Annotated in this window: 63 protein-coding genes and 1 other annotated feature (1 of these 64 running past the window's edge); of the genes, 59 read left to right on the plus strand and 4 right to left on the minus strand. The window is 53.7% G+C overall.

Translation table 11 applies throughout. The annotated features are described in order from the left end of the window. The first annotated feature begins 159 nt into the window (after positions 1 to 159). The 8 genes from cyoE (at position 160) to ACTVDO_RS06705 (ending at position 6,967) form a co-directional block, all read left to right on the plus strand. Positions 160 to 1,089, plus strand: a complete 930-nt coding sequence (cyoE, locus tag ACTVDO_RS06670; RefSeq protein WP_020959208.1) for a heme o synthase — start codon at positions 160 to 162, stop codon at positions 1,087 to 1,089. 74 nt (positions 1,090 to 1,163) lie between these two features. Next, positions 1,164 to 2,234, plus strand: coding sequence for a cytochrome c oxidase subunit II (coxB, locus tag ACTVDO_RS06675; RefSeq protein WP_020959209.1), 1,071 nt, complete (start codon positions 1,164 to 1,166; stop codon positions 2,232 to 2,234). Between the two features lie 23 nt (positions 2,235 to 2,257). Further along, a complete protein-coding gene (gene ctaD, locus ACTVDO_RS06680) occupies positions 2,258 to 4,129 on the plus strand; it encodes a cytochrome c oxidase subunit I (protein WP_020959210.1) in 1,872 nt (623 codons plus the stop codon). Further along, positions 4,129 to 4,749 carry a cytochrome c oxidase subunit III gene (gene ctaE / locus ACTVDO_RS06685; protein ID WP_020959211.1) on the plus strand — a complete coding sequence of 207 codons (621 nt, stop codon included), beginning with the start codon at positions 4,129 to 4,131 and terminating at the stop codon, positions 4,747 to 4,749. The genes ctaD and ctaE overlap by 1 nt, the downstream gene beginning before the upstream one ends. Before the next feature lie 4 nt (positions 4,750 to 4,753). Further along, a complete protein-coding gene (ctaF, locus tag ACTVDO_RS06690; protein ID WP_020959212.1) occupies positions 4,754 to 5,086 on the plus strand; it encodes a cytochrome c oxidase subunit IVB in 333 nt (110 codons plus the stop codon). Positions 5,087 to 5,192: 106 nt separating this feature from the next. Then, positions 5,193 to 6,095, plus strand: a complete 903-nt coding sequence (ctaG, locus tag ACTVDO_RS06695; RefSeq protein ID WP_020959213.1) for a cytochrome c oxidase assembly factor CtaG — start codon at positions 5,193 to 5,195, stop codon at positions 6,093 to 6,095. 47 nt (positions 6,096 to 6,142) lie between these two features. Then, positions 6,143 to 6,598, plus strand: a complete 456-nt coding sequence (locus tag ACTVDO_RS06700) for a DUF420 domain-containing protein (RefSeq protein WP_020959214.1) — start codon at positions 6,143 to 6,145, stop codon at positions 6,596 to 6,598. Positions 6,599 to 6,673: 75 nt separating this feature from the next. Further along, positions 6,674 to 6,967 carry an Asp23/Gls24 family envelope stress response protein gene (locus ACTVDO_RS06705; protein ID WP_041267869.1) on the plus strand — a complete coding sequence of 98 codons (294 nt, stop codon included), beginning with the start codon at positions 6,674 to 6,676 and terminating at the stop codon, positions 6,965 to 6,967. A 37-nt stretch (positions 6,968 to 7,004) separates the two neighbouring features. On the opposite strand, the gene ACTVDO_RS06710 is transcribed toward ACTVDO_RS06705, so the two are convergent. Continuing rightward, positions 7,005 to 7,364: a YugN family protein gene (locus ACTVDO_RS06710; protein WP_020959216.1), complete on the minus strand. Its 360-nt coding sequence runs from the start codon at positions 7,362 to 7,364 to the stop codon at positions 7,005 to 7,007. A gap of 175 nt (positions 7,365 to 7,539) precedes the next feature. Here ACTVDO_RS06710 and ACTVDO_RS06715 point away from each other — a divergent pair, with 175 nt between their 5' ends. The 7 genes from ACTVDO_RS06715 (at position 7,540) to ACTVDO_RS06745 (ending at position 11,120) form a co-directional block, all read left to right on the plus strand. Next, positions 7,540 to 7,965, plus strand: a complete 426-nt coding sequence (locus ACTVDO_RS06715) for a CBS domain-containing protein (protein WP_020959217.1) — start codon at positions 7,540 to 7,542, stop codon at positions 7,963 to 7,965. 128 nt (positions 7,966 to 8,093) lie between these two features. After that, positions 8,094 to 9,101 carry a CAP domain-containing protein gene (locus ACTVDO_RS06720; protein ID WP_020959218.1) on the plus strand — a complete coding sequence of 336 codons (1,008 nt, stop codon included), beginning with the start codon at positions 8,094 to 8,096 and terminating at the stop codon, positions 9,099 to 9,101. Between the two features lie 80 nt (positions 9,102 to 9,181). After that, a complete protein-coding gene (locus tag ACTVDO_RS06725) occupies positions 9,182 to 9,565 on the plus strand; it encodes a YlbD family protein (protein WP_020959219.1) in 384 nt (127 codons plus the stop codon). Between the two features lie 12 nt (positions 9,566 to 9,577). Continuing rightward, complete coding sequence (locus ACTVDO_RS06730; RefSeq protein ID WP_020959220.1) at positions 9,578 to 9,811, plus strand: YlbE-like family protein; 234 nt, start codon at positions 9,578 to 9,580, stop codon at positions 9,809 to 9,811. Positions 9,812 to 9,851: 40 nt separating this feature from the next. Then, positions 9,852 to 10,223, plus strand: a complete 372-nt coding sequence (locus ACTVDO_RS06735) for a hypothetical protein (protein ID WP_041267732.1) — start codon at positions 9,852 to 9,854, stop codon at positions 10,221 to 10,223. A 162-nt stretch (positions 10,224 to 10,385) separates the two neighbouring features. Beyond that, positions 10,386 to 10,832 carry a YlbF family regulator gene (locus tag ACTVDO_RS06740; RefSeq protein ID WP_020959222.1) on the plus strand — a complete coding sequence of 149 codons (447 nt, stop codon included), beginning with the start codon at positions 10,386 to 10,388 and terminating at the stop codon, positions 10,830 to 10,832. Positions 10,833 to 10,850: 18 nt separating this feature from the next. Next, a complete protein-coding gene (locus tag ACTVDO_RS06745; protein ID WP_020959223.1) occupies positions 10,851 to 11,120 on the plus strand; it encodes a YlbG family protein in 270 nt (89 codons plus the stop codon). A gap of 54 nt (positions 11,121 to 11,174) precedes the next feature. Here ACTVDO_RS06745 and ACTVDO_RS06750 read toward each other — a convergent pair whose 3' ends face one another. Continuing rightward, the gene (locus ACTVDO_RS06750; protein WP_020959224.1) at positions 11,175 to 11,564 is read right to left on the minus strand and encodes a DUF7147 family protein; all 390 of its coding nucleotides are present in this window, start codon (positions 11,562 to 11,564) and stop codon (positions 11,175 to 11,177) included. A gap of 361 nt (positions 11,565 to 11,925) precedes the next feature. Here ACTVDO_RS06750 and rsmD point away from each other — a divergent pair, with 361 nt between their 5' ends. Both rsmD and coaD read left to right on the plus strand, forming a co-directional pair. Further along, positions 11,926 to 12,534, plus strand: a complete 609-nt coding sequence (gene rsmD / locus ACTVDO_RS06755; RefSeq protein ID WP_041267733.1) for a 16S rRNA (guanine(966)-N(2))-methyltransferase RsmD — start codon at positions 11,926 to 11,928, stop codon at positions 12,532 to 12,534. Then, entirely contained in the window at positions 12,500 to 12,991 is a 492-nt protein-coding gene (gene coaD, locus ACTVDO_RS06760) for a pantetheine-phosphate adenylyltransferase (protein ID WP_020959226.1), read from the plus strand. Before rsmD ends, coaD begins: the two co-directional genes overlap by 35 nt. 118 nt (positions 12,992 to 13,109) lie before the next feature. On the opposite strand, the gene ylbJ is transcribed toward coaD, so the two are convergent. Beyond that, positions 13,110 to 14,345: a sporulation integral membrane protein YlbJ gene (ylbJ, locus tag ACTVDO_RS06765; protein WP_020959227.1), complete on the minus strand. Its 1,236-nt coding sequence runs from the start codon at positions 14,343 to 14,345 to the stop codon at positions 13,110 to 13,112. Positions 14,346 to 14,475: 130 nt separating this feature from the next. Between ylbJ and ACTVDO_RS06770 the strand changes: the two genes are divergently transcribed. Further along, positions 14,476 to 15,264, plus strand: a complete 789-nt coding sequence (locus tag ACTVDO_RS06770) for a patatin-like phospholipase family protein (RefSeq protein ID WP_020959228.1) — start codon at positions 14,476 to 14,478, stop codon at positions 15,262 to 15,264. Further along, complete coding sequence (locus ACTVDO_RS06775; protein WP_442901237.1) at positions 15,261 to 16,280, plus strand: SepM family pheromone-processing serine protease; 1,020 nt, start codon at positions 15,261 to 15,263, stop codon at positions 16,278 to 16,280. Before ACTVDO_RS06770 ends, ACTVDO_RS06775 begins: the two co-directional genes overlap by 4 nt. On the opposite strand, the gene ACTVDO_RS06780 is transcribed toward ACTVDO_RS06775, so the two are convergent. Beyond that, positions 16,253 to 17,473 (minus strand): nucleotidyltransferase, encoded by a 1,221-nt coding sequence (locus ACTVDO_RS06780; protein ID WP_442901264.1) that lies wholly within the window; start codon positions 17,471 to 17,473, stop codon positions 16,253 to 16,255. The genes ACTVDO_RS06775 and ACTVDO_RS06780 overlap by 28 nt on opposite strands. A 369-nt stretch (positions 17,474 to 17,842) precedes the next feature. Here ACTVDO_RS06780 and ACTVDO_RS06785 point away from each other — a divergent pair, with 369 nt between their 5' ends. From ACTVDO_RS06785 to ACTVDO_RS06980, 40 genes are all read left to right on the plus strand, one after another. Next, positions 17,843 to 18,385 carry a YceD family protein gene (locus ACTVDO_RS06785; protein ID WP_020959231.1) on the plus strand — a complete coding sequence of 181 codons (543 nt, stop codon included), beginning with the start codon at positions 17,843 to 17,845 and terminating at the stop codon, positions 18,383 to 18,385. A 147-nt stretch (positions 18,386 to 18,532) separates the two neighbouring features. Beyond that, positions 18,533 to 18,706, plus strand: a complete 174-nt coding sequence (gene rpmF, locus ACTVDO_RS06790; protein WP_011230605.1) for a 50S ribosomal protein L32 — start codon at positions 18,533 to 18,535, stop codon at positions 18,704 to 18,706. A 116-nt stretch (positions 18,707 to 18,822) separates the two neighbouring features. Continuing rightward, positions 18,823 to 19,578: an enoyl-CoA hydratase/isomerase family protein gene (locus tag ACTVDO_RS06795; protein WP_442901238.1), complete on the plus strand. Its 756-nt coding sequence runs from the start codon at positions 18,823 to 18,825 to the stop codon at positions 19,576 to 19,578. Positions 19,579 to 19,647: 69 nt separating this feature from the next. Continuing rightward, entirely contained in the window at positions 19,648 to 20,223 is a 576-nt protein-coding gene (locus tag ACTVDO_RS06800; RefSeq protein WP_020959234.1) for an RsfA family transcriptional regulator, read from the plus strand. Between the two features lie 96 nt (positions 20,224 to 20,319). Further along, positions 20,320 to 21,210 carry a 2-dehydropantoate 2-reductase gene (locus ACTVDO_RS06805; protein WP_442901239.1) on the plus strand — a complete coding sequence of 297 codons (891 nt, stop codon included), beginning with the start codon at positions 20,320 to 20,322 and terminating at the stop codon, positions 21,208 to 21,210. Further along, positions 21,203 to 21,589 (plus strand): DUF3397 domain-containing protein, encoded by a 387-nt coding sequence (locus ACTVDO_RS06810; RefSeq protein ID WP_442901240.1) that lies wholly within the window; start codon positions 21,203 to 21,205, stop codon positions 21,587 to 21,589. The genes ACTVDO_RS06805 and ACTVDO_RS06810 overlap by 8 nt, the downstream gene beginning before the upstream one ends. 73 nt (positions 21,590 to 21,662) lie before the next feature. After that, positions 21,663 to 23,291, plus strand: coding sequence for a bacillithiol biosynthesis cysteine-adding enzyme BshC (bshC, locus tag ACTVDO_RS06815; RefSeq protein ID WP_442901241.1), 1,629 nt, complete (start codon positions 21,663 to 21,665; stop codon positions 23,289 to 23,291). 278 nt (positions 23,292 to 23,569) lie between these two features. Further along, positions 23,570 to 24,502: a 16S rRNA (cytosine(1402)-N(4))-methyltransferase RsmH gene (gene rsmH / locus ACTVDO_RS06820; protein WP_442901242.1), complete on the plus strand. Its 933-nt coding sequence runs from the start codon at positions 23,570 to 23,572 to the stop codon at positions 24,500 to 24,502. A 46-nt stretch (positions 24,503 to 24,548) separates the two neighbouring features. Then, entirely contained in the window at positions 24,549 to 24,905 is a 357-nt protein-coding gene (ftsL, locus tag ACTVDO_RS06825) for a cell division protein FtsL (RefSeq protein WP_020959239.1), read from the plus strand. Between the two features lie 6 nt (positions 24,906 to 24,911). After that, positions 24,912 to 27,122: a penicillin-binding protein gene (locus tag ACTVDO_RS06830; RefSeq protein ID WP_041267734.1), complete on the plus strand. Its 2,211-nt coding sequence runs from the start codon at positions 24,912 to 24,914 to the stop codon at positions 27,120 to 27,122. Between the two features lie 71 nt (positions 27,123 to 27,193). Beyond that, a complete protein-coding gene (locus ACTVDO_RS06835) occupies positions 27,194 to 29,128 on the plus strand; it encodes a stage V sporulation protein D (protein WP_020959241.1) in 1,935 nt (644 codons plus the stop codon). Positions 29,129 to 29,241: 113 nt separating this feature from the next. Further along, the gene (locus ACTVDO_RS06840; RefSeq protein ID WP_020959242.1) at positions 29,242 to 30,711 is read left to right on the plus strand and encodes a UDP-N-acetylmuramoyl-L-alanyl-D-glutamate--2,6-diaminopimelate ligase; all 1,470 of its coding nucleotides are present in this window, start codon (positions 29,242 to 29,244) and stop codon (positions 30,709 to 30,711) included. Further along, positions 30,711 to 31,172: a hypothetical protein gene (locus ACTVDO_RS06845; protein WP_442901265.1), complete on the plus strand. Its 462-nt coding sequence runs from the start codon at positions 30,711 to 30,713 to the stop codon at positions 31,170 to 31,172. Before ACTVDO_RS06840 ends, ACTVDO_RS06845 begins: the two co-directional genes overlap by 1 nt. Then, positions 31,157 to 32,131, plus strand: a complete 975-nt coding sequence (gene mraY, locus ACTVDO_RS06850; RefSeq protein ID WP_442901243.1) for a phospho-N-acetylmuramoyl-pentapeptide-transferase — start codon at positions 31,157 to 31,159, stop codon at positions 32,129 to 32,131. Before ACTVDO_RS06845 ends, mraY begins: the two co-directional genes overlap by 16 nt. Continuing rightward, entirely contained in the window at positions 32,132 to 33,487 is a 1,356-nt protein-coding gene (gene murD / locus ACTVDO_RS06855; RefSeq protein WP_020959245.1) for a UDP-N-acetylmuramoyl-L-alanine--D-glutamate ligase, read from the plus strand. Between the two features lie 52 nt (positions 33,488 to 33,539). Then, positions 33,540 to 34,640: a stage V sporulation protein E gene (spoVE, locus tag ACTVDO_RS06860; RefSeq protein ID WP_020959246.1), complete on the plus strand. Its 1,101-nt coding sequence runs from the start codon at positions 33,540 to 33,542 to the stop codon at positions 34,638 to 34,640. 249 nt (positions 34,641 to 34,889) lie between these two features. Further along, complete coding sequence (gene divIB / locus ACTVDO_RS06865; protein WP_041267870.1) at positions 34,890 to 35,675, plus strand: cell division protein DivIB; 786 nt, start codon at positions 34,890 to 34,892, stop codon at positions 35,673 to 35,675. Then, on the plus strand, positions 35,656 to 36,360 hold the full coding sequence (locus ACTVDO_RS06870; RefSeq protein WP_020959248.1) for a DUF881 domain-containing protein: 705 nt from the start codon (positions 35,656 to 35,658) through the stop codon (positions 36,358 to 36,360). The genes divIB and ACTVDO_RS06870 overlap by 20 nt, the downstream gene beginning before the upstream one ends. Positions 36,361 to 36,390: 30 nt before the next feature. Further along, positions 36,391 to 37,107, plus strand: coding sequence for a DUF881 domain-containing protein (locus ACTVDO_RS06875; RefSeq protein WP_442901244.1), 717 nt, complete (start codon positions 36,391 to 36,393; stop codon positions 37,105 to 37,107). Position 37,108: 1 nt separating this feature from the next. Further along, positions 37,109 to 37,471 carry a small basic family protein gene (locus ACTVDO_RS06880; protein ID WP_020959250.1) on the plus strand — a complete coding sequence of 121 codons (363 nt, stop codon included), beginning with the start codon at positions 37,109 to 37,111 and terminating at the stop codon, positions 37,469 to 37,471. Positions 37,472 to 37,670: 199 nt separating this feature from the next. Next, positions 37,671 to 38,939 carry a cell division protein FtsA gene (gene ftsA, locus ACTVDO_RS06885; protein ID WP_041267871.1) on the plus strand — a complete coding sequence of 423 codons (1,269 nt, stop codon included), beginning with the start codon at positions 37,671 to 37,673 and terminating at the stop codon, positions 38,937 to 38,939. Positions 38,940 to 38,965: 26 nt separating this feature from the next. Beyond that, positions 38,966 to 40,099, plus strand: coding sequence for a cell division protein FtsZ (ftsZ, locus tag ACTVDO_RS06890; protein ID WP_063166368.1), 1,134 nt, complete (start codon positions 38,966 to 38,968; stop codon positions 40,097 to 40,099). 225 nt (positions 40,100 to 40,324) lie between these two features. Then, complete coding sequence (gene spoIIGA / locus ACTVDO_RS06895) at positions 40,325 to 41,233, plus strand: sigma-E processing peptidase SpoIIGA (RefSeq protein WP_442901245.1); 909 nt, start codon at positions 40,325 to 40,327, stop codon at positions 41,231 to 41,233. A gap of 50 nt (positions 41,234 to 41,283) precedes the next feature. After that, positions 41,284 to 42,003, plus strand: coding sequence for an RNA polymerase sporulation sigma factor SigE (gene sigE, locus ACTVDO_RS06900; protein WP_020959254.1), 720 nt, complete (start codon positions 41,284 to 41,286; stop codon positions 42,001 to 42,003). A gap of 120 nt (positions 42,004 to 42,123) precedes the next feature. Continuing rightward, positions 42,124 to 42,903, plus strand: coding sequence for an RNA polymerase sporulation sigma factor SigG (sigG, locus tag ACTVDO_RS06905; RefSeq protein ID WP_023817550.1), 780 nt, complete (start codon positions 42,124 to 42,126; stop codon positions 42,901 to 42,903). 95 nt (positions 42,904 to 42,998) lie between these two features. After that, the gene (locus ACTVDO_RS06910; protein WP_041267735.1) at positions 42,999 to 43,241 is read left to right on the plus strand and encodes a YlmC/YmxH family sporulation protein; all 243 of its coding nucleotides are present in this window, start codon (positions 42,999 to 43,001) and stop codon (positions 43,239 to 43,241) included. A gap of 129 nt (positions 43,242 to 43,370) precedes the next feature. Further along, a complete protein-coding gene (gene pgeF / locus ACTVDO_RS06915) occupies positions 43,371 to 44,195 on the plus strand; it encodes a peptidoglycan editing factor PgeF (RefSeq protein WP_442901246.1) in 825 nt (274 codons plus the stop codon). Then, a complete protein-coding gene (locus ACTVDO_RS06920) occupies positions 44,192 to 44,866 on the plus strand; it encodes a YggS family pyridoxal phosphate-dependent enzyme (protein ID WP_020959258.1) in 675 nt (224 codons plus the stop codon). The genes pgeF and ACTVDO_RS06920 overlap by 4 nt, the downstream gene beginning before the upstream one ends. 12 nt (positions 44,867 to 44,878) lie before the next feature. Continuing rightward, the gene (locus ACTVDO_RS06925) at positions 44,879 to 45,310 is read left to right on the plus strand and encodes a cell division protein SepF (RefSeq protein WP_442901247.1); all 432 of its coding nucleotides are present in this window, start codon (positions 44,879 to 44,881) and stop codon (positions 45,308 to 45,310) included. A gap of 3 nt (positions 45,311 to 45,313) precedes the next feature. Next, entirely contained in the window at positions 45,314 to 45,586 is a 273-nt protein-coding gene (locus ACTVDO_RS06930; protein WP_033011295.1) for a YggT family protein, read from the plus strand. 118 nt (positions 45,587 to 45,704) lie between these two features. Further along, a complete protein-coding gene (locus ACTVDO_RS06935) occupies positions 45,705 to 46,478 on the plus strand; it encodes a YlmH family RNA-binding protein (RefSeq protein ID WP_442901248.1) in 774 nt (257 codons plus the stop codon). A gap of 76 nt (positions 46,479 to 46,554) precedes the next feature. Then, on the plus strand, positions 46,555 to 47,067 hold the full coding sequence (locus tag ACTVDO_RS06940) for a DivIVA domain-containing protein (protein ID WP_128754860.1): 513 nt from the start codon (positions 46,555 to 46,557) through the stop codon (positions 47,065 to 47,067). A 97-nt stretch (positions 47,068 to 47,164) separates the two neighbouring features. Further along, positions 47,165 to 47,386, plus strand: a binding site (T-box leader). Between the two features lie 46 nt (positions 47,387 to 47,432). Beyond that, entirely contained in the window at positions 47,433 to 50,207 is a 2,775-nt protein-coding gene (gene ileS, locus ACTVDO_RS06945; RefSeq protein WP_020959264.1) for an isoleucine--tRNA ligase, read from the plus strand. A 79-nt stretch (positions 50,208 to 50,286) separates the two neighbouring features. Then, complete coding sequence (lspA, locus tag ACTVDO_RS06950) at positions 50,287 to 50,781, plus strand: signal peptidase II (RefSeq protein WP_442901249.1); 495 nt, start codon at positions 50,287 to 50,289, stop codon at positions 50,779 to 50,781. Next, positions 50,782 to 51,696, plus strand: coding sequence for an RluA family pseudouridine synthase (locus tag ACTVDO_RS06955; RefSeq protein ID WP_442901250.1), 915 nt, complete (start codon positions 50,782 to 50,784; stop codon positions 51,694 to 51,696). Between the two features lie 260 nt (positions 51,697 to 51,956). Next, positions 51,957 to 52,496 (plus strand): bifunctional pyr operon transcriptional regulator/uracil phosphoribosyltransferase PyrR, encoded by a 540-nt coding sequence (gene pyrR / locus ACTVDO_RS06960; RefSeq protein ID WP_442901251.1) that lies wholly within the window; start codon positions 51,957 to 51,959, stop codon positions 52,494 to 52,496. 157 nt (positions 52,497 to 52,653) lie between these two features. After that, a complete protein-coding gene (locus ACTVDO_RS06965) occupies positions 52,654 to 53,955 on the plus strand; it encodes a solute carrier family 23 protein (protein ID WP_442901252.1) in 1,302 nt (433 codons plus the stop codon). Between the two features lie 167 nt (positions 53,956 to 54,122). Further along, positions 54,123 to 55,049, plus strand: coding sequence for an aspartate carbamoyltransferase catalytic subunit (locus ACTVDO_RS06970; protein WP_442901253.1), 927 nt, complete (start codon positions 54,123 to 54,125; stop codon positions 55,047 to 55,049). After that, positions 55,012 to 56,295 carry a dihydroorotase gene (locus ACTVDO_RS06975; protein ID WP_442901254.1) on the plus strand — a complete coding sequence of 428 codons (1,284 nt, stop codon included), beginning with the start codon at positions 55,012 to 55,014 and terminating at the stop codon, positions 56,293 to 56,295. Before ACTVDO_RS06970 ends, ACTVDO_RS06975 begins: the two co-directional genes overlap by 38 nt. A 1-nt stretch (position 56,296) precedes the next feature. Then, positions 56,297 to 56,403: the 5' end (the start) of a carbamoyl phosphate synthase small subunit gene (locus ACTVDO_RS06980; protein WP_442901255.1), read on the plus strand. 988 nt of this gene lie beyond the right edge of the window; 107 of the gene's 1,095 nt are visible here — the first part of the coding sequence; it begins with the start codon at positions 56,297 to 56,299; the stop codon falls past the right edge of the window.

Consider the following 56,403-nt stretch of genomic DNA (forward strand, 5'->3'; position numbering starts at 1 on the left):
TTCAAAAAAAGTTCACATGATGAGAAAAAAATGTGATTTAATATAAAGAGAAAACAACCCTATTTTATTCTTTATTTTCGCATTCGCATTGGATGGAATTTCAGGCAATATGACGGCGCTGTCTCATCATGGGCGGCGCGGCGAGGAGGAGCAGGAGAAATGGCCGATTTGAAAGCGGTGCATGGGGCCGCGGCCGATGCCGGGCATCGCCCGCAGGCAAGCATAAAGGCACTTTGGAAGGAATTGTCGTCGGTTGTAAAAATCGGGATCGTCAATTCCAACTTGATCACGACGTTTGCCGGAATGTGGCTGGCGTTTTATTTTACCGGGGAACACTTTTTGGAGAATTTGCATCTTGTGTTTTTTACGCTGTTTGGCGCAGCGCTCGTCATTGCCGGCTCATGCAGCATCAATAACTTTATCGACCGCGACATTGACCAGCATATGGAGCGGACGAAGGGGAGACCGACGGTGACAGGGGCAATGGAGCCGCGACGGGTGCTTTGGCTTGGGGTGACGCTTGTTGCCGTCGGGACGATGAGCTTGCTTATGACAACGGTTACGGCTGCGGTTGTCGGGCTGATTGGCATGGTGACGTACGTGTTCCTGTATACGCTTTGGACGAAGCGCAACTATACGCTGAACACCGTCGTCGGCAGCATTTCCGGCGCCGTGCCGCCGGTGATCGGTTGGACGGCGGTCGATTCGGATTTCCATATTGTTCCGCTTGTCTTGTTTTTAATCATGTTTTTATGGCAACCGCCTCACTTTTTGGCCTTGGCGATGAAGCGGTGTGAAGAGTATCGCGCCGCCGGCATCCCGATGCTGCCGGTCGTCCACGGTTTTGCCATGACGAAGCGGCAAATCATCGTCTGGGTGGCTTGTTTGTTGCCGTTGCCGTTTTATTTGTTTCCGCTTGGCGTTCCGTTTTTAACAGTGGCGACGCTGCTAAACGTCGGCTGGCTGTTGCTCGGATTATGGGGGTTGAAAATGAAAGACGACATCAAGTGGGCGAAGTGGATGTTTGTCTACTCGCTCAACTATTTGACGATTTTGTTCGTGGCGATGGTCATCGCTACGCTTTGGTGAACAGGTTAAAATTCTTTCTCCACGAAAGAATTTATATATATTTCAGAACAAAGAAAGAGGGGTTTGATTAGGCTATGAACAAAGGGCTACGGAACTGGCGCTTATTTTCCCTGTTTGGGATGATGGCGCTGTTGCTCGCCGGCTGCGGCAAGCCGTTTTTGTCGACGCTCCAGCCTGCCGGCGAAGTAGCGGAGATGCAGTACTCGCTCATGTTGTTGAGCACGGCGATCATGGTGCTTGTCATTGTCGTTGTGGCGATCATTTTCGTCTATGTTGTCATCCGCTTCCGGCGGCGTAAGGGAGAGGAAAATAAAATTCCGAAGCAAGTGGAAGGAAGCCATAAGCTGGAAATCATTTGGACTGTCATTCCGATTATCCTCTTGCTGATTTTGGCGGTGCCGACGGTATCGGCGACGTTTAAGCTGGCGGATGTCAAGCCGATGAATGACAAAAACCGCGATAAAGATACGGTTGTGGTCAACGTGCGGGCCAACTTGTACTGGTGGGAGTTTGAATATCCGGATTACGGCATTATTACAAGCCAAGATTTGGTTGTGCCGACGGACGAAAAAGTCTATTTTAACTTGATTGCGTCAGACGTCAAACACTCGTTCTGGATTCCGGCGGTCGGAGGCAAGATGGATACAAATACAGACAACAAAAACCAGTTCTGGCTTGTCTTTGACCAAGAAGCGACAGACAAAGCAGGCGGCATCTTTTACGGCAAATGCGCCGAGCTTTGCGGTCCGTCCCATGCGCTGATGGATTTCAAAGTGCGTCCACTGCCGCGCGCAGAGTTTGACGCATGGGTAGAAAAAATGCAAAATGCGAAAAAGCCGGTTGTGACAGATCCAGTCGCCAAACAAGGGGAGGCCATTTTCAATAAGAGCTGTATTGGCTGCCATGCTGTATCGCCAGTCGATCAGCGTCCGGAACAAGCGCGGACAGCGCCGAACTTGGCGAATTTTGCGGATCGGGAAACCATTGCCGGCATTTTAGAACACAATGAAGAAAACTTAAAAAGATGGTTGAAAGATCCTGAAGGCGTAAAACCTGGAAATAAAATGACAGGTACATATGGCCAACTGACGGAAGAGCAGCTTGATGCATTAACAAAATATTTAATGAGCTTGAAAGTGGAATAAGGCATAAATAAGGAGGTTTCACTGTGAGTACGATCGCTCGCAAAAAGGGTGTCGGTGCCGTTTTATGGGATTACCTGACAACGGTCGACCATAAAAAAATCGCCCATCTGTACTTAATTGCCGGTGGGTTTTTCTTCCTGCTCGGCGGTCTCGAAGCGTTGTTCATCCGTATTCAGCTTGCTAAGCCGAACAGCGATTTTCTCGTCGGCGGCTTGTATAACGAAGTGCTGACGATGCACGGGACGACGATGATTTTCTTGGCTGCCATGCCGCTTCTTTTCGCGTTTATGAATGCAGTTGTGCCGATTCAAATCGGCGCGCGCGATGTCGCGTTCCCGTTTTTGAACGCGCTCGGATTTTGGCTCTTTTTCTTCGGCGGTTTGTTTTTAAACTGTTCGTGGTTTTTAGGCGGCGCGCCTGACGCTGGCTGGACGTCGTATGCGTCGTTGGCGCTTGATTCAAAGGCGCATCACGGTGTTGACTTTTATACGCTTGGATTGCAAATTTCTGGTTTTGGTACATTGATAGCAGGTATTAACTTTCTTGTTACCATCATCAATATGCGTGCCCCTGGCATGACGTTTATGCGCATGCCGATGTTCACTTGGGCGACGTTTGTGGCTTCGGCGCTTATTTTGTTTGCGTTCCCGCCGTTGACCGTGGCGTTGATTTTCCTAATGATGGATCGGTTGTTTGGCGGCAACTTCTTCAACCCGGCTGCCGGTGGCAACACGATCATTTGGGAGCACTTGTTCTGGGTGTTTGGCCATCCGGAAGTCTATATTTTGATCTTGCCGGCGTTCGGTATTTTCTCGGAGATTTTTGCCACATTCTCGCGCAAGCGCCTGTTCGGCTATTCGTCGATGGTGTTTGCGACGGTGCTCATCGCCTTTTTCGGATTCATGGTATGGGCACACCATATGTTTACAGTTGGGATGGGGCCGATTGCGAATGCGATCTTTGCCGTTGCGACAATGGCGATTGCGGTTCCGACGGGGATTAAAATTTTCAACTGGCTGTTTACGATGTGGGGCGGAAGCATTCAGTTTACGACGCCGATGTATTATGCAGTAGCGTTTATTCCGTCGTTCGTCATGGGCGGGGTCACAGGTGTCATGCTCGCATCGGCTGCCGCTGACTACCAATACCATGACAGTTATTTCGTCGTGGCGCACTTCCATTACGTCATTGTCGGCGGGGTTGTGTTTGCCCTGCTTGCCGGTACGCACTATTGGTGGCCGAAAATGTTTGGCCGCATGCTGAACGAGACGCTTGGCAAAATTACATTCTGGCTGTTCTTTATCGGCTTCCATTTGACGTTCTTTATCCAGCATTTCCTTGGTTTAACAGGAATGCCGCGCCGTGTGTTCACGTATTTGCCGAACCAAGGGTGGGAGACCGGCAACTTGATCAGCACGGTCGGAGCGTTCTTTATGGCAGCCGCGACGGTTATTTTACTTATTAACATTGTGATTACGACAGCAAAAGGCGAAAAGGCAGCGGGAGATGCGTGGGGCGACGGCCGCACGCTCGAATGGGCAGTCTCTTCGCCGCCGCCGGTGTACAACTTTGCGCAAACGCCGCTCGTCCGTGGACTCGATGCCTTATGGGTTGAAAAAATGGAAGGCAAAAAAGAATTGACGCCGGCCGAGCCGCTTGGCGACATCCATATGCCGAATCCATCGTTCTTGCCGTTCGTCATGTCGTTCGGCTTGTTTATCGCTGCCTTCGGCTTTACGTATCATCAAGAAACTGCCTGGGGCCTGCCGGTAGGCATCATCGGCTTGCTCATTACGTTTGGCGCGATGTTCTTGCGCTCGATCATCGATGACCACGGTTTCCATATCCATAAAGAAGAAGTGCTTGAGTTTGAGAAGAAGGAGGCGAACGCTTGATGCATGTCGAGGAAAAGTTGACGGCCGAGACGTTCCCGGCTGCACCGGAACGCGCCACCCTTGAGGGAAAAAATAAATTTCTCGGCTTCTGGCTGTTTTTAGGCGGAGAGACGGTGCTGTTCGCCTCTCTCTTCGCCACCTATTTGGCGCTCAAAGACAAAACAAACGGCGGTCCTTCCGCCGAAGAGCTGTTCCAAATGCCGCTCGTGTTTATGATGACAATGCTCCTGTTAACGAGTAGTTTGACGAGTGTGTATGCCATTTACCATATGAAAAACTTTGACTTTAAAAAAATGCAGCTTTGGTTCGGCATTACCGTCCTGCTTGGCGCGGGGTTTTTGGCTTTGGAAATTTACGAGTTTTATGAGTATGTTCACGAAGGCCATAAGTTTACGGCAAGCGCCTTTGCATCTGCATTTTACACGCTTGTTGGCACACACGGTGCACACGTGACGTTTGGGCTGTTTTGGATTTTAACGCTCATGATTCGCAATGCAAAGCGTGGGTTAAACTTATACAACGCTCCGAAATTTTATGTTGCGAGCCTTTACTGGCATTTCATTGACGTCGTCTGGGTGTTCATTTTTACCGTTGTATATTTAATGGGAATGGTGGGGTGAACGTATGGCGAACCAAACGAATTCAGGAAATGAGCGCATCGACTTAATGTACCGCCGCCGGAAAAATGCCGAAGAAATGCGCCACCAAGTCATTGCTTTCGTGTTGATGATTTTGTTGACATTGATCGCTTTTGCTGCGGTCGGCTACGAAGAGTTTTCCCATTGGTTTGTCATTCCATTTATTTTGCTTTTAGCCGGCGTGCAAGTGGCGTTTCAGTTGTACTATTTCATGCATATGAGCCATAAGGGACATGAATTTCCAGCGCTATTTATGTATGGCGGCGTGCTTGTCATGTTAGTTCTCGTTTGGGCGTTTTCGACGGTCATTTGGTGGTAAACAGACAGCGGGGGGAATCGGTGCACATACCGGTTTCCCCTTTTTGATGGCCCTTGTGCTGCTGCATGTAGTATAATGAGAAAAGGACAAAGCAGGAGGGATTCATATGTTTCAATCGCTGCAAATGTTTGGTCCAGTGGCGCTTTGGAGTCCGTTTTTTCTGTTGGCATTAGTGACTGTTGTCTTGTTGTACCTCGGAGCTACCGGACCGTGGCGGCAGCGGTTTGGCCTCGATGCCCCTGTTTCGAGAAAGCAAAAAGCGTACTTTTTGACAGGAATCGCCCTTCTTTACGTATGCAAAGGTTCCCCCCTTGATTTACTGGGCCATTTGACGTTTACCGCCCATATGGTGCAAATGGCGCTGCTTTACTTAACTGTGCCGCAATGTTTGATTTTAGGGATTCCGGAGCCGTTTTATGAGCGGATATTCCGGATTGCAGCGGTGCGCCGTTCGTTTCAGCTGTTGACAAAACCGATCGTGTCATTGCTTTTGTTTAACGGTTTATTTTCCTTGTACCATGTTCCAATGATTTTTGACGTTGTGAAAACAAATATGTTTTTGCATGCTTTTGTTACAACGGCCATTTTCGTTGCGGCCTTTTTCATGTGGTGGCCGCTCGTGAATAAACTTTCCGGATGGACGGCATTATCAGGACTAAAAAAAATGGGTTATATTTTTGCCGACGGCATGCTGCTTACGCCGGCTTGTGCGCTCATTATCTTTGCCGGCACCCCGCTCTATAAGACGTACACGGATCCGGAAGCATGGATGACCAGCTTGGCGCTTTGCGTGCCGCCGGGAATACTGGCTTCGCTTGACTTGACCGGACCGCAAATGTTTTTGTCGATGTCCCCGCTTCATGATCAGCAGCTTGGCGGGGTATTGATGAAAATTATTCAAGAAATTGTGTACGGGATTATGCTGTTCTTTATTTTTAGCGAGTGGTATCGGAAAGAACGGGAAAAAGAACCGAGCATGGATATGGCACCGCGGCCGACTAAACTGTAGAGCGCCATTTACTACCAATAGATAAGCGTAGGAAAGGGAGAGAAGCCATGGCGATTTTACCGACGATCAGCACGAGTTGTATTGTGATCAGCGCCTTGCTGGTCGCTTACGGCTGGTACTTGATCAGCCGCAAGCGGACGGAGGCACATAAAAAGGTGATGTTAGCCGCTGCCGCCTTTGCGCTTTTGTTTTTTATCATTTATATGTCGCGGACGTTGTTTATTGGCAATACGAGCTTTGGCGGACCAGAAGACGTCAAAGTGTATTATACCGTATTTCTCATTTTCCATATTGTTTTAGCGACGGTCGGGGCGGTGTTTGGGCTTGTGACCATTTGGACCGGATTAAAAGACAAGCGATCCCGTCATCGCCGTCTCGGTCCGGTGGCAAGCATCATTTGGTTTGGCAGTGCCTCAACCGGTGCTGTTGTCTATTGGCTGCTTTATGTGCTTTACCCGGGGGGACAGACGACTTCGCTCATTAAAGCGGTATTGGGCTTTTAGTCGGCAAAGTAACGCCGGCTCCCGGCGCCGCATAGCATAATATAAGGGGAGAAAATGCAGCGGGGGGAGAATGCGGTGAATACGTTTCGATACCGGAAGCGGAGCGCTGTGGAAGCGACGCTGCTGACGGTTGTCATGATGTGTGTGTGCGAGTGGGAAGAGGTTGTGCCGGATGACTGCGAAGTGTTCGTGACGGTCTCCCAGAGCGGTGGGTGCCACATTACGGTGAAGCTGTCCATCCGATACGGGGCGCCGGTGCTTGCCGTCTGCCGGCAGCTGCAGCAGCAAATTGCCGAGGAGATCGCCGCGATGACGCCATACAGCGCCGAGTCGGTCGACGTGACGGTCAAGCGGCTTGTCGCACCGTAAAAAACGCATGAGAAACGAGCTCTCATGCGTTTTTTCTTTACTCTTTCGTCTTGTCGATTTCGCTTTTGACCTGCTCCAATACTTTTTGGCATTGGCTGACAAGAGAAGACGGAAAATGTTCACCTTCGCCATATTCAACACCGTGCGGATAGTAATGTTTTCCTAAAATCGGCGTGAGCAGTTTAATGAGCGCATAGCGCGAGCCGACATCCCCTTCGATCGCGTACCCTTGAACGCGCAAATAGTACGTTCCTTCTTTAATCACGTATTTCCGATCGTACGTGACCCGCTCGTAATCCCACTGCGCCGCGCGCACAAAACCGTGGTGCGCCATGATGTCATCAAGGCGGGACAGTTCAACCGTCTGATTTTCAAGGCCGCTATTTTCAAATTTCATGTTTCTTCCTCCTAACAACACAATATGGAAAGCGCCAAATACGGAAATTATCCCCTCATTTATAATAGTACGAAAACGGTTTGCATTTCAACGAATTGTTTGCCATTGTTTCCGTTTTGCTTGCATTTTTTCTCGCCAGCTGACACACAATAAAAGCAGAAAGGAGAGACGGACAATGCAAACGGTACGGGACGTCATGTCGACGGATGTGCAATATTGCACCCCGCTCGACAACATGTATGAAGTAGCTGTGAAAATGCGTGAATTTAATGTTGGCGCCATTCCGATTGTCGATCATGGCCGCCTCGTCGGCATGATTACCGACCGCGATTTAGTCGTGCGCGGCATCGCGGAAAAGCACCCCGGTTCGACGGCGGTGACGGAGGTGATGAGCCGCGAGCTTGTAACAGTATCGCCGGACGATTCGGTGCAAAAAGCGGCAGATTTGATGGCGCGCCATCAAATTCGCCGTCTCCCGGTCGTGGCAGACGGTCGTTTAGTCGGCATCGTTGCGCTTGGTGACCTGGCGACGAACCGCTATTCTGATGAAAGCGCCGGCCGTGCGCTGAGCGAGATTTCCGAACAACATACGGTCCATTAGCCAAGTGGGCAGGGCACGGCTTCTTTTCGTGAGATCGGACGCTCTTTTTTGGGCGTCCTCTTTTTTTTGTCTTTGAAAAACGGCTATAATGGCAGTAAGGATATTGTGTAGAAAGCGGGAGTTGCGGTGTGAAATGGTTTTTCCTTTTTTTGTTATTCTTGATCGGATTTTATTACTTTGCGCCGAGTCCGCCGCCCCCGAGCCCTCCGGAGCAGCCGAAGACAGACGGTTATGTGTTGAAAGAGCCGGAGGCGACGGCCGGCATTGTCGCCTTAATTGGCCAACCGGCGCAAGAGGCGACAAAACAGCTCGGTACGCCGGATCGGATCGATCCGTCCGCCTATGGCTATGATTGGTGGGTGTACAGCCGCCGTCCCGAGTCGTATGTGCAAATTGGTGTGTTCGAAGGTCGGATCGTCACTGCCTTGGTCGGCGGGAAAAAGGTGAATGTCGAGCCATTTGCGGTCGGCCAGCGCTTACAAACGATTTTTCAAACGATGCCGGTTCTATCCAACATTGAAATTAAGCTAAACAGCGGAACGTACCGGTTTGAGCTGTCTGAACAAGATTACTCGTCAAGACCGGTCGTCAAAGTCGGCGATGTATATGCCCAGCTGTACATCGATCGGTTCACCGGCAGCGTGGCAGCTGTTCGTCTCATGGACGCTGAAACGTTTGTAAAGCTGCGGCCGTACGAGCTTGTTTACCGTGGCCGTCTGCCTGCAGCTGCCTCCTTGTCGGAAGAAGAGCAACGAAACGTTGATGCAGCCAATGCGAAGCAAATTTTCGACTGGACGAATTTGATCCGCCGCCGCCATGGGCTTTCTCCTCTTATCTGGGATGACAAAGCGGCCGCCGCCGCTGCCAAGCATAGTCGGGATATGCATGACCACCGATTTTTCTCCCATGAGTCGCCGCAATACGGTGATCTGTCCAAACGGTTGAGCGCACTGAACGTATCCTTCCAGTTGGCCGGGGAAAATATCGCCGCCCATCAGGTGGACGGTGTGGAGGCGACCGCCGGATGGTTAAACAGCGAGAAACATCGGGAAATTATGCTGAACGAACAGTTTACTCACCTTGGCGTCGGTGTTTATGCCGATTATTACACGCAAAACTTCTTGACGCCGCTATAAAAATTGGGCGCACCTTTGCCTGTTGGGCGCGATATGATATGGCAGATAGGCATGAGTGGATGAAAGGGATGAGAATGTCCATGGCCAAGCCTCTGCATCCTTCCGTTGAACAGTTCAAACAGTTTGTCAAAAAACACCCGAAACTCATCCAAGAGGTGCGCAGCGGCAAAAAGACGTGGAAGCAAGTGTACGAAGACTGGTACTTGTTCGGAGAGGATGACGACATATGGGAGCCGTACCGCGACGTAAACAACAAGGAGAAAGAGGAAGAAAAAGGAACAGGCAAATGGCTTGATAAGCTCGCCGCAATGCTTGGGCAGCTTGACGCGGCAGAAGTGCAAAAACATTTGACGAACGTCCAGCAGGCCATTGCTGCGATCCAAGGCATTCTTTCCGAATTTCAAGGAGCCGGTCCGCAACGTCCGAACAACGAGACGCATCCGTTTTCCTTCCGTAAAGACTAAAGGGTGGTAGCGATGAGAAGAGACGTATGGCAATATGTGCAGGCAAATCCAATGTTGCGTGCGTTTTTGCGTGAACAGCCGCGCTGGTACCGGTTGCTTGCCCGCCGCCCGCATGAGCTGTCGACACTTCAGTTGGCCGCTTTGCGCCACTATGAGCAAACGATTCCTGATAAAGTAGAAAAAATTTCCCAATCGCTGCAAATGGCCTCGCTTATGTGGCAAATGTTCAAAGCGCTGCGCGACTAATTTGACGGCAAACGGCAAAGACTAGCTCTAAAAGGGAGTGATGTCTTTGCTAAAATGGTTTGTATGGACCGGGTGTGCGCTGCTGCTTTTGGCGTTTGCAACCGTCTGGCCGGCCGCAACGTCAGCTGCTCCTCATGCGCTGTCTGCGGCCGGTCAATTGCAAGTAAAGCATGAGGTGAAAGGGAACGACATCTTCATTGAATGTTTTGCCGTTCAATTTCCGTTTCGCAAAGGAGATGGGGGCGGCCATATCAACGTGTATCTCAATGGACAGAAAATGACGGAAGTGTATACAGCCGCCTTTATCGTGCGTGGTCTGCCGAGCGGAAAGCACGTCATTCGCCTTGAACTCGTCTACAACGATGGGAAAGCGGCCGGTATGGCGCATGAGTTTGAAGTGACGATTTCGTAAAGATGGCAGGCGGCTTAATTCGCTTGCGGCGGCAAGGCTATCCGGTTGAGTTTTTTTTCGGCTTTCGGATAGTCTTTTTTTGCGCCCTTCTTTCCCCCGTAATCTCTTCCCTTTTCATTTTTCCTTCATTCATGGTATGATGGATAGTGGAGGTGCCTATTTGTGAGGATTGCTACTCTCGAGCGCATCGAGATTTTGGATAAAGCGGAAGCATTAGCGAAAATGGTTGTTGAGTCAGACGTGGCGGACGAATATCGCCGCGCGTTTTGGCGGCTCAAGCAAGACCGCCGCGCCCAACAGTTGATCGGCCGCTTTGTGAAGCTGAAGGAACGGTACGAGGAAGTGCAGCGCTTTGGCAAATATCATCCCGATTACCGCAGCGTGATGAAAGAAGTGCGCGAGGCGAAACGGGAGCTTGATTTGCACGAGACGGTCGCCGTCTTTAAAGAGGCGGAAAAGGCGCTGCAGCAGCTGCTTGATGATATTAGCGTGCTGATCGGCAAGGCTGTATCGGAACATGTGAAAGTGCCGACCGGCAATCCGTATTTTTTGTCGGCCGGCTGTTCCGGCGGTTGCGGGGGCGGTGGGAGCTGCGGCTGCCGCATATAGAAAAAAGGGGAAGGGACTATGTTTCCAAAACGGCAAGGGATTATCGTTTGGCTTCACTCGCTGAAATACGGGAAACAGCTGCGCAAGTTCGGCAACATTCATTACATTTCCAAGCGGCTGAAGTATGCAGTTCTTTACTGCGATATGGAGCAGGTCGACCATGTGATGAAAAGGCTTGCCGCACTCCCGTTTGTCAAGCGGGTCGAGCCGTCGTACCGACCGTTTTTAAGGATGGAGTTTGAATCGAAAAGGGAGAAAGAAAAAGACTCCCCATATCCGCTTGGATGAAAGAAACGAGCGGGCCCTAGTTGGCATCAGCCATACGGGCCCGCTTTTTTTTCACTATTGAAGCGGCGGAATGAAGCGATTCATCCGCATAATGCCGATTAAGTGCTGGTAGTACAGATCAAGGTCAGCGAACATGGTCGATGGTTTGACATCGAGATGGATGATGGTTGTACCAAGCTCTTTTCCGGTTTCTGCGAACAGTTCGTACCGTCTGTTCGGTTTGACGGACGGATCAGGAATGCCTTCACGGCAAATATAAAGCGGCTGAAAGTCGCCCGGGTTGGTTGGGTGAAGCACAACGGCCAAGGAGACGACGGCCTGGTCTTTTTTCAGCGTATGAAAGGCAAAGAAGCCGGATAAGCGATGGCGATTGACCCGCGCCAACTCGATCAATTCGTATAGATCCGAATAGCCTTCGCCAAGTTCGATAAAACGTTGAATCATATACGATCCCCCTTGCAATCATCGTCCATCCTTCACTTTACCGGCCATCTGCAGAAATTGCAATAAAAAAAACCTTGCGGACAAAACGATCCGCAAGGCTCTTTCCAATTCCTTGACCCCGCGCAGGGCGGAAACAAGGGATGGAAAGAAAAAGAAAAGGGAGAGGAGAAACCGGAGGAAGAACTTATGGGGAAACGTAAGTCTTCTCCGTCATTGGCAACAACGCCATTTACGATGTTGCCATTACTCATTATGGACGGTTTGCCGATTTCTATACATTCGCCGATAAAAAATTCTTGGGTTTGCCGATGACTAACTTTATGGTAAGATTACGGTGAAAACGACGAATTAGGTGAACGCGATGAGAGTAATTTCCGGAACATGTAAAGGCCGGCATCTGCAAGCGGTTCCAGGGATGTCGACGCGTCCAACGACCGATAAAGTGAAAGAAGCGATCTTCAATATGATCGGACCATATTTCACGGAAGGAATCGGCCTTGATTTGTTCGCCGGCAGCGGCGGTTTAGGCATTGAAGCGCTCAGCCGCGGGCTCGAGCGCGTCATTTTCGTTGACCACGATGCGAAGGCAGTGCAAACGGTCCGAAAAAACGTTGCTGCCTGCGGGCTCGAGAAACGGGCGGAAATCTACCGCAACGATGCCGAGCGGGCATTAAAGGCAGTAGCGAAACGCGGCTTGCGCTTCTCTGTCATTTTTCTCGATCCGCCATATAAGGAGAAAAAGTGGCCGGCGCTTTTATCGTTGATTGCCGGTCATGACTTGTTAGAGGCGAGCGGCGTTGTAGTCGCCGAACATCCCGTCGGGGCCGAGCTGCCGGAGGAAGCCGGCAACCTGAAGCAATGGAAACGGGAAACGTATGGCATTACCGGCGTCACCATGTATCGCCGGACAGACGAACAGAAAGGGGACGAAAGCGATGGCGAGCATTGCCGTTTGCCCAGGGAGCTTTGACCCTGTGACATACGGGCATTTGGATATTATTAAACGGGGAGCGAAAGTGTTTGACCAAGTTTATGTTGCCGTGTTAAACAATTCGTCAAAAAAGCCGCTGTTTACCGTCGAGGAGCGGATGGAGTTGCTGCGCGAGGTGACGCGGACGCTCGAGAACGTTCGTGTTGAATCCTTTCACGGCCTGCTTGTCGACTATGCCCGCAGCAAAAAGGCGAACGCCATTTTGCGCGGTTTGCGTGCCGTGTCCGATTTTGAGTATGAAATGCAAATTACGTCGATGAACCGCGTCCTCGATGAGAACATCGAAACATTTTTTATGATGACAAACAGCCAATATGCGTTTTTAAGCTCTAGCATCGTCAAAGAAGTTGCGAAATATAATGGCGATATTTCCGAGCTCGTCCCCCCGATCGTGGAAGCGGCGCTAAGGCAGAAGTTTGCATCTGCCGCCGATTAAAGGCGGGAGCAGCGTCCGGCTGACAGCTGAAACACGGCTTGGAAGTGGGCTGATAACGGAAACAATAACAGCGTTGTCTTGGCTGCCGGATGGCCCTGGGGGGCCGGGCGCCTAACGGCTACAAGCGCCCACGGGTTTCATTGGCTGCTTTGGCGGCCAGCCATATATACAGGCAAAGAAAGAGAAGTGTCACTAGCGGCCCATATTGCTGCAGCAGCTGCCAGCCTTCATCCCAAGCGCCGCCCGAGGCGGTGGGCAGAAACGCCGGAACGATGCCCGGCTCTCCGCTGGCTGTCCGTACATACAACGGCTCCCAAAGCAAGTATGTAAATGAAGCCGCGAATACTCCGTGCATCAGACGGGCGACAAAAAACGGCTGAAAGCGAATGTTGGCTTCGGCAAGGATGCTGGCGACTTGCGCTTGAACCGAAAAGCCGCCGAAAGCGAGGACGAAGCTTGCCGCCACCGCTTTTTCAAGCAGCGTCGCCGCCTCTGTTTGGCTGATCATTTGACTGCCGAGCGTAATTTCAAACAGTCCGGAAAACACTGGGATGTCAAGCTGCTCCGGCAGCTGGGCGAGGCGAAGCAGATGGCGCAGCAGCGGAGCGAGCTGTTCCGTCAGGTGCACCATGTACAACAGTTTGTTGACGACAGAAAAGAGAATAATAAAACCACCGATCATTAACAACGTCTGGACGGAGGAGCGGACAGCGTCGCCGAGCAGTTTGCCAAGCGGTTGTTCGTTTTTCAACCGCGTTTTGTGCAACGTGCGCAGCGCATACGGAAACGAAAACGGGCGGGGGCTTCGCTTTGGCCGCCCTTGTTCCTTTCGGATGCCGTGAAAACGCATGATCAATCCGACGCCAATGTTCCCTAAATAATGGGAAACAGCCAACACAAGACCGAGATGTGGATTGTTGAAAAATCCAGCCGAAACAGCGCCAAAAATGAACAGCGGGTTCGACGAGTTAGTGAAGGAAGCGAGCCGCTCGGCTTCAATGGTAGATAGTTGTTTCTCCTGGTACAGGCGGGCGGTCAGTTTGGCTCCGGACGGGTAGCCGGACGCCATTCCCATCGCCCAGGCAAACCCGCCAACGCCCGGGACCCGAAACAACGGGCGCATCAGCGGTTCAAGCAAGACGCCGAGAAAGTTCACGACGCCAAAACTGATGAGCAGCTCTGAGACGATGAAAAACGGCAAGAGCGACGGAAAAACGACTTCCCACCACATATTTAAACCGCGAATGGACGCCTCAAGCGACTGTTTCGGGTAGCAAATGAGCGAAAACGCAAATAAGGTGACAGCGGAAGCGAGCAGTGCCGTTTTCAATTTTGTTCCCCAGTTTCGTTTCAACGTTCTCCCCCCTTTTCTCGCCGTGCGGCTTTGCGCGGTACAACCTCATATAACCTAATATACGAGCATAGGGGGACGTTTTAGACCATAAGATGAAAGCGGGGAGCGCCGCAGCGAAGGGGGGAGGATTGTGCCGCCGAAGGTCGGATTGGCGCTCGGTTCAGGAGGGGCGCGCGGATTTGCCCATCTTGGCGTATTAAAAGTATTGGAGGAGGAAGATATTCCGGTGTCCTGCTTGGCCGGCAGCAGCATCGGGGCTCTGATCGCCGTTCTTTATGCGAGCGGTCATGGCCTCAACCGGCTCTATCGGCTCGCTAAATCGTTCCGGCGCAACGATTTTCTTGACTGGACGGTACCAAAAATGGGGTTGATTGCCGGCGATCGCATCGCTGAGTTCATCCGTTTGTTGACGAAAGGGAAGCGAATCGAGGATCTTTCTCCGCCGGTGGCGGTTGTCGCTGCCGATTTGCAGACGGGGGGGAAAGTCGTGTTTCGGCAAGGGGAAGCGGCTCAGGCGGTGCGGGCGAGCATTTCGATTCCCGGAATTTTTGTGCCGGCTGAGATAGATGGGAGGCTGCTTGTCGACGGCGGCGTCGTCGATCGGGTGCCGGTATCGGTCGTTCGGGCGATGGGGGCGGATATTGTCATCGCCGTCGATGTCGCCCCGCTTAACACGAGGGCAGAAATTACATCGATTGTCGATGTAATTTGGCAGAGCCTCGACATTTTGCAAGCCGAGCTCGTCGCCTACCGCCAGCTCGCCTCAGACGTGATGATCCGGCCGCGTGTTGAGCGATACAGCTCGCGGGCGTTTACGGATGTTGAGGAAATTATCGCCTGCGGCGAAGAAGAAGCGCGGAGACGGATCAGGGCGATCCGCCAAGCGATCGAACAGTGGAAGGAGCCATGGCACGAATGAAAAAACGGACGTATATCGCAGCGTTTTTCTTTGGCATTGCCCTCGCATTTCTGCTCATTTTTATGAAGCTCCCATATTATGTAACGATGCCGGGAAGTGCACAAAACTTAAAGCCGCTCGTTCATGTCGAACACGGTGACCGCGATGCGGGAACGTTTATGTTGACGACGGTCCGCATGGGACGGGCGAACGTCATCGCGTATTTGCTCGCCCATATCCGCCCGTTTTACGAGCTGCATCCAGTAGAGGAGATCAGACAGGAAGGGGAGAGCGACAAAGAATATACGATGCGCCAGCTTGAGCTCATGGAACAGTCAAAAGAGGCGGCGATCGTTGTCGCTTACCGGCACGCCGGAAAGCCGGTCGCGTATGAGGCAAAAGGTGTGTACGTGATGAGTGTTCTTCCTAATATGCCAGCAGCCGGTCTCCTGGAAGCCGGCGACCGCATTGCTGCGATCGACGACCGGCCGCTCAACTCGTCAGAGCAAATGGTAAACTACGTTCGGGAAAAAGAAGCCGGCGATCGTGTCCACATCACGTTTGTCCGCGATCGGAAGCGGCAGGAGGCCGTGCTTCGGCTGAAGCCGTTTCCGCACCATCCGAATCAAGTCGGCCTTGGTGTGACATTGATGACGGACTATGACGTCCGCACCGATCCGCCGGTGGACGTCGATTCGGAACAAATCGGCGGTCCGTCAGCCGGACTCATGTTTTCACTCGAAATTTATAATCAGCTCGTAGATGAGGATATAACGAAAGGACGGAAAATCGCCGGCACCGGAACGATTGACGTTCATGGGAAAGTCGGCCCAATTGGCGGCATTTCGCAAAAAGTCGTGGCGGCCGACCGTGAAGGAGCGGATGTGTTCTTCGCCCCGAATGAGCATGGCGCGCCGTCGTCAAACTATCGTAAAGCGGTCGAGACGGCGCAAAAAATCGGGACGAAGATGAAAATCGTCCCGGTCGATACGTTTGATGACGCGATCCGCTATTTGCGTTCGATGCCGGAGGAGTAGATGGGCGCCGTCGCGTATTCTTCCTTTAGCGCGGCGCTGTATAGCGGCTCGGGAAAGGCGGCGGCATAGACGGCTGTCGCCTTTTTTTCTTGCTCATATAGCGGATCGCCGTTCAGTTTGGCAGCCTTGGCGGCGAGCGGCAACGCCAGTTCCTTCTTCACCTGCTGCAAGTAGCGGCGGCCGGTTTCGTTCATGCCGAGCAGCCGGATGTACGTCGGGGCCATTGCCTTATTTTGTTCCTCTTTTGTGAAATTTGTCAATACATGCGCGCATAGACGCTGCAGCCTCGTCCAGGTGTACCGTTTTGTCTTCGTGGCGGCGATGAAAGCAGCAAACGTTTCGGCGCCGGCAATTTTTTGCTTCAGTCGGTATTCGATGCCTTCCTCGACTCCGGCGATGCGGCGCAATTCCTCTTCGGTGGCTGTCAACAGCCGGTATTTCAGCAGCGGAAAATACATCTCCCAATCGTGCCAACGCCCGTACGTCAGCCGATATTGCCGCAGCTGTTCGGCGGTGGCGGACGGGATGTACGCAGCAATTCGTTCCAGCTGCCCGGTTTGCCCCAACGCGTTCCGCAAGCTTGTGGCGCTGGCGATGGATGGGTGGGAAAACGATTCGTCATGATACCCGGCTGCCAGGCGTGGGATGGTGCGCGGTACGATTGCCAGCTTGTTTTGTCGAATCGCTTTCACGTACGCAAAGCCAAGCACATTGTTTGGCTTTGATAAGTCGAGCGGGACGGAACCAAGCTGCCGCCACGCTTCGGCGTTCGCTTTCGGGAAGCTTTGCCCGCGCGCAAGTCCGGCACGGACGAGGGAGTCAAACTCCTCTTTTCGCTGAAACAACGTTTCGACGGCAGACAAAAAGGCGGTGATGTCACCAGATTCGCTGCCAAAGCAAAGTTCCCGACAGCCGAGGGCATCAAGCAGCCGCACCGCTCCGTGCGCAAACTGCTCGGCCGCCTGAACGGCGAATACGTACGGCAGTTCGATGACGAGATCCACGCCTGCAGCCAGTGCCATTTTCGTCCGCGCCCATTTTGAAACGATAGCCGGTTCGCCGCGCTGCAGGAAATTTCCGCTCATGACGGCAATAAGGCAGTCGGCCCCAGTTTTTTTCTTCGTTTCTTGCAAATGATGCCAATGGCCGTTATGAAACGGGTTGTATTCAACGATGACGCCGGCAGCTTTCATGGCCAATCTCCCCAACAGAACACATGCCGACTGATGTTCAAACGATCGTTCGTCAATCGTCACACCTCCTGTATGTAATCTAGTATGAAAGAAGCGGCAGCGGAGATCAACTGCGAGTGTGGAGATGACGCTTGTCAAAGAAGCAAAAAACAGCCGATGGCAAGCACAGCGAGGAGCAGTGTCGACTTTGGTCCAGTTGCCAACAGGCAAAAGCGTGCATGTTGACAGGGAATTTTGGAAATGATGGGAGTATGCCTTTCCGTCCGCTTTATTTCCCTTTTTCCGAAAGGCGAAATGGTTGTAAAGAAAAAACATTGACAAAAATACAAACGGAACGTATAATTTTATTCGTTGCCTTGAGGTGATCATATGAAATGGACGGTTCAACAGCTTCGCCGTTTCCAGCATAAAGAAATGGCGATTGACGAGACGGTCGATGTGTCTGATTTAAAGCAAATCGACACGTTGATCCGTGAGATTTCACCGGTTCGCGTCCAAGGAAAAGCAGATGTCGGTTCGACAAAGTTCACGTTTCACTTGACGCTGTCGGGAACGATGGTGTTGCCGTGTTCGCGGACGCTCGTCGATGTTGCGTATCCGTTTTCCATCAAGACGACGGAGACGTTTTTTGCCGACGGCGGCGATTTTGTCGAAACGGACGAGGACACCCATATCGTGACCGGGGAAACTATTGATTTGAATCCCGTTATTCGCGAACTTATTTTGCTTGAAATCCCGTTGCAGCTCATTGCTGACGACCCGGCCGCTGGCGGGGCGCCGCAGCACGGAGAAGGATGGGACGTTCTTTCGGAAGAGCAATGGGAAAAGGCGCTCGAAGAGCGGACAGCGAACAAAGTCGATCCTCGTCTAGCAGGGTTGGCCAAGTTTTTTGAAGAGAAAAATGAGGAATGACATCTACCGGCGTTGCCGGCCGATGGCGCCGATGAAATGCGCACCGTCCGGCAGCTGCCTTGTTTGCCGGCGGACGGCGGCCCGATCAACGGTTGTCCGCCTGCTGGCATCGATAAGCTGAATGTGCCGGACAAGGAGGTGGGAACGATGGCAGTACCTTTTAGAAGAACATCGAAAACGAGAAAAAGACTGCGCCGCACACACTTTAAACTGCAAGTGCCAGGCATGGTGCAATGCCCGAACTGCGGCGAATGGAAATTGGCGCACCGCGTCTGCAAAGCATGCGGAACGTACAAAGGAAGAGATGTCGTCAACAAATAATGACCGGCATCACGCGAAAGGCTGTCCGAACATAGGGCAGCCTTTTTTATCAACTCCCGCCTCGAAGCGTTTGCATAGGTGGGAGAACGTTCAACATACGAAAGGGGAGACAGGTCATGGAAGCGATGGTAGAACATCACGGCGGCATCGCACTGTTTACGATTTGCCGTCCCGAAAGGCGCAATGCAATCAACTTTACTGTTATGCATGCTCTCGAACGGGCGCTCGAGCAAGCGGCGGTCGATGATGAAGTGAAAGTGTTCGCCATTACCGGCACTGGCGGCGAGGCGTTTTGTTCTGGCGGCGATCTAAGCGAGTTCGGGCATTTGCGCGGCGCCGAGGCGAAACAAATGCTCATGCGCATGGGGGAGTTGCTGTACAAGCTGTTGACGTTCCCAAAACCGACGGCGGCGCTTGTCAACGGAACGGCGATGGGTGGGGGCTGCGAGCTGGCGACCGCTTGCGACTTCCGCTTTGTGAAGGAAGGGTGCCGAATCGGGTTTGTTCAAGGCCGACTCGGCATTACGACCGTTTGGGGCGGCGCGTCCATGCTGTTGGAAAAGCTTCCATATGCGCGGGCGCTCGATTTGTTGTTACGCGCTGAGCCGATGACGGCTGAGGCGATGGCCGCGTATGGCTGGGCCGATGCTGTTCTGCCGGCTGACTGCTGGCGCGAACAATGGCAGGCTCAGCTTGCCCCCTATGCGGCGCGCTCGCTCGCTGTCTTGCAAGCCTATAAGGCGGCGGCGGGCGAAAAATGGCGAACGGCTTGGTTTCGGGAGCGATTTTTCGCTGAAATCGATCGCTGTGCCGAGCTATGGGGATCGGCGGAACATGAACAGGCATTGCGCACTTTTTTTCGCAAGAAGTAATTTTTTCCTTCTACCGTTTCTATTAGCCGCATACATATAATGACAAAGCGGCGATAAGGGGGGAAGGGGATGACAGGAGTACGCCAGGATGCGTGGACGAAAGAAGAGGATGAACTGTTGGCTAATGTCGTGCTTCAGTATATTCGTGAAGGCGGCACCCAGCTCGAGGCGTTTGCCGAAGTAGGGCGGCGCTTGTCACGGACGGCCGCAGCGTGCGGATTCCGCTGGAATTCGTACGTTCGCAAACAGTACAAAGAGGAAATTGAACAGGCAAAACAGGAGCGGAAAACACGCAAAAAAGAGACGGCATCCGCAAAGGAAGGCGGGGGGCAAACGGAAATGGAAGCGGCGGTTGAAAGCAAGCTGTCATGGCCGGAAGTGCTGACCTTTTTGCAAGCTGAAGGGCAAAAGGCACGTGACGCCCGGCGGATAGCCGATGAAAACCGGGCGTTAAAAAATGATATGGAACAGCTGCAGCAAATGGTCACAAAATTGCAAATGGAAAAAGAGATGTTGCAAAAACAGTTGGCGGCTGTCCAGGAGGAGTATAAAACGCTGCTCGCCATTATGGAGCGGGCCCGGAAAATGGTGACAGGCGCTGAAAAACAAGCCGAACAGGCGGCAGAGGGCGTTGGCGAAGGATAAAAGCTGGCTTTTGGGCCGGCTTTTTTTCTTAACGGATTAAAGGCACATTTGCTAAAATAAGGCTAACGTGGTTTTGCAAGAAAGTGGGGGAGAAGCGTGAATATTGGCATTGTCGGCGGCGGCGCAGTCGGGCTGTTGCTCGCTGCTTATCTCGGGCAGCGCCACAAAGTAACGGTTTATACGAGGCGCTTGGCCCAAGCGGAGCAGCTTGCCAAACATGGTGTTTCTCTGAAAAAAAATGGAGAAACGGTGACTGTGGCGGTTCAAGCGCGGCCGTTTGCCGGAGCAGAGCTCGTTGAGCCGCTCGTATTTGTGACTGTCAAACAGTATGATATCGCTGCTGTTTGTGCACAACTCGACTCGTTTCGCCGCGTCCGCACGCTTGTTTTTTTGCAAAACGGCATGGGGCATCTCGAACAGTTGTCCGTTTTTGCTGACAAAAACGTCGTTGTCGGTGTGGTGGAGCACGGCGCTTTCAAACTTGACGATCGGACTGTCGTGCATACAGGCGTCGGCAAGCTGTTGCTCGCCCCGTTATACGGGTCGCCTGCTATGGCTGCCGAACTGTCCGGGGATGATGATTTTCCGATCGAATGGGCGGATGATTGGGAGCGCATTCTTGTCGACAAGCTTATCGTTAATGCGGTCATCAATCCGCTGACAGCACTGCTGCAAGTAAAAAACGGGGCGCTCTTGGACGTTGCGCCGTATCGGGAAATGATGGCACAGCTGTTCGACGAAGTGCGGCAAGTGCTGCCTCTTCGCGACGCCGGACAGGCATGGCAGCGCATTGTCCATATATGCCGAAACACGGCGGACAACTATTCATCGATGTATATGGATGTGGCAAACGGGCGCCGGACGGAAATCGATGCGATTTTAGGCTATGTGCTAAAGCAAGGGGAAGCGCGCGGTGTTGCGTTGCCGCTCATTCGCTTTGTCGTTTGTGCGCTGAAAGGAAAAGAAAGGGGGAACGCGGATGGGTGATTGGCTCGCACCGATGCTGGCGACATTTGTGACGCTGCCACTTTTACTATTTTTGCTCATCTATTTGGGAGCGCGCCTGTTTGGCGGGCGGAAGCGGGCGGCGTTTTACGCTGCGGTCAACGTTGCGACCGCATTTTTCATCGCTGCTGTCTATTTTTTGCTGGCTGTGTTGTTCGGAAAATCGTATTTGGTTCATCTCCTTCTCTTTTTGCTCGGTCTGCACACCGCCATCGCGCTCGGCTATTGGCGGAAAAAGATAGATTTTCGCCCGGCGGCAGTGTTCCGCTTATTTTGGCGGGCGAGTTTTCTCATTTTTGCTTTCCTTTATGCCGGGCTGCTCGTATACGGCATGGTGGCGCGCGTCGCCGCCAACCTTTGAGCAATGATTTTTCTCTCTTTATACCGAACGTGCTATACTCATGAAAGAATACATAGGAAAGGGAGTTTTCGCCATGGAAGTTCGCGAAGTTCCGCTGCCGGCGGCAACGAAGCTGGCTGCTGATTACATAACCGGTGCATTTCCGGCTGAGAAGGGGTTTGCCTATGTCCGGGCAGATGATGATGCGTTTCGCCGGCGGCTGTCCCATGTGCAAGGAAAAACGTATGACCGGCGCGCGCTTGCCGATTACTTGTCCGCCTATCATCGCCGTTTTTCCGCCAGCGCGGCGACGATGAACAATATCGATAAGCTGCGCGATGAAAACAGTGTTGTGATCGTCGGCGGGCAGCAAGCCGGACTGCTGACCGGGCCGCTTTATACGATTTATAAAATCATTACGATCATCCAGCTTGCCAAAGAGCAGGAACGAAAACTTGGCGTACCCGTCGTGCCGCTGTTTTGGATCGCCGGCGAAGACCACGACATCGCCGAGGTTGACCATGTATATGTTGTCGAGGACGGCGAAGTGAAAAAAGCGGCGTATCCGCACAGGCTGAACGAAAAGCGAATGGCCACCGATGTGCCGCTTGATCGCGAGCTCGCTGGCGCATGGGTTGAGCGCGTCGTCAAAACATACGGGGAAACGGACATAACGAATGAACTGCTCTCATTTCTCACAGCGTGCCTAGACGATTCCCGCACGTTTGTCGACTTTTTTGCCGCGATTGTCCTGCGCCTGTTTGCCAATGACGGTTTAGTCGTTCTCAACGCCGGCGATGCGGCGGTGCGCCCGCTTGAGCGCCGTTTTTTCGCCGCGCTCATTGACCGTCATCGCGATGTGACATCAGCCGTGCTGGCTCAGCAAGAGACGCTGCGGGCGCTCGGATATACGCCGCTTATCGAGATCGCGCCGGATGCGGCCAACTTGTTTTATTACGACGGCTATGAGCGCTCTCTTTTGCACTATGATGCGGGGCGGAGGGTGTTTCGCAATAAGGCCGGGAATATCGCCTTCACAAAGCAAGAGCTGCTCGAACTCGCTGAAACGAAGCCGGCCTGTTTAAGCAACAATGTCGTCACCCGCCCGCTCATGCAAGAATATTTGCTGCCAACGCTCGCCTTTATTGCCGGTCCTGGGGAAATTGCCTATTGGGCAGAGTTGAAAGAGGTGTTCTCCCTGTTTGGGATGGAAGTGCCGCCGGTTGTGCCGCGCTTGCAGGCGACGATCGTCAGCCGCTCGCTGCAAACCGATCTGGCCGATATTGGTCTTGAGGCGGCTGATGTATTGTCTGGACGGCTCGAGGAGGCCAGGGAGCAATGGCGCAAGGAGACGGCTGAAGTTCCACTGGCTGAGGCGTTTGCCAAGGCGAAAGCCGACATCGAAGCGGCGCACCGGCCGCTGCGCGCGCTTGGCATGGAAATTGACCGCGGATTGGAAGGATTGGTGGCGAAAAATGCCGCCATCATTCAGTCACAAATCGAGTTTCTTCAGCAAACGTTACAGCGGGCGCTGCTGCGTAAACATGAGGCCGAATGGCGAAAATTTTGGCGCGTGGAAACGGCTCTACGGCCGAACGGTGCGCCCCAGGAGCGGGTTTGGAATGTGTTTTACTATGTGAACCGTTACGGATTTGATTTTGTAGAAAAACTTTCAGCGATCGGCGCCCCGGAAAACGGGATGCATAAAATTGTATATATGTAAGGCTTTTTCAAAGAAAAAGTCGAAAAGAAAAATCCTGTTTCAAGCAGGATTTTTTTTTCTTGAAATGAATAGTAAAAAAACAACGCAAAACGAATGGAAATAAAAGTAAAGGAGTGATCCCGCCATTTTGGCTATGATTGGTTTCATCCGACAAAAATAAACAAAAAGGGACGTTTTTTTACAAAAAAAGCTAAAATTTTGTTCGTCTTTGCGATATAATAAGGGAGCGGCCACTGGCCGATGCAAGTGCGTGCGGAAGCAGCAAAGGTGGTGGACATGTGTTTGAACATACAACCGTGTTGTTAAAGGAAGCGATCGATGGGTTAAACGTCCGCCCGGACGGTGTCTATGTCGATTGTACGTTAGGCGGAGGCGGCCATAGCGAATATTTGCTTTCCCGTCTCTCGGAAAAAGGGAAACTGTTTGCGTTTGACCAGGACGAGGCCGCCATTTTGCACGCGCGCAAGCGGCTCGCCCGTTACGGCGAACAAGTGCGGTTCATAAATCGGAATTTCCGGTTTTTGCGCGAGGAGCTTTCAGCCCTTGGCATCGATACTGTTGATGGTATAGTGTTTGACTTAGGCGTTTCTTCCCCGCAGCTCGACGAGCCGGAACGCGGCTTCAGCTATCAGCATGACGCGCCGCTTGACATGCGGATGGACCGCAAACAGCGGCTTACGGCGGCGGAGATCGTCAACTGCTGGTCATATGAGGAGCTTGTCCGCATTTTTTTCCGTTACGGCGAAGAAAAGTTTTCGAAACAGGTGGCGCGCAAAATCGAGGAGATGCGCCGCAAAAAGCCGATCGAAACGACCGGGGAGCTCGTTGAGGTGATTAAAGCGGCGATCCCGGCCCCGGCGCGCCGCAGCGGCGGACATCCGGCCAAACGTATTTTCCAGGCGCTTCGCATCGCGGTCAATGATGAACTGGAGGCGTTCCGCGAGGCGCTCGAGCAGGCGATCGATCTGTTGGCGCCGGGCGGGCGAGTGAGCGTTATTACGTTTCATTCGCTCGAAGACCGGATTTGCAAAGAAACGTTGAAAAAAGCAAGCGAGAGCCCGCCATTGCCCCCGGGGCTTCCGGTTCTCCCCGATGACTACCGCCCCGTGCTGAAAATCATTACAAGAAAGCCGATCGTTCCTTCCGACGAGGAGCTGGAACGAAACAACCGCGCCCGTTCGGCCAAACTTCGCATCGCCGAAAAACTGTGACGTGAATGATGAAAAAGAATGAGTGGAGAAACAGGAGGGGAAAGCTGTGAACGATTTGGCAGTCAAAGTAGTGCGCGAACAAAAGCGTCCGGCTGTACCACCGAGCCCGCAGCCACAGCGAAAACGGCGTTTTCGTTTCACGTTGGCCGAGAAGCTGCTCGTTGTCTCGTTTTTGCTGTTTACCTTTTACGTGGCAGTTCAGATGGTCTCAAGCCAAGTGCAAATTTATGAGCTCAATAAAGACGTGCAAAAGTTGGAGGCGGCCATTGATGAACAGAAAAAGGAAAATAATGACCTATACGTTGAAGTGCAGCGGCTGAGCGCGTACGAGCGCATTTTGCAAAAGGCGAAGGAGCTCGGGTTGTCGCTTAACGAAAATCATGTAAAAGTCGTGCAGGAATGATGGGGGATGGAAATGAAAAAGCATTACAACACCCATCGGGGAGCAGGGGTTTTGTTTATTATTTTTAGCCTGCTCTTTTTCTTGCTTTTTGCCCGTTTTCTCCAGCTGCAATGGACTGGAAAAGCAGACGGCCATGTGTTGGCCGCGAAAGCCGAACAGCAGCATAAACAAACGCGGACGATCGAAGCGAAGCGCGGGACGATTTTTGACCGCAACGGCACCATTTTAGCGCAGGATGTGCCTTCCTATACGGTCGTGGCCATTTTGGATCCCGAGATGACGACTGACCCGGATCATCCGCGCCATGTCATCGACCCGGAAAAAACAGCGAAAAAGCTGGCGCCGTTGCTTGGCATGGATGTTGAGGACATGGAGCGCATTTTAACGAAAAAGGCGAAGCAAGTTGAGTTCGGCTCTTACGGCCGCAACATCAGCTTTGAGCTGAAGCGGAAAATTGAGGCGCTCGATTTGCCGGGCATCGCCTTTATCCGCGACACCGCCCGTTTTTATCCAAACGGCACGTTTGCTTCGCATGTCATTGGATATGCGCAAAAAAACGGGGAAAACGAAACAGTCGGCAAAATGGGAGTGGAAAAATGGCTTGACCGCTATTTGCGCGAAAAAGACGGCTATGTGTCATTTGCCGGCGATGTGAACGGCTTTCGCCTGCCGGCGGCAAAAGAGCATATCGTCAAGCCGGACAATGGGGCGAACGTCTACTTGACGATCGATGGAAAAATCCAAACGTTTTTAGAAGATGCCATGAATAGCGTCGAGAAGCAGTACAGACCGAAAAAAATGATCGCCATTGTCGCCGATCCGAAAACAGGAAAAATTTTGGCTATGGCCACCCGCCCGAGTTTCGACCCAAACAAACGTGATATTACGAACTTTTTAAATGACGCCATTTCCTATCCGTACGAGCCGGGATCGACGATGAAAGTGTTTACGCTCGCTGCGGCCGTCAATGAAGGAGTCTATAACGGCAAGGAAACGTATCGCTCCGGCTCTTACAAAGTCGGGCCCAATACGATTCGCGACCATAACGATGTCGGCTGGGGGACGATCACGTTTGAGGAGGGGGTGCAGCGTTCATCGAACGTCGCCTTTTCCATTTTAGTGAAAGAAAAGCTCGGTGAGGACCGGTTTTTGCAATATTTGCATCGCTTCCGTTTCGACCAGAAAACCGGCATTGATTTGCCGAATGAGGCGGTTGGGCAAATCCGCTATCGCTATCCGATCGAACGGATTACGACCGGATTTGGCCAAGGGACGTCGGTGACGCCGATTCAGCAAATTCAAGCGGCAACCGCGATTGCTAACGATGGGAAAATGATGAAACCGTATGTGATTGAAAAAGCGGTCGATCCGGACAACGGCAAAGTCGTTCTTGATCATGAACCGACTGTCGTCGGCGAACCGGTCACGGCGGAAACGGCGCGCAAAGTGCGCGACATTTTAGAAACGGTTGTCACCGCGGAACACGGCACCGGCCGCCCGTACCAGATCGATGGCTACGGTGTCGCCGGCAAAACCGGGACGGCGCAAATTCCGTCGGCTGCCGGCGGCTACTTGACCGGCCGGGAGAACTATATTTTTTCGTTTTTAGGCATGGCGCCGGCCGATGATCCGCGGCTCGTCATGTATGTGGCTGTTCAGCAGCCGCAACTTGATGTTACTGAAACCGGGGCGGCGCCGGTGTCACAAATTTTTACGACAGTGATGAAAAGCAGTCTGCACTATTTGCATATTGAACCGGATGAAGACAAACAGGCGGAGCCCGAAACAGCGGGGCGGCGCGCGCTTGACTCGTTGATCGGCCAGACGGCCATCGCAGCGGCAGAACAGCTGAAAGAAAAAGGATATGTGCCGGTCGTCATCGGCAACGGCAAATATGTCGAACAGCAGCTTCCACGCGGCGGCGAGCGTCTTCTTCCCGGCGAGCGGGTCGTGCTGAAAACGGACGGGGCGGCAACGATGCCGGATTTGCGCGGCTTTTCGCTGCGAGATGCCATGAAAGTCGCCAACGTGCTCGGGCTGCGGCCAAGTACGAAAGGAACCGGTTATGTTGTCAGCCAAAACATTCGTCCGGGAGCGGAAGTGCGCAAAGGGGATTATTTGATTGTCGAGCTGGCTCCGCCGCGCCAATGGGAGGAAGCAGCGGCGAAGAAAGAACAAGAGGCGGCCGAACGGGAAGACGACGAGCCGCACGAATGATTTTTGTCGTTCTATAACGGGGCGTACAAGCATATAGTGGAACGAGCCCATCACGAAGGAGGTTCCGCCATATGCGCGTGTCGTACGTTACCGTGCGCAAGCGGTTGACAATCGTGTTTTTGATCGGGATTTTCATTTTTGCCGTTATCGATCTCCGTCTCGGCTACGTCCAATTTTGGCTCGGCGATATGTTAGCGGAACGGGCGAAAGGGCTATGGGGCCGGAACATCCCGTTTGAACCGAAACGCGGCGAAATTTTGGACCGCAACGGCGTCCCGTTGGCGACGAATATGAGCGCCCCGACGGTGTACGTCATCCCCCGGCAAGTGAAAAATCCGGCGGAAGCGGCCGAAAAGCTGGCCGCTGTGTTGGGCGCGCCGGTCGAATCCATTTATAAGCAAATTACGCAAGCAACATCGATCGTCCGTCTAAAGGAAGGACGGAAAATTTCTGATGAAAAGGCGGCGAGCGTGCATGCGCTCGACTTGGACGGGGTGTATATCGCCGAAGACACGAAGCGCTACTATCCGTTTGGCAGCTATTTGTCGCATGTGCTTGGCTTTACTGGCATTGACAATCAGGGGCTCACCGGGCTTGAGCTGTACTATGACAAAGAGTTAAGCGGAGAGCGCGGTTCTGTGCAATTTTATTCCGATGCAAAAGGACGGCGCATGCCCGATATGGCCGATGACTATACACCGCCGACCGACGGTTTGAACTTAGTGTTGACAATTGACTCGCGCATCCAGACGATTATTGAACGAGAGCTCGATATCGCGGAGGCGAAATACAATCCGGACGGCATCATCGCCATCGCCATGAACCCGAATACAGGCGAAATTTTGGCGATGGCGAGCCGCCCGACATTCGACCCGGCCAACTACCGCAACGTTCCTCCTGAAATTTATAACCGCAACTTGCCGATTTGGAGTACATATGAGCCGGGGTCAACGTTCAAAATCATTACGCTTGCGGCAGCTCTTGAGGAAGAGAAAGTGAATTTGCTCAAAGATCACTTTTTTGATCCGGGCTATGCCAAAGTAGCCGGCGCTACGCTTCGCTGTTGGAAAAAAGGCGGCCATGGGGAGCAAACGTTTTTGGAAGTCGTGCAGAACTCGTGCAACCCGGGGTTTGTGGCGCTGGGCGAACGGCTCGGAAAGGAAACGTTGTTTGATTATATTAAGCAATTTGGGTTTGGCGAGAAAACCGGAATCGACTTGCAAGGGGAAGGAACGGGGATTTTGTTTGATCTAAAACGGGTCGGGCCGGTTGAACTGGCGACGACTGCATTTGGTCAAGGGGTGTCGGTGACGCCGATCCAGCAAGTCGCCGCCGTATCGGCTGCGATCAATGGAGGTGTTTTGTACACTCCATACATCGCCAAGGAGTGGCGCGACCCGGAAACAGGCGAAGTCGTCCGCCGCAATACGCCAAAGGCGAAACGGCGCGTCATTTCCGAGGAAACGTCGAAACAAGTCCGGTATGCACTTGAAAGTGTCGTCGCCCAAGGAACAGGGAAAAAGGCGTATGTCGAAGGATACCGGGTCGGTGGAAAAACCGGGACGGCACAAAAAGCGCAAGGAGGCCGCTATTTGCAAAACAACCATATTGTGTCGTTCATCGGCTTCGCCCCGGCCGACGATCCGCAGCTTGTTGTATACGTTGCGGTTGACAACCCGAAAGGAACGGTTCAGTTTGGTGGTACGGTTGCCGCTCCGATCGTTGGAAAAGTGATGGAAGACAGCCTGCGCGCCATGAATGTGAAGCCGCGCAAGGACCAACTTGCCAAAGAGCGGGATTGGAACGATCCGAAAGTGATCGAAGTGCCGAACTTAATCGGATTGACAAAAAAAGATTTGCAAGAACAACTTTTTGACTTAAAATTAGATGTTAGTGGCGAGGGAGATATGGTCGTTGAACAGTCCCCAGAGCCAGGGGCGAAAGTGAAAGAAGGGTCGACGATTCGCATTTATTTGGCGAAAAACGAGGCGGCAGAGGGACAGTAAACGATCGCACAAGGGGCGGCCGATGCGATGACTCATCGGGTTGGTTATGCCCCTTTTTTCCGCTGTCCGCACCGTTGGGCGGGCTATTTATAAGCGAAAGGGATGAAGCAAACATGAAATTACAAACGCTGCTGTCGCGCTTGCCCGGCTTTTGGGCGCATCGTGGAGGCAACCCAGACATCGTTGCGCTGGAGATGGACTCGCGCCATGTCACGCCCGGCTCTCTCTTTTTTTGTCTGAAAGGCTTTACCGCCGATGGGCACAATTTTGCCGAACAGGCGGTGGCGCGCGGGGCGGTGGCGATTGTAGCCGAGCGTCCGCTCTCGGTGAACGTGCCGGTCGTTCTCGTATCGGACAGCCGGCGGGCGATGGCGATTTTAGCGGATGCGTTCTACGGTCACCCGACTCATCGCCTTCATTTAATCGGAGTGACGGGCACAAACGGTAAAACGACGACGACTCATATCATTGAGCAAATTGCGAGAAAGGCCGGCAAGAAAACTGGGCTCATCGGCACGGTCGGGATGAAAATCGGCGACCGCTCTTACCCGGCGGTGAATACAACACCGGAGTCCCTCGTTTTGCAGCGCACGTTTAAACAGATGGTTGACGAAGGCGTGGAGTTGGCGGCCATGGAAGTGTCGTCGCATGCCCTCCATCAAGGGCGAGTGCACGGCTGTGATTACGATGTCGCCGTGTTTACGAACTTGACGCAAGACCACTTAGACTATCATGGGACAATGGAAGAATACCGGAACGCCAAAGGGCTTTTGTTTGCCCAGCTCGGCAACCGCTACGACGAGCAGCGGCCGAAATTTGCCGTTTTCAATCATGATGATCCTGTTTCGCAATATTATAAACATATGACGGCAGCGCCGGTCATCACATATGGCATTCGCGAGAAAAGCGATGTGACGGCGGAACAGATTGCCATGACCCCGTCCGGCATGGCGTTCCGGCTATGCACGCCGCACGGGTCGGCAGCGGTGGAAACGAAGCTTGTCGGCTTGTTTAACGTCTATAACATTCTCGCCGCTGCAGCTGCCTGTCTTGCCTCTGGTTTTTCGCTTGAAACGATTGTGACGGCTTTGGCTGCCGTCGCTCCGGTGCCGGGGCGGTTTGAAACGGTCGATGAGGGGCAAAATTTTACTATTATCGTCGATTATGCCCATACGCCGGACAGTGTAGAAAACGCGCTGAAAACGGTGCGTCAATTTGCGAAGCGAAACGTATATGTGGTGATCGGCTGCGGCGGTGACCGCGACCGGACCAAGCGGCCGCTCATGGCGCAAGCGGCGGTGCGTTACGCGGATGTCGCTGTTTTTACCTCCGATAACCCGCGCTCGGAAGATCCGGGGCAAATTTTGCGCGATATGGAGGCCGGCGTCAGCGCCGGGGACGGAACGTATGTGACCATTCCCGACCGGGAAGAGGCGATCCGTTATGCCATTGGGCAGGCGCAAGAAGGAGATGTTGTGTTAATTGCCGGCAAAGGGCATGAAACGTATCAAATCATCGGCGGCGATGTGATCGACTTTGATGATCGTGCTGTCGCCCGAGCGGCGGTGAAGGAGAGAAGATGATGGTCACGTATAAAATGGTGCAATCAATCGCGGAGGAGGCGCGCGGCATTGTCGATGAGACGATCCGCTTTCACGCCGTATTTGTCAACCCGGCAAAGCAAGTGAAAAAAGGGTTGTTCGTTCCGCTTGAAAATGGGGCGGAAACGTTAAAAACGGCCATTGAGCATGGGGCGATCGCTTCATTTTGGCCGGTCGGTGATCCGCTGCCCCGCTATATTCCAAACCAGTTTCCGCTCTTTTTCGTTCCGTCGCCGCTTGAAGCGGCTGCGGTGTTGCTTGAGCAGTATTTAGAGAAAAGCGGGGACGATGAAGACACGGAATTTTCTTTTATGTTTCCGGAAAAAGACGGAACATACGTTCCGGATGATGAGGCGATCCGCTTGCGGCTCGCCGAATTGCAGAAACGGTGGCTCGGCGCGCGGCGGGCAAAAGGATGTGACGATTCATGCCAGAGCAACTAATCGTCATTGCGATGGCCGTTTCCTTTTTGGTCACCGTCATTTTGTCGCCGCTGTTTATCCCGTTTTTGCGACGGTTAAAATTTGGGCAAAGCATCCGTGAGGAAGGGCCAAAGTCGCACCAAAAAAAATCAGGCACTCCGACGATGGGCGGCATCATGATTTTGCTTTCCATCGTCGCGACGACCGTATGGATGACGGCCAAATTTGCTGTCCTTTCGGCGGGAACATATTTATTGTTGTTTGTAACGGTCGGTTACGGGGTGCTCGGCTTTTTGGACGACATGATTAAAGTCGTGATGAAGCGGAATCTTGGACTGACAAGCCGGCAAAAATTTGTCGGCCAGCTCATCATTGCTGTCATTTTCTTTCTTGTCTATCGGCAAAGCGGTTTTTCGACGGCGCTACATATTCCCGGCACCGACTGGTCATTTGACCTTGGTTGGGCGTACGGGGTGCTGCTCTTGTTTATGCTCGTCGGCGGCTCAAACGCGGTCAACTTGACCGATGGGCTTGACGGGCTTTTGGCAGGGACGGCGGCGATCGCTTTTGGCGCTTACGCTGTCTTGGCTTGGAATCAAGGCCAGTACGACGTCGCGGTGTTTTGTGTGGCCGTTGTCGGCGCCGTGCTCGGCTTTTTAGTGTTTAACGCCCACCCGGCGAAAGTGTTTATGGGCGATACCGGTTCGCTTGCGCTCGGCGGGGCGATCGCGGCGGTCGCGGTCTTAACGAAGCTTGAGCTGCTGCTTGTCGTCATCGGCGGCGTATTTGTTATTGAGACGCTATCGGTCATCATTCAAGTCGCCTCATTCAAAATGACTGGCAAGCGTGTCTTTCGTATGAGTCCGCTCCATCACCATTACGAGCTCGTCGGTTGGTCGGAGTGGCGCATTGTTGTCACGTTTTGGGCTGTCGGCCTTTTATTCGCGATGCTAGGAATTTATATCGAGGTGTGGATTTAATTGAAACCGACTCCTTTTTATCAACATCGTCGTGTGCTTGTCATTGGATTGGCGAAAAGCGGGGTGGCGGCGGCCCGGCTGCTTGTTGAATTAGGGGCTGAGGTCGTCGCCAACGATCAAAAGCCGTTGGCGGAAAATGCGGAGGCGAAGCAGTTGGAGCAGCTCGGCATCCGCGTCGTTTGCGGCGGCCATCCGCTTGAGCTGCTTGATGAGCCGTTTGATCTCGTCGTGAAAAATCCGGGCATTCCGTATACGAACCCACTCGTCGAAAAGGCGCTCGAAAAAGGGCTTCCGGTCGTGACCGAAGTGGAGCTTGCCTATCACATTTCCGAAGCGCCGTTTATCGGCATTACCGGGTCGAACGGAAAAACGACGACGACGACGCTCATTTACGAGATGATAAAGGCAGACGGCCAAGACCCGCTGCTTGCCGGCAATATCGGCCTTGTCGCCTGCGAGGTGGCAAAGGAAGCGAAACCGGGTCAATGGCTTGTCACCGAACTGTCTTCGTTCCAACTCGCTGGCATCGGCAGATTTCGGCCGGCGATCGCCGTTTTGCTCAACATTTTTGACGCCCATTTGGACTACCACGGGACGAAGGAGGCGTACGCGGCGGCGAAGGCGAATATTTTCCGCAACCAGACGGAACGCGATTACGCCGTCGTCAATGCGGATGATCCGCTTGTGATGAACATCGCCTCGTCTGTTCGGGCGCAAAAGGTGCTGTTTTCGGCGACGAAGCCGCTTGGTGAAGGAGCGTACGTTCAAGATGGCGCCATTTATTGGAACGGTGAACCGGTCATCAAGATTGCCGACATCGTTCTTCCCGGTCAACATAACTTGGAAAACATTTTAGCGGCGGTCGCAGCTGCCAAGCTGGCCGGTGCCGGCAATGAGGCGATTGTTCGCGTGTTAATGACGTTTACCGGTGTGAAACATCGGCTTCAATACGTGGCGGAAGTCGGTGGCCGGCGGTTTTATAACGATTCGAAGGCGACGAATATGTTGGCGACGCAAAAGGCACTTTCGGCGTTCGACGGTGAACCGGTAATTTTGTTGGCCGGCGGACTTGACCGCGGCAATGAATTTGACGCCCTTCTCCCATACTTGCAACAGGTGAAAGCTGTGGTGCTGTTCGGCCAGACGGCGGCTAAAATTGGCCGCGTGGCCCGCGAAGCGGGAATAGAAATGGTCGAATATGTCGATAATGTGGAAAAGGCTGTCCCGGTTGCCTTTCAGCTCTCAGAACCGGGCGATGTCATTTTGCTCTCTCCGGCATGCGCCAGCTGGGATCAATACAAAACTTTCGAGGAGAGAGGGGACATTTTTATCAACGCCGTGCATAAGTTGAAATAGAGGGAAAGGGACAGCCCTTTCCCTCTAGTTTACAAAATAGAGGTGTTGGGCATTGCCGCGGAAAAAGTCTGCACCGGATTTTTTGCTCATTATTTTAACGTTTTCGCTCTTGGCCATCGGGCTTATTATGGTGTACAGCGCGAGCGCTATCTGGGCGGAATACAAGTTTAACGATTCGTTTTTCTTTGCCAAGCGCCAGCTTTTGTTTGCCGGTGTTGGCATTATCGCTATGTTTTTTGTAATGAACATTGATTATTGGACGTGGCGCGACTGGTCGAAGGTGCTGCTCATCGTTTGTTTCGGGCTGCTTGTTCTCGTCTTGATCCCGGGCGTCGGCATGGTGCGCAACGGGTCGCGCAGTTGGATTGGCGTCGGGGCGTTTTCCATTCAGCCGTCCGAGTTTATGAAGCTGGCGTTGATCGCGTTTCTAGCCAAATATTTATCCGAGAATCAAAAAAAGATTACATCGTTTAAACAAGGGTTGCTGCCAGCGCTGACGCTCGTGTTTGCCGCCTTCGGCATGATTATGCTGCAGCCGGACCTAGGAACAGGAACCGTGATGGTCGGGACATGTGTGACGATGATTTTTGTTGCCGGCGCCCGTCTCAGCCATTTTGCCGGTCTCGGCGTATTAGGGCTGGCCGGGTTTGCTGCCCTTGTTTTATCGGCTCCATATCGAATCAAACGGATTACATCATTTTTAAATCCATGGGAAGATCCGTTAGGGAGTGGATTCCAAATCATCCAGTCGCTATACGCCATTGGGCCGGGCGGCTTGTTCGGCCTTGGGCTCGGGCAAAGCCGGCAAAAGTTTTTTTATTTGCCGGAGCCGCAAACGGATTTTATTTTCGCGATTTTAGCTGAAGAGCTCGGTTTTATCGGCGGGTCGCTCGTCCTTCTTTTGTTTAGCCTCCTTCTGTGGCGCGGGGTGCGCATTGCCCTGGGCGCTCCCGATTTGTATGGCAGTTTTTTGGCGCTTGGCATCATTTCGATGATCGCTATTCAAGTAATGATCAATATCGGCGTGGTTACTGGACTGATGCCGGTCACCGGCATTACCCTCCCGTTTTTGAGCTACGGCGGGTCCTCGCTGACGCTGATGCTGATGGCGATCGGCGTGCTGCTCAATATTAGCAGGCATGCCCGCTACTAGGCGCGGGCAGGCGGCGGCTATCCGCCGCTTTTGTTTGCCCTAGTCATCCTTAGGTGTGTTCTGCCGTCGAATAGTGGCGGCAAATGAGATAAAAAACAGGCTCTCTCTCGTATTCTATTTGTGATATAATGAAAACAAGTGCAAAGAACAAAAAACGGCAGCGGATGCCGTTTGTTTTTATTCAAATGCGGCAACGTGTTTTGTCCATGGGCGAGAATGCGGGCGTTGGACAAGAAAGCGGTGAATGCGATGGAAAAAGGAAAGGTCGTTGTTCTTGAGGACCGCGTGCCGAAATTGAAGGAACGGCGCCGCCAAAAAGCGAACCGCCGGCTGATTTTGTATTTGTCCTTCTTTTTTCTGTGTATCTTGTTCGTTCTTTATTTCCAATCGCCGCTGAGCGCCGTCAAGCATATCGAAGTGAGCGGCAACCGTCATTTGCCGGCAGAGCGCATCATCAGCTTGAGCGGCATTACGAAACGGACAAGCTTTTGGAAAGTGGACGAACAAAGCGTGGAGACGAAAATCGCCCGTCACCCGGAAATTAGGGAGGCCACAGTGGAAAAGCGGCTGCCGAACGCGATCGTCATCCACGTTCGTGAATGGCGGCGGATCGCCTACGTATATAACCGGCAAACGTTTTTCCCGCTGCTCGAAAACGGGCGGCTGTTAAAGCAAGAAGCGACAAAAACAGCTCCGAACGATGCGCCGGTATTAGTCGGCTGGAAAAACGGCGATGCTATTGCGGAAATGACCGGACAGCTCGCCGAGCTGCCGGCGGCGGTGCTCGGCGCCATGTCGGAAATCCACTACAAGCCAAACAGTGAGTACGAAGACCGCGTCGTCGTCTATATGAATGACGGCTATGAGGTAAGTGCGACCATTCATAACTTTGCGGACAAGCTGTCGCATTATCCGGCAATTATCGCCGAGCTCGACCGGGATGTCAAAGGAGTCATTCATTTAGAAGTGGGCAGCTATTTTGTTCCGTACGAACCGGCGAAAAAGGAGGATGACGATGAGACGACAAGCCCGTAGCCGCGTCCTCCTTACTTTTATTTGTTTTGTCTTCGGCACCATGCTCGGGTTTTCGTACCAGCATGCGAAGGAGGAGGCGCCCCGCCGTCAATGGAGCGATAGCGAGTGGAAAAAGGAATACGAGTACCGCTCGGCGCTTATTGCTTTGCAAAAAGAAAACCGGTCGTTAAAGCAGCAGCTTGTCAAAAAGCAAGATGAATTAGCCGCATGGGAAAAAAAACTGGCCGAGAAACAGTCGAACGAAGCCGGATTGGCGAAAGAAGCGGAACAACTGCGCATGCATGTCGGAAAGGCGAGGGTTAAAGGGAAAGGCGTAGCAGTCACACTTTCCGATTCCTCTTACATCCCCTCTGAAGCGAGTGCTACCGATTACATCGTTCACGAACAGCACGTATGGAAAGTTGTTCATGAGCTGCTTATTTCCGGCGCCGAAGCGGTCGCCATTAATGGGCAGCGCATTTCCCATCGCTCTTACATTGTCTGCAACGGCCCAGTCATCGAAGTGGACGGGACGCAGCATGCCGCTCCGTTTGTCATTTCGGCGATCGGCGACCCGGATGTGCTCTCGTCCGCGCTCGGGCTACCCGGCGGCGTCGTCGACGAACTTGTCGAAGACCACGTCGATGTGAAAGTGGAAAAACAAGAGGCCATCGTCCTCGATCCAGTATTTGCACCCAAGCCATAAAAAGAGGACGGGAAGGAGCGGTGAAGTGTATTGGAATGGAAAAGACGGTTATCTTTTGCCGGCGTGGCTGCCGTGTTTGGTGTGATGCTTGCAGTTGGACTGCGGACAACGCTGCCTTCAGAGGAGCGTGACACGCGCGACATTTGGGAACTGCGTGCCGATTTGACGAAAGAGCAGCAGCTCGAACAGCAGCTTCTTGAGGAGCTCGAAGATTACGAGGAGAAATTGCACTATTATCGGCAGCGGGAGACGGCAGACGGCGGGGCGGCGCTCAAGGCGACCGTCGCTGAACTAAGGGAAGAAGCCGGACTGACCGAGGTGAAAGGGAGCGGCATCGTGCTGACCATTGCACCGTTCTCGGCAGCCGGCTACGTCGGGCCAGTCACTGCGACCGTGTCCCCGGAGCTGCTGCAACGGTTAGTGAACGAGTTGAACAAATATGGGGCAAAGGAAATCGCTATCGGCGGCGAACGGCTGACGAACCGGACCGCGATTCGCGATATCAACGGCATGACGAAAGTCGGGCGTCGTCCAATCGGGCTGCCGGTTGAGGTGAAGGCGATTGCGTCCGATGCGGACAAGCTGTACAGCGGGTTAGCGGTTTCCCCGATTCGCGACGATTTTATCGTCGAAAACCTAGAGCTTTCGATTTCCAAGCCGAAACCGTCAATCGTCATTCCACCATCAACCGAACGGCCGGATGTGAACTATATGGAGACGGCGAGCGTCGGCAAGGAGGAGAAGTAGCATGTGGCTCCCGCTTCTCGGGTTATTGCTCGGGTTTGCTATCGGCAGTCTTGCCGGTTGGGAAGTCCCCGATGAATATTCCAGTTATTTATCGATTGCCATCTTGGCCGCCTTTGATACATTAATAGGGGGATGGCGCGCCCATTTACAGCGGACATACGACGAAACTGTATTTATAACCGGGTTTTTTTTCAACATGATCCTTGCCGCAACTTTAACTTTTCTTGGGGTACATCTTGGTGTAGACTTGTATTTAGCGGCCGTGTTTGCGTTCGGTGTCCGCCTTTTTCAAAACATCGCCATCATCCGCCGCCTCTGGCTTACTGAATGGGCGGAGCGGCGGCAAAATCGCGAAAAAAGTTAAGCAAAAGACAGGGAAAGTCTTTTGGCATGTTGAATTATATGGAGTAAAACAAATGTAGTGCTTTTGCGGAATTCATAAACTAGACATAGACAAATAGACAAAGAGATGGATCGAGAAACTTCAGCCGAAAAAGGAGGTGTCGCTGCTTACTGAAACGTCGGCCGACACCGGCGCGTTTTTAGTAGGCAGATGCCAAAAGATGAGCAGCAATGAAATCGTCGTTAGCCTGGATGTCGGGACATCGAGCGTCAAAGTCATCATCGGGGAAATGTTAGGCAGCTCGATCAACATTATCGGGGTAGGCAATGTAAAAGCGGAAGGGCTCAAAAAAGGGGCGATTGTTGATATAGATAAAACGGTGCACTCGATCAAGCGGGCGGTCGAACAAGCAGAACGGATGGTCGGCCTGTCGATCCGCCGCGTGGTCGTTGGGGTGGCGGGCAGCCATATTCAACTTCATGACTGTCATGGCATTGTCGCCGTTGCCAGCGACAACCGCGAAATTGGCGACGAGGACGTCGCTCGCGTCATCGATGCCGCGCAAGTGGTTTCCATCCCCCCGGATCGGGAAATTATCGGGATCGTTCCGCGCCAGTTTATCGTTGACGGATTAGACGGCATCCACGACCCCCGCGGCATGCTCGGCGTCCGTCTGGAAATGGAAGGGACAATGGTGACCGGAGCGAAGACGATTTTACATAATCTCCTTCGCTGCGTGGAACGCGCCGGCTTGGAAATCAGCGATATTTGCCTTCAGCCGTTGGCGGCCGGTTCACTCGCGTTATCCGATGATGAACGGCATTTAGGCGTCGCACTTGTCGATCTCGGAGGCGGCTCGACAACGGTCGCCGTCTTTGAGCAAGGCGGACTGCAGGCTGTGTCCTCTCTGGCAGTCGGAGGGGAGCATATTACAAAAGATTTGGCCATCGGGTTGCGCACGACAACAGACGACGCCGAAAAAATTAAACTGAAGCATGGACATGCATTTTACGACTACGCTTCGGAGGAAGAAGTATTCACTGTGCCGATCATGGGCACCGATCAACACCAGCAGTTCAGCCAGCTTGAGGTCGCCGATATTATCGAAGCGAGGCTGGAGGAAATTTTGCAAATGGTTCAGCATGAAGTGCGCCGGCTCGGATTTCGCGACCTTCCCGGCGGCTATGTGCTGACAGGCGGTGTGGCGAATATGCCAGGGGTGTTGGAGCTGGCCCACGTCGTTTTAGGGACGAGCGTCCGCGTCGCCATGCCGGATTATATCGGTGTGCGAGACCCGCAGTATACGATCGGCGTTGGCTTGCTCAAATTCGCTTACCGGCAGGCGCAGATGCAAGGAAAAACGGCCCCGGTTGCCGTTGCGGCGGAGCCAGTCGAGCGTCCTGCACAAAAACAGCAGCCGAAACCAAAAAAGAAAGAAGACCATTTTGGGAAGAAGGTCAAGAAATTTTTCGGGTCTTTCTTTGAATAGAGATTGAAATTTAGGAGGATTTGACCATGTTGGAGTTTGATACGACAGTCGATCAGTTGGCAACGATCAAGGTGATTGGGGTCGGAGGCGGCGGCAACAACGCCGTCAATCGGATGATTGAACACGGAGTGCAAGGCGTGGAGTTTATTGCGGTCAATACGGATGCACAGGCGCTCAACTTGTCGAAGGCGCCGACGAAATTGCAAATTGGAGCGAAGCTGACGCGCGGCTTAGGTGCAGGCGCCAACCCGGAGGTCGGAAAAAAAGCGGCGGAAGAAAGTAAAGAGCAAATTGAAGAAGCGCTCCGCGGTGCGGACATGGTGTTTGTCACCGCCGGGATGGGCGGCGGCACCGGCACGGGAGCGGCGCCGGTCATCGCCCAAATCGCGCGTGAATTAGGAGCGCTGACGGTCGGCGTTGTCACGCGTCCGTTCACATTTGAAGGCCGGAAACGGGCGACGCAAGCCGCAAGCGGCATCGCCGCCATGAAAGAAGCGGTCGATACGCTCATCGTCATTCCGAACGACCGGTTGCTTGAAATCGTCGATAAAAATACGCCGATGCTTGAGGCGTTCCGCGAGGCGGACAACGTGCTGCGCCAAGGGGTGCAAGGCATTTCCGACTTAATCGCCGTGCCGGGGCTCATCAATCTCGATTTTGCTGACGTGAAAACGATCATGTCAAACAAAGGTTCGGCATTGATGGGCATCGGGGTGGCGAGCGGCGAAAACCGGGCTGCAGAGGCAGCGAAAAAGGCGATTTCCAGCCCGCTGTTGGAAACGTCCATTGACGGGGCGCAAGGTGTGCTCATGAATATCACCGGCGGGATGAACTTAAGCTTGTACGAAGTACAGGAAGCGGCAGACATTGTCGCTTCGGCAGCCGATCAGGAAGTGAACATGATTTTCGGCTCGGTCATCAACGAAAATTTAAAAGACGAAATTGTCGTCACGGTCATCGCGACCGGGTTTAACGAAAACGTTGCTTCGCAACCGCGGCCATCGCGCGTCGGCATCAGCACCGTGCCAAAAGTGACGCCGGCGCCGAAACGGGAAAAGCGCGAAGAGCCGGCGCAAGACTATGCGGCGCTCCGTTCGGGGCAAGCAGAAGATCCGCTTGACATTCCAGCCTTCTTGCGCAACCGCAACCGCCGCCGTTAAGCTGAAAACAGGCATGAACAACCGGACTTGTTCATGCCTGTTTTTTATTGAAATCAAGCTTTTCGTCTCACTTATTTGCGGGCGGCTTGTTGGATCCGCCGCATTTCCCCTCGCTTTGACAAAACATCCTTTTTTTCACCATCACCGATTGACAGACTTTCCCTCATGATGTGCTATATACTTGTTTCAGACAAAGCCAATGTGGGCGGGGGAGGGGCTTGCCGTTTGGTCGTTTACGTCGATGTGATTTGGCTGCTGAACGTCTGTTTTGACGCGTTGCTTCTTTGGCTGGCAGCGCTCATGCTCAAGCGCCCAGTCATCTGGTGGCGCCTGTTGGCTGGGGCGTTGATCGGCTCGCTGTCTGTCGTGTTGTTGTTCACCCCGTTTTCTGCCATCGCCCAGCATCCGCTTGTGAAAGTGGCTGTGTCGGTCTTGATCGTGCTCGCTGCTTTTGGCTTTAAGCGGCCGCGCTATATCATCGAGAACATGCTGGCGTTTTACTTTGCGACGTTCGCGGTCGGCGGCGGCATGCTGGCGGTCCATTATTTGTTCGCATCACAGCTGTCTATTCAGCAAGGACTGTTGATGATGCCTCCCGGGGCGGGCGACCCGGTCAGCTGGCTGTTTGTCGTGGCTGGTTTTCCGGTTTTATGGCTGTTTTCCCGCCACCGTGTCGAAAATATTCGGGAGAAAAAACTGCGCTTTGAACATATTATCGACGTCGTTGTTGTTTGGGATGGCCGGCCGCTGGCGTTGCGCGGGCTCATCGACAGCGGCAACCAGCTGTTCGATCCGGTAACGAAAACGCCGGTGATGGTTGTTGACCGGGAAAAAGCAAAAGAAGTGTTGCCGGAGGAGCTGATGATGTACATGGCGGCCATGACGTTTGACGATCCACCGGAGCAGTGGGCCCATCGCCTCCGCCTCATTCCATACCGCGCAGTCGGGAGCGGCCCGCAAATGATGACGGCGGTCAAGCCGGACCGTATTATGCTTTTGTATGAAAACGAATGGCTTGAGGTGAAACAAGGGCTTGTTGCCTTAAGCGCTGACCCGCTATCAGCCGATGGGGAGTATAACTGCATCGTCCATCCGAAAATGGTGCAGGCAGGAAGAAAACTGACCGCTTCGTAGTTCGTTACTATATCATACTCGCGTTTTATCCGTTTAGAAGGGGGATTTTGATGAAAAAGTGGAAACTTCGTTTCATGTATTGGTTGTATAAGCTCTTAGCCAAGCTCGGTTTGAAGACGGATGAGATTTATTATATCGGCGGCAGCGAGGCACTCCCGCCGCCGCTTACGAAGGAGGAAGAGGAACGGCTGATCGAACGGTTGGCCGCCGGCGATGAAACGGCACGGTCGCTTCTTATTGAGCGCAACTTGCGCCTTGTCGTCTACATCGCGCGCAAGTTTGAAAACACCGGCATTCATATCGAAGATTTGATCAGCATCGGGACGATTGGTCTCATTAAAGCGGTCAACACGTTCAATCCGGAGAAAAAAATCAAGCTGGCGACATACGCCTCACGCTGTATTGAAAACGAAATTTTGATGTATTTGCGCCGCAATAATAAAGTGCGGGCGGAAGTGTCGTTTGATGAACCGCTCAATATCGATTGGGATGGCAATGAGTTGCTGCTGTCCGATGTGTTGGGCACGGATGACGACGTGATTACGAAAGACTTGGAAGCGGACGTCGACCGGCGTCTGTTGCTGAATGCCTTGCGCCAGCTGAGCGACCGCGAAAAGCAAATTATGGAACTGCGTTTTGGCCTTTCCGGCGGCGAAGAAAAAACGCAAAAAGATGTCGCCGATTTGCTCGGCATTTCGCAATCGTACATATCGCGGCTCGAAAAGCGGATCATTAAACGGTTGCGTAAAGAATTCAATAAAATGATGTAGTCGGCGGCGGGGACGGATGCTCCGCCGCTTTTTTCGGTCCGGACAGGCTGTGCATATTTTTCCCTCCCAAGGAGATACTGAAAACTGACGACTTAGCATCTCCTGATGGGAGGGAACAACTTGACGAGGAACAAAGTCGAGATTTGCGGCGTGGACACTTCGAAACTTCCCGTCCTCAAAAACGAAGAAATGCGTGAATTGTTTCAGCGGATGCAGGAAGGGGATTTGGAGGCGAGGGAAAAATTAGTAAACGGCAACTTGCGCCTCGTGTTGAGCGTCATCCAACGCTTTAACAACCGCGGCGAGTTTGTTGATGATTTGTTTCAAGTCGGTTGCATCGGACTTATGAAATCGATTGATAATTTTGATTTGAATCAAAATGTCAAGTTTTCCACCTACGCGGTGCCGATGATCATCGGAGAAATCCGCCGCTATTTGCGCGACAACAATCCGATTCGCGTCTCGCGCTCGCTGCGCGACATCGCTTACAAAGCGCTGCAAGTGCGGGAACGGCTCATGAGCGAGACGGCGAAAGAGCCGTCGACAGAGGAGATTGCGCGGGAACTCGGCGTCGCCCACGAGGAAGTTGTGTTTGCCCTTGATGCCATTCAAGATCCAGTTTCCTTATTTGAGCCGATTTACAATGACGGCGGCGATCCGATTTATGTGATGGATCAACTGAGCGACGAGCGCAACCGCGACAGCCAATGGATTGAAGAAATCGCCTTAAAAGAAGGGTTGCGGCGGCTGAATGAGCGGGAAAAAATGATCATCCGCAAACGATTTTTCCAAGGGAAAACACAAATGGAGGTTGCCGAGGAAATCGGTATTTCCCAAGCGCAAGTATCGCGGCTCGAAAAAGCCGCAATTCGGCAAATGAATAAAAACATTCAAGTGTAAGCGGCTGCCGGGGCAGCCTTTTTTCTTTGTTACATAACCGATTTGGCGGCGTCATATAGATGAAAAAGAGGAGAGGAAAGGCGGGGGAATGAACCGTGATGAGAATTTCCGAGTTTCAGACGAAAGATGTCGTCAATGTGGCCAATGGGAAAAAGCTCGGCAATATCGGGGATATTGACATTGACCTTGATACAGGCAAAATTCGGTCGCTCATTATTTTAGGCTCCGGAAAGGTGCTCGGACTGTTCGGGCGTGAAGAAGCGGTCGTCATTCCGTGGCAAAACATTGTCAAAATCGGAGCGGATGTCATTTTAGTCCGCCTTTACGATACGGACTGAAGCCAAGGGTGGTGCTATGCCGCTAATGTTTCGACAAAATCGCAAATAAAGGTTATCATGAACAAACAAACTATGATAAAATAGGAAAAAAAGTGATAAAAATCTACAAAAAGCGTGAGGTTGACGTGAATGCCGGATATTTTTCAACAAACGGCCTGTGGATGGCTCGGCTGTGGGGCGCCCCCGTTTGCCGGAGCGGTCGCCGGATTGACAACGAAACAAGGCGGGGAAAGCAAAGGACCGTTCGCCTCGCTGAACATGGGGCTGCATGTTGGCGACGACCGCACGGCCGTCGTCAACAACCGTCGCCGCCTCGCCGAGTGGCTCTCTTTTCCCCTTGATCATTGGGTGTGCTGTGAACAAGTGCACGGCGCCGTGATTCAGAAAGTCACGAAAGGCGACCGGGGAAGCGGGGCGCATGATTTGGCTGCAGCGATCCGGGGGGCTGACGGGTTGTATACGGACGAGACGGGGATATTGCTCGCCCTTTGTTTTGCCGATTGTGTGCCTGTCTATTTTATGGCGCCATCGGCGGGATTGGTCGGTCTTGCCCATGCCGGTTGGCGGGGGACGGCGGGCGGCATCGCCCGAAACATGGTGCGGCTTTGGCAGGAACGCGAACAAATTGCTCCGTCTGATATCTATGTGGCGATTGGACCGGCCATTGGCCCGTGCTGTTACACGGTCGATGACCGGGTGATTGACGGTTTGCGTCCGACCCTTCCTGCCGGCAGCCCGTTGCCATGGCGCGAAACAAGCGAAGGGCAGTATGCGCTTGATTTAAAGGAGGCCAACCGGCTGCAACTTGCAGCCGCCGGCGTTCCGGACCGCCATATTTACGTGTCAGAACGCTGTACAAGCTGTGAGGAAACGTTGTTTTTTTCCCACCGTCGCGACCGTGGGACGACAGGGCGAATGTTGACGTTTATCGGCCGAAGGGAGGAAACAGCATGACCGTACGCGACAATTTGGCCGCTGTCCGTCAGCGCATCGAGGCGGCTTGCGCCCGCGCCGGCCGCAATCCGGCCGACGTACGCATCGTTGCTGTTACGAAATATATTGATGCTGAAAGGGCGCTTCATGTGCTTGACGCCGGCATTGCCGATCTTGGCGAAAACCGCGCTGGCCAACTGCTTGAAAAGTACGAACGGATCGGGGATCGGGCGGTGTGGCATTTTATCGGGACGCTCCAGTCGCGTAAAGTAAAGGAGATTATCGATAAAGTCGATTACATCCATTCGCTTGATCGCCTGTCACTGGCGAAGGAAATTGAAAAGCGGGCGGTGCGGCCGGTCAAATGTTTTGTGCAAGTGAATGTATCTGGGGAAGCGACCAAACACGGCCTCTCCCCTGACGAGACCGTCCCGTTCATCGAACAGCTCCGCTCGTTTTCGCACATTGAGGTCGTCGGATTGATGACAATGGCGCCGCATATAGAGGATGAAGCCGTATTGCGGACCTGCTTCCGTCAATTGCGGGCGCTGAAAGAACGCGTTCAGGCGCTAAGGTTGGCCCATGCGCCATGTACCGAGCTGTCGATGGGCATGTCAAACGATTACGAGATCGCCATCGAGGAGGGGGCGACGTTTGTACGCATCGGCAGCGCGCTTGTCGGATCATTGTAGGAGGTGAGACCGGTGGGATTGATGAAAAAATTTCGCGATTATTTTTTAGAAGAAGACTACGAAGACTATGAAGAAGAATATGAAGCGCCGCAGTCGGAAGAGGAAGCGCCGCCGTTGAAGCCGGCAAGCAAGACGAATGTCGTCAGTTTGCAAAGCGTGCAAAAATCGGCGAAAGTCGTGCTCGCCGAGCCGCGGGTGTACGCTGAGGCGCAAGAGATTGCCGACCATTTAAAAAGCAGACGGGCGGTCATCGTCAATTTGCAGCGTATCCAACATGAGCAGGCGAAGCGGATCGTCGACTTTTTAAGCGGCACGGTGTACGCCATTGGCGGCGACATTCAGCAAGTTGGCACGAAAATTTTTTTGTGCACCCCGGACAACGTCGACGTCAGCGGCGCGATTTCGCTTGACGGCGAGGATGACAGACCGATAAAGAGGTGGTAGCCGTTGGATTATGTGCTTACGTTTTTAACGACCTTGATTCAAGTATACTCGTACGCTTTGATCATTTACATTTTGATGTCTTGGTTTCCGAATGCGCGCGAAACGCGGTTCGGACAAATGCTTGCCGCCATTTGCGAGCCGTATTTGGAACCGTTTCGGCGCGTCATTCCGCCGCTTGGCATCATTGACATCTCTCCGATCATCGCCTTTATTGTCCTTGAATTTGCGACAAGAGGGCTGTATGCGTTGTTTGATATCCTTGAAGCGCAGTTTTAGCCCCCGTTTTGTGCGCTGGCGGCGTCCGCTGCGATCCGACAATAAAGATCAATGGGCGGCACTCATCGGGAGGAACCCATTGCGGGTTCCTTTCTTTATAAATACGGGGTGAACGGGAATGGAATTGTACCAGCATTTTCGCAAAGAGGAACACCAATTCATTGATCAAGTGCTCGAGTGGAAGGAAACGGTGGGCCGTCAGTACGCTCCGAAGCTGACCGATTTTCTTGATCCGCGCGAACAGCAAATCGTCCAAAGCGTCGTCGGCAGCGATGGAGATGTGCGCGTGTCTTTTTTTGGCGGCGCTCCGTTTGTCGAGCGGAAGCGGGCGCTTTTGTATCCGCCGTATTTCGAAGCGGATGAGGGCGAGTATGACATCGCCTTGTTCGCCGTCCGCTACCCGGGCAAATTCGTTTCCCTTGAACACCGCGATGTATTAGGGGCGCTCATGTCGCTCGGCTTGCGGCGCGGAAAGTTCGGTGACATTCTCGTCATGGGCGGGGAAATTCAGTTTTTCACCGCAGCGGAAGTGGCCGACTACGTCCGCCTTCATCTGGGGGCGATCGGCAAGGCGCCGGTGTCGCTGGAGCAGCTGCCGCTTTCCGCCGCCATTCCGCTCGAAGACGCGTGGCAAGAGGAGACAGCGACCGTCTCTTCGCTGCGGCTCGATGCCGTGCTCGCCCAAGCGTTCCGCCTCGCGCGCGAGAGAGCGAAGGCGCTCATCGAAAGCGGGCTCGTCAAAGTGAACTGGAAGGTGGTGGACAAGCCCGATTTTCTATGCGGGCCGGGCGACGTTCTCTCCGCGCGTGGGTTTGGCCGCTGCAAGCTGTTTTCCGTCGAGGGGATGACAAAAAAAGAACGCTGGCGCATCCGGTTGGGCCGTCAAAAATAATCGAATCGCAGCAGGAAATGGGGAAATCGTGTCGAATGAAGGAAGAAAAGGAACGATGGAGACGGAGGTGGCCATTGTGCCGTTAACGCCATTGGATATTCACAACAAAGAATTCAGCCGCGGATTTCGCGGGTATGATGAAGATGAAGTGAACGAGTTTCTCGATCAAGTCATTAAAGACTACGAAATGCTCATCCGTGAAAAACGGCAGCTCGAAGAAAAAGTCGCGGAGCTGACGGAAAAGCTGAACTACTTTGCCAACATTGAGGAAACGTTGAACAAATCGATTCTTGTCGCCCAAGAAACGGCGGAAGAAGTGAAGCGCAACGCGCAAAAAGAGGCGAAGCTGATCATTAAAGAAGCGGAGAAAAACGCGGAGCGCATCATCGGTGATGCGTTGGCCAAATCGCGGAAGATCGCCCTGGAAATCGAGGAATTGAAACGGCAGTCGAAAGTGTTCCGCGCCCGCTTCCGCATGCTCGTCGAGGCGCAGCTCGATATGATCAACAGCCGCGACTGGGACGATTTGATGGAATACGAGACGCCCGATCTCGAAGAAGAGGCGAAAGAGCCGCTGTCCCAGCCTTGACGAAGGCGGAAGGCTTCATTTATAATAAATGGCAAAAAATCGTGCTGCTAACCGCCTTGTGCCGGTTGGCTTTTTGCTGAAACGATTCGAAAACAAGCGAGCGACGATGAAAGGGACAGTAGCTCTTGAACGGCCGATCGCAGCGAGCCGGGGACGGTGGAAGCCCGGCATCGGCGCAAGAGTGAACATCACCCTGGAGTTCCATGCCGAAGCGACGAGTAGGCCATGGCGCGTCATTCCCGTTACGAATGAAAAGTGGGCTGTGCGTTTTGGGCATGGCCAAAAAGGGTGGTACCGCGAGACCGTTCTCGTCCCTTGCCGGGAGAGAACGGTTTTTTATTTGAGATGATCGAGGAGGAGCGAAGATGGACTACAAAGAGACACTGCTCATGCCGCAAACCGATTTCCCGATGCGCGGCAACTTGCCGAAGCGGGAACCGGAGATGCAAAAAAAATGGGAAGAGATGGACATTTACCGGAAAGTGCAGGAGCGGACGAAAGGGCGTCCGTTGTTTGTCCTGCATGACGGCCCGCCGTACGCCAACGGGGATATTCATATGGGGCATGCGTTAAACAAAATTTTAAAAGATATCATCGTCCGCTATAGATCGATGAGCGGCTATTGCGCCCCGTACGTGCCGGGCTGGGACACGCACGGCTTGCCGATCGAAACGGCGCTCACGAAACAAGGCGTCGATCGCAAATCGATGAGCGTCGCCGAGTTCCGCAAGTTGTGCGAGCAATACGCGTACGAGCAAATTGACAACCAACGCCGGCAGTTCAAGCGGCTCGGCGTGCGCGGCGACTGGGACAACCCGTATATCACCCTCAAACCGGAGTATGAAGCCCAGCAAATTAAAGTGTTTGGCGAAATGGCGAAAAAAGGGCTCATCTATAAAGGGATGAAGCCGGTCTATTGGTCGCCGTCGAGCGAATCGGCGCTTGCTGAAGCGGAAATCGAATACAAAGACAAGCGTTCGCCGTCCATTTATGTCGCCTTTCCGGTGAAAGACGGCAAAGGCGTGCTTGAAGGCGACGTGCGGATTGTCATTTGGACGACGACGCCATGGACGATTCCGGCCAACTTGGCGATCGCCGTTCATCCGGATTTGGATTACCACGTTGTCGAGGCCGGCGGAAAACGGTATGTCGTCGCTGCCGCCTTGGCGGAATCGGTGGCGAAGGAAGTCGGCTGGGACGCATGGTCGGCCGTCAAAACGATCAAAGGAAACGAGCTTGAATACGTCGTGGCGAGACATCCGTTTTATGAGCGCGACTCGCTTGTTGTGTGCGGCGAGCACGTCACGACCGACGCCGGTACGGGCTGCGTCCATACGGCGCCGGGCCATGGGGAAGACGACTTCCTTGTCGGGCAAAAATATGGGCTTCCGGTTCTTTGCCCGGTCGACGAGCGCGGCTATATGACCGAAGAAGCGCCGGGATTTGCCGGGATGTTTTACGAAGACGCCAACAAGGCGATTACACAAAAGCTTGAAGAAGCTGGCGCCTTGCTGAAGCTCGGGTTTATCACCCACTCGTATCCGCACGATTGGCGGACGAAGCAGCCGACGATTTTCCGGGCGACGACGCAATGGTTTGCGTCGATCGATAAAATCCGCAACGAGCTGCTTCAAGCGATCAAAGAAACGACATGGATTCCGGAGTGGGGGGAAATCCGCATCCACAACATGGTGCGCGACCGCGGCGACTGGTGCATTTCCCGCCAGCGCGCCTGGGGCGTGCCGATTCCGGTCTTTTACGGCGAAAACGGAGAGCCGATCATCACCGATGAGACGATCGAGCATGTGTCGAACTTGTTCCGCCAATACGGGTCGAACGTCTGGTTTGAGCGCGAGGCGAAAGACTTGCTTCCGGAAGGGTTCACCCACCCGTCAAGCCCGAACGGCCTCTTTACGAAAGAGACAGACATCATGGACGTTTGGTTTGACTCCGGTTCGTCGCACCAAGCTGTGTTGGTTGAGCGTGACGACCTTGTGCGCCCGGCTGATTTGTACTTGGAAGGCTCTGACCAATACCGGGGCTGGTTCAACTCATCGCTTTCCACGGCGGTCGCCGTCACCGGCAAGGCGCCGTACAAAGGCGTGTTGAGCCACGGCTTTGTCTTGGACGGCGAAGGGCGGAAAATGAGCAAGTCGCTCGGCAACGTTGTCGTGCCGGCGAAAGTGATGGAGCAGCTTGGCGCCGACATTTTGCGGCTTTGGGTCGCTTCGGTTGACTACCAAGCTGACGTGCGCATTTCCGATCAAATTTTGAAACAAGTATCGGAAGTGTACCGGAAAATCCGCAACACGTTCCGGTTCATGCTCGGCAATTTGTTTGATTTCGACCCAAACCAAAACGCCGTGCCGGTTGGGGAACTTGGCGAAGTCGACCGCTACATGTTGGCGAAATTGAATAAGCTGATCGCCAAAGTGAAAAAGGCCTATGACAGCTACGATTTCGCCGCCGTTTACCATGAGGTGAACCATTTCTGCACCGTCGAGCTGAGCGCGTTTTACTTAGATATGGCGAAAGACATTTTGTACATCGAAGCGGCTGACTCCCGCACCCGCCGCGCCGTGCAGACGGTGCTGTATGAGACGGTTGTCGCGCTGGCGAAGCTGATCGCGCCGATTTTGCCGCATACCGCCGATGAAGTATGGGAGCACATTCCGAATCGCAGAGAAAACGTCGAGAGCGTCCAGCTCACCGATATGCCGGAGCCGGTCGCGATCGACGGCGAAGAAGCGCTTGTGGCGAAATGGGATGCGTTTATGGACGTGCGCGATGACATGTTAAAAGCGCTCGAGAACGCGCGCAACGAAAAAGTGATCGGCAAATCGCTGACCGCGAGCATTATCGTCTACCCGAAAGACGAGGCGCGCAAGCTTTTGGCGTCAATCGGTGAAGATTTGCGCCAACTCCTTATCGTTTCCGCGTTTTCGATCGCCGATGAGCCGTATGACGCCGCACCGGCCGAAGCCGAGCGGCTCAGCCATGTGGCCGTCATCGTACGCCCGGCGGAAGGCGAGACGTGCGAACGGTGCTGGACGGTGACCCCGGACGTCGGACAAGATCCGTCCCACCCGACGCTCTGCCCGCGCTGCGCACATATCGTGCATGAACATTATTCAGCGTAACGAAAAGCGGCAGGCTGCCTTAGGGCGGCCTTGCCGCTCATTTGTTTGCCATGGCGAAGTATGGTACAATGCTGAAAGAATGACTTCGAAACGTGGGGGGACCGGCACGGTGATGTACTATTTGTTGGCGGCGGCGGTCATCATCCTCGATCAATGGACGAAATGGCTTGTCGTCCGCTATATGCGGCTTGGGGAAAGCATCCCGATCATTGACAATGTGCTCTACATTACGTCGCACCGCAACCGCGGCGCGGCCTGGGGCATGCTAGAAGGGCAGTTTTGGCTCTTTTATTTGGTTACAGTCATCGTCGTGGCGGCGATCGTAATTTACATCCGCCGCTTGAACCCTTCTGAGCGCTTGGCGGGCGTGGGGCTTGGGCTGATGCTCGGCGGGGCGGTCGGCAACTTCATTGACCGTGTGTTCCGGAAAGAAGTGGTTGACTTTATCCATACGTATATCGGCACGTACAGCTTTCCGGTGTTCAATGTCGCCGATTCGGCGCTGACGGTCGGCGTCATCTTGCTGTTTGTTCATATGTTTTTTTTCGCGACACCAGAGAAAGGGAATGAGTAGATGGACACGATCACGTTTCACATTGAAGACGAATATGACGGCGAACGGATCGATAAAGTGATCGCGGCGCTTAATGAGGGATGGTCGCGTTCGCAAGTGCAGCAATGGATCAAAAGCGGGCTTGTGACCGTCAATGGCGAGACGGTCAAGGCGAACTACAAATGCGAGGCGGGCGACGCCGTCGCCGTTTCACCGCCGGAGCCGGAGCCGCTCGAGGTCGAGCCGGAGCCGATTCCGCTTGACATTTATTACGAAGACGAAGACGTCCTTGTCGTCAACAAACCGCGCGGCATGGTCGTCCATCCGGCGCCCGGGCATATGCGCGGCACCCTTGTGAACGCGCTTCTCGCCCATTGCCGCGACTTGTCCGGGATCAACGGCGTGCTTCGCCCGGGCATCGTCCATCGGATTGACAAAGATACATCAGGGCTGTTGATGGTGGCGAAAAACGACGCCGCCCACCGCTCGCTCGTCGAGCAGCTGGTGAACAAAACGGTGACGCGCCGCTACAAGGCGATCGTCCACGGCGTCATTCCCCACGATTACGGGACGATCGACGCGCCGATCGGCCGCGACAAACGCGACCGAAAAAAAATGGCCGTCACCGAAGAAAACGGGAAGGAAGCGGTCACCCATTTCCGCGTGCTCGAGCGGTTTCGCCACTATACATATGTGGAGTGTCAACTTGAAACCGGACGGACGCACCAAATTCGCGTCCATATGAAATATATCGGCTACCCGCTTGCCGGCGACCCGCAATACGGGCCGAAAAAAACGCTCGCGATCGACGGTCAGGCGCTTCACGCCGGGGTGCTTGGCTTCCGTCATCCAAGAAGCGGCGAGTATTTGGAATTTGACGCGCCGCTGCCGCCGGAGTTTGCCGAACTGCTTGACTGGCTGCGAAAAAACGATTGACAAACGAACACGCCCCCTTTACAATGAAAACAGGTGAACAGGAACCTTTAAGTTCAGTCCTGTGAGGCTGAAAAGGGGTCGGAATGACAAAGAAGGTCGGCGTATGCCCATCTTGTTTGGCTGCAGCAAGCCATCCCCCGCTTCACAGGCGGAGGATTTTTTTATGAAAACAGGCGGGAACGGCCTCTGGCCTCTGTTGGCGGTCCGCCTGCGGAAACGCGCTGGCCGCGGTGCGCATGCGCTGTTGGGAGGTGGATGGAATGCAAAAGGCGGTTGTGATGGATGAACAGGCGATTCGCCGCGCCTTGACGCGCATCGCCCACGAAATCATCGAACGGAACAAAGGCATTGAGAATTGCGTATTGGTCGGCATCAAAACGCGCGGCATTTACTTGGCGCGCCGATTGGCGGAGCGGATCGAACAAATTGAAGGAGCGGCTGTTCCGGTCGGCGAGCTCGATATTACGCTTTATCGCGATGATCTGACGGTGAAAACGGATGATCATGAGCCGCTCGTCAAAGGAACGAACGTGCCGTTTCCGGTGAGCGAGCGGAAAGTGATTTTAGTCGACGATGTGCTCTTTACCGGCCGGACGGTGCGGGCGGCGATGGATGCGGTCATGGATTTGGGCCGCCCGGCGCGCATCCAGCTCGCCGTGCTCGTTGACCGCGGGCATCGGGAGCTTCCGATCCGCGCCGATTTCGTCGGCAAAAACGTGCCGACATCAAGCGCGGAGCTGATCGTCGTGGAGCTTTCCGAAGTGGACGGCGTTGACCAAGTGTCGATTCATGAAAAATAAAACAGCTCCCTTTTAAGCGCAGTCCCGTGAGGCTGCAAAAGGGGCGGAATGGTTTCGGCTGTTTCTGCACCCTCTTTGCGCCTTCATGGGCAAAGAGGGTGTTTTTGTGCACACTAAAAAACGAAATTCGCTCATTTGGCGAAAGGAGAGGCGAAAGATGAACAAACCGGTGTTGGATATTCACGAGCGCCCGACGGCCGGGCAATGGGTGACGTTAAGCTTGCAGCATTTGTTCGCCATGTTTGGCGCCACGATTTTAGTGCCGTACTTAGTCGGATTGGATCCATCGATCGCCTTGTTGACAAGCGGACTTGGCACATTGGCGTTTTTGCTGATCACGAAATGGCAAGTGCCGGCGTATCTTGGCTCCTCGTTCGCCTACATCGCCCCGATCATCGCGGCGAAAACGGCCGGCGGCCCGGGGGCGGCGATGATCGGCAGCTTTCTTGCCGGACTGGTGTACGGGATTGTCGCCTTGATCATTAAAAAAGCCGGTTACCGCTGGGTGATGAAGATGCTGCCGCCGGTTGTGGTCGGCCCGGTCATCATCGTCATCGGCCTCGGCCTGGCCGGCACGGCGGTCGGGATGGCGATGAACGGCCCGGACGGCAAATACAGCCTGCTTCATTTCTCGGTGGCGCTCGTGACGCTCGCGGCGACGATCATTTGCTCGGTGCTCGCGCGCGGCATGTTGAGCTTGATTCCGGTGCTTGTCGGCATCATTGTCGGCTACGTCTATGCCCTCGCCGTCGGGCTCGTCGATTTATCAAAAATAGCGGCTGCCAAATGGTTCGAGTGGCCGGATTTCTTGATTCCGTTTGCCGATTATCCGGTGCGCATCACGTGGGAGATCGTCATGCTCATGGTGCCGGTGGCAATCGTCACCTTGTCCGAACATATCGGCCACCAGCTTGTGTTAAGCAAAGTCGTCGGCCGCGACCTCATTCAAAAGCCGGGGCTGCACCGCTCGATTTTAGGGGACGGAACGGCGACGATGATTTCCGCCTTGCTCGGCGGCCCGCCGAAAACGACGTATGGGGAGAACATCGGCGTGCTCGCGATTACGCGCGTTTATAGCGTCTACGTGCTCGCCGGCGCGGCGGTGATCGCCATCGCCTTCGGTTTCGTCGGCAAAATCACCGCACTCATCAGCTCGATTCCGACGCCGGTCATGGGCGGCGTGTCGATCCTGTTGTTTGGCATCATCGCCTCGTCCGGATTGCGGATGTTGGTGGACAGCCGCATCGATTTCGGCGAGACGCGCAACTTGGTCATCGCCTCGGTCATCTTGGTCATCGGCATCGGCGGTGCGGTGCTGAAAATCAGCGACAGCTTCCAAATCACCGGCATGGCGCTCTCGGCCATTGTCGGCGTCCTCCTCAACTTGATTTTACCGGGGCGTCCGCAGGCAGCGGAAAACTTATTTGAAGATGAAAAAAGCAGCGACCATGTGGCCTAAATCAAATAGACAAACACCTTTTAATTAAGTCCCGCGAGGCTTAAAAAGGTGTGAAAACAGGCGCGCTGGGGGCGGAGTCTATCCACCGGGCCTCTCATGCGCCGATCGTCACACCTTGCCTCATCGGCAAGGTGTTTTTTTGTAAAAAAGAAAAGGGAGAGAGACCAATGACCCATCTTTTCACGTTAAGCGAACTGCCGCTTGATGAAATCAACCGTTTGCTCGATGAAGCGGAAGCGTTCCGCAGCGGGCGCATCTGGCGCCCGGCGGCGCCGATGTACGTCGCCAACTTGTTTTTCGAACCGAGCACGCGCACGAAATGCAGCTTCGAGATGGCGGAACGGAAACTTGGGCTTCACGTGATTCCGTTTGATCCGGAACGATCAAGCGTGCAAAAAGGGGAGACGCTGTACGATACGGTCAAGACGCTTGAAGCGATCGGCGTCGATGCCGTTGTCATCCGCCATCACGAAGATGCCTATTTCGAAGCGCTCCGCCATGCGGTCGGCATTCCGGTCATCAACGCCGGCGACGGCTGCGGGCACCATCCGACCCAGTCGCTCTTGGACTTATTGACGATCCGTCAGGAGTTTGGCGCCTTCACTGGCTTGACGGTGGCGATCATCGGCGACATCCGCCATAGCCGCGTCGCCCGCTCCAACGCGGAAGTGTTGACAAGGCTTGGCGCGACCGTCTTGTTCTCCGGTCCGGAAGAGTGGAAAGATGAGGCGAATCCGTATGGGACGTACGTCGGTCTTGACGAGGCCATCGCTCGCGCCGATGTCGTGATGCTACTTCGCATCCAGCACGAGCGGCATGCAGAAACGATGGGCTTGACAAAAGAAGAGTACCATGTGCGGTACGGGTTGACGCTTGAGCGGGCGCGGCGGATGAAACAAGGTGCCATCATCTTGCATCCGGCGCCGGTCAACCGCGGGGTCGAAATCGCAAGCGAACTGGTCGAAGCGAAGTCGTCGCGCATCTTTAAACAAATGGAAAACGGCGTCTACGTACGGATGGCCGTGCTAAAACGGGCAATAGAAGGGAGAATGGAACATGGCCGTATGGTTGAAACATGGCATGTCGTTCAATAACAACGGGGAGTTCGTGCGAACGGAGGTGAAAATCGATAACGGGGTCATTGCGGCTATCGGCCCGGAACTGGCGGTCGACGCAGACGGCCACGTGATCGATGTCGGAGGAAAGTTGATCGCTCCAGGGTTGATCGATTTGCACGTCCATTTGCGCGAGCCGGGCGGCGAGGCGAAAGAAACGATTGAAACGGGCACGCTTGCGGCGGCGAAAGGCGGCTTTACGACGGTTGCCGCCATGCCGAACACGAATCCGGTGCCCGATACGAAAGAGCAAATGGAATGGCTGCAAGCCCGCATCCGCGAAACGGCGCGCGTCAACGTGCTTCCGTACGCAGCGATCACGATTGGACAAAAAGGGGAAGAGCTGACCGATTTTGCGGCGTTGAAGGAAGCTGGAGCGTTCGCGTTCACTGATGACGGCGTCGGCGTGCAGTCGGCCGGGATGATGTTTGAAGCGATGAAACGGGCCGCGGCGCTCGATATGGCGATCGTCGCCCATTGCGAAGATGATACACTGAAAAACGGCGGCGCGGTGCATGACGGCGATTTCGCCCGCCGGCATGGGATCGCCGGCATTCCGTCCGTCTGCGAATCGGTCCATATCGCCCGCGACGTCTTGCTCGCTGAAGCGGCCGGCTGCCATTACCACGTCTGCCACATCAGCACGAAAGAGTCGGTGCGCATCGTCCGCGACGCGAAGCGGGCCGGCATCCGCGTCACCGCCGAAGTGACGCCGCACCATCTGCTCTTGTGCGAGGACGACATCCCGGGGCTGGATGCGAACTACAAAATGAATCCGCCGCTGCGCAGCCGCGCAGACCGCGAGGCGCTCATTGAAGGGCTGCTTGATGGAACGATCGATTTGATCGCCACCGACCATGCGCCGCATATAACGGCGGAAAAAGCGAAAGGCATCGAGGCGGCGCCGTTTGGCATCGTGGGGCTCGAGACGGCGTTTCCGCTCCTATATACGCATTTTGTCAAAACCGGCGTGTTTTCATTAAAGCAGCTTGTCGACTGGCTGACGGTGAAACCGGCGCAATGCTTCGGCCTAAACGCCGGACGGCTTGCCGTCGGGGCGCCGGCGGATCTCACGGTCATTGATTTAGAGGCAGAAGAAACAATTGATCCGGAGACGTTTGCGTCGAAAGGAAAAAATACGCCGTTTGCCGGCTGGAAATGCCAAGGCTGGCCGGTGATGACGTTTGTCAACGGAACACTCGTATGGGAGAAAGGGAGAGAGTAACATGAAACGGCAACTGATCTTGGAAGACGGCTCGTTTTTTGTCGGGGAGGCGTTTGGGAGCATGAAAGAGACGACCGGGGAAGTCGTCTTTAACACTGGCATGACCGG

Origin of the sequence: Geobacillus sp. BK01 (assembly GCF_052220245.1) — a bacterium.
In the GTDB taxonomy this organism is placed as follows: Bacteria; Bacillota; Bacilli; order Bacillales; family Anoxybacillaceae; genus Geobacillus.

Excerpts from the sequence above, each read along its gene's own strand:
- cyoE (WP_020959208.1), top strand. The coding sequence starts at position 160 with ATGGCCGATTTGAAAGCGGTGCATGGGGCCGCGGCCGATGCCGGGCAT.
- coxB (WP_020959209.1), top strand. The coding sequence starts at position 1,164 with ATGAACAAAGGGCTACGGAACTGGCGCTTATTTTCCCTGTTTGGGATG.
- ctaE (WP_020959211.1), top strand. The coding sequence starts at position 4,129 with ATGCATGTCGAGGAAAAGTTGACGGCCGAGACGTTCCCGGCTGCACCG.
- ctaF (WP_020959212.1), top strand. The coding sequence starts at position 4,754 with ATGGCGAACCAAACGAATTCAGGAAATGAGCGCATCGACTTAATGTAC.
- ctaG (WP_020959213.1), top strand. The coding sequence starts at position 5,193 with ATGTTTCAATCGCTGCAAATGTTTGGTCCAGTGGCGCTTTGGAGTCCG.
- ACTVDO_RS06700 (WP_020959214.1), top strand. The coding sequence starts at position 6,143 with ATGGCGATTTTACCGACGATCAGCACGAGTTGTATTGTGATCAGCGCC.
- ACTVDO_RS06710 (WP_020959216.1), bottom strand. The coding sequence starts at position 7,364 with ATGAAATTTGAAAATAGCGGCCTTGAAAATCAGACGGTTGAACTGTCC.
- ACTVDO_RS06715 (WP_020959217.1), top strand. The coding sequence starts at position 7,540 with ATGCAAACGGTACGGGACGTCATGTCGACGGATGTGCAATATTGCACC.
- ACTVDO_RS06725 (WP_020959219.1), top strand. The coding sequence starts at position 9,182 with ATGGCCAAGCCTCTGCATCCTTCCGTTGAACAGTTCAAACAGTTTGTC.
- ACTVDO_RS06730 (WP_020959220.1), top strand. The coding sequence starts at position 9,578 with ATGAGAAGAGACGTATGGCAATATGTGCAGGCAAATCCAATGTTGCGT.
- ACTVDO_RS06735 (WP_041267732.1), top strand. The coding sequence starts at position 9,852 with ATGTCTTTGCTAAAATGGTTTGTATGGACCGGGTGTGCGCTGCTGCTT.
- ACTVDO_RS06745 (WP_020959223.1), top strand. The coding sequence starts at position 10,851 with ATGTTTCCAAAACGGCAAGGGATTATCGTTTGGCTTCACTCGCTGAAA.
- ACTVDO_RS06750 (WP_020959224.1), bottom strand. The coding sequence starts at position 11,564 with ATGATTCAACGTTTTATCGAACTTGGCGAAGGCTATTCGGATCTATAC.
- rsmD (WP_041267733.1), top strand. The coding sequence starts at position 11,926 with ATGAGAGTAATTTCCGGAACATGTAAAGGCCGGCATCTGCAAGCGGTT.
- coaD (WP_020959226.1), top strand. The coding sequence starts at position 12,500 with ATGGCGAGCATTGCCGTTTGCCCAGGGAGCTTTGACCCTGTGACATAC.
- ACTVDO_RS06775 (WP_442901237.1), top strand. The coding sequence starts at position 15,261 with ATGAAAAAACGGACGTATATCGCAGCGTTTTTCTTTGGCATTGCCCTC.
- ACTVDO_RS06780 (WP_442901264.1), bottom strand. The coding sequence starts at position 17,473 with ATGAAAGCTGCCGGCGTCATCGTTGAATACAACCCGTTTCATAACGGC.
- ACTVDO_RS06785 (WP_020959231.1), top strand. The coding sequence starts at position 17,843 with ATGAAATGGACGGTTCAACAGCTTCGCCGTTTCCAGCATAAAGAAATG.
- rpmF (WP_011230605.1), top strand. The coding sequence starts at position 18,533 with ATGGCAGTACCTTTTAGAAGAACATCGAAAACGAGAAAAAGACTGCGC.
- ACTVDO_RS06795 (WP_442901238.1), top strand. The coding sequence starts at position 18,823 with ATGGAAGCGATGGTAGAACATCACGGCGGCATCGCACTGTTTACGATT.
- ACTVDO_RS06800 (WP_020959234.1), top strand. The coding sequence starts at position 19,648 with ATGACAGGAGTACGCCAGGATGCGTGGACGAAAGAAGAGGATGAACTG.
- ACTVDO_RS06810 (WP_442901240.1), top strand. The coding sequence starts at position 21,203 with ATGGGTGATTGGCTCGCACCGATGCTGGCGACATTTGTGACGCTGCCA.
- bshC (WP_442901241.1), top strand. The coding sequence starts at position 21,663 with ATGGAAGTTCGCGAAGTTCCGCTGCCGGCGGCAACGAAGCTGGCTGCT.
- ACTVDO_RS06830 (WP_041267734.1), top strand. The coding sequence starts at position 24,912 with ATGGAAATGAAAAAGCATTACAACACCCATCGGGGAGCAGGGGTTTTG.
- ACTVDO_RS06835 (WP_020959241.1), top strand. The coding sequence starts at position 27,194 with ATGCGCGTGTCGTACGTTACCGTGCGCAAGCGGTTGACAATCGTGTTT.
- ACTVDO_RS06840 (WP_020959242.1), top strand. The coding sequence starts at position 29,242 with ATGAAATTACAAACGCTGCTGTCGCGCTTGCCCGGCTTTTGGGCGCAT.
- ACTVDO_RS06845 (WP_442901265.1), top strand. The coding sequence starts at position 30,711 with ATGGTCACGTATAAAATGGTGCAATCAATCGCGGAGGAGGCGCGCGGC.
- mraY (WP_442901243.1), top strand. The coding sequence starts at position 31,157 with ATGCCAGAGCAACTAATCGTCATTGCGATGGCCGTTTCCTTTTTGGTC.
- divIB (WP_041267870.1), top strand. The coding sequence starts at position 34,890 with ATGGAAAAAGGAAAGGTCGTTGTTCTTGAGGACCGCGTGCCGAAATTG.
- ACTVDO_RS06870 (WP_020959248.1), top strand. The coding sequence starts at position 35,656 with ATGAGACGACAAGCCCGTAGCCGCGTCCTCCTTACTTTTATTTGTTTT.
- ACTVDO_RS06880 (WP_020959250.1), top strand. The coding sequence starts at position 37,109 with ATGTGGCTCCCGCTTCTCGGGTTATTGCTCGGGTTTGCTATCGGCAGT.
- ftsA (WP_041267871.1), top strand. The coding sequence starts at position 37,671 with ATGAGCAGCAATGAAATCGTCGTTAGCCTGGATGTCGGGACATCGAGC.
- ftsZ (WP_063166368.1), top strand. The coding sequence starts at position 38,966 with ATGTTGGAGTTTGATACGACAGTCGATCAGTTGGCAACGATCAAGGTG.
- sigE (WP_020959254.1), top strand. The coding sequence starts at position 41,284 with ATGAAAAAGTGGAAACTTCGTTTCATGTATTGGTTGTATAAGCTCTTA.
- pgeF (WP_442901246.1), top strand. The coding sequence starts at position 43,371 with ATGCCGGATATTTTTCAACAAACGGCCTGTGGATGGCTCGGCTGTGGG.
- ACTVDO_RS06920 (WP_020959258.1), top strand. The coding sequence starts at position 44,192 with ATGACCGTACGCGACAATTTGGCCGCTGTCCGTCAGCGCATCGAGGCG.
- ACTVDO_RS06935 (WP_442901248.1), top strand. The coding sequence starts at position 45,705 with ATGGAATTGTACCAGCATTTTCGCAAAGAGGAACACCAATTCATTGAT.
- ileS (WP_020959264.1), top strand. The coding sequence starts at position 47,433 with ATGGACTACAAAGAGACACTGCTCATGCCGCAAACCGATTTCCCGATG.
- lspA (WP_442901249.1), top strand. The coding sequence starts at position 50,287 with ATGACTTCGAAACGTGGGGGGACCGGCACGGTGATGTACTATTTGTTG.
- ACTVDO_RS06955 (WP_442901250.1), top strand. The coding sequence starts at position 50,782 with ATGGACACGATCACGTTTCACATTGAAGACGAATATGACGGCGAACGG.
- pyrR (WP_442901251.1), top strand. The coding sequence starts at position 51,957 with ATGCAAAAGGCGGTTGTGATGGATGAACAGGCGATTCGCCGCGCCTTG.
- ACTVDO_RS06965 (WP_442901252.1), top strand. The coding sequence starts at position 52,654 with ATGAACAAACCGGTGTTGGATATTCACGAGCGCCCGACGGCCGGGCAA.
- ACTVDO_RS06970 (WP_442901253.1), top strand. The coding sequence starts at position 54,123 with ATGACCCATCTTTTCACGTTAAGCGAACTGCCGCTTGATGAAATCAAC.
- ACTVDO_RS06975 (WP_442901254.1), top strand. The coding sequence starts at position 55,012 with ATGGCCGTATGGTTGAAACATGGCATGTCGTTCAATAACAACGGGGAG.